52 protein-coding genes and 1 tRNA gene (1 of these 53 only partly in view) are annotated in these 56,526 nt (G+C 71.9%); 18 read left to right on the forward strand and 35 right to left on the reverse strand.

Features of this window, described 5'->3' with window-relative positions:
• Positions 1-107 precede the first annotated feature (107 nt).
• On the reverse strand, positions 108-764 hold the full coding sequence (locus tag ACZ62B_RS30605; protein ID WP_344555827.1) for an ANTAR domain-containing response regulator: 657 nt from the start codon (positions 762-764) through the stop codon (positions 108-110).
• Between the two features lie 105 nt (positions 765-869).
• Between ACZ62B_RS30605 and ACZ62B_RS30610 the strand changes: the two genes are divergently transcribed.
• Positions 870-942, forward strand: a tRNA-Leu gene (locus tag ACZ62B_RS30610).
• 104 nt (positions 943-1,046) lie between these two features.
• Here the strand turns inward: ACZ62B_RS30610 and pyk are convergent.
• Together pyk and ACZ62B_RS30620 are read right to left on the reverse strand one after the other, a co-directional pair.
• Positions 1,047-2,483 carry a pyruvate kinase gene (pyk, locus tag ACZ62B_RS30615; RefSeq protein WP_344555829.1) on the reverse strand — a complete coding sequence of 479 codons (1,437 nt, stop codon included), beginning with the start codon at positions 2,481-2,483 and terminating at the stop codon, positions 1,047-1,049.
• A gap of 148 nt (positions 2,484-2,631) precedes the next feature.
• Positions 2,632-3,309 carry an SIMPL domain-containing protein gene (locus ACZ62B_RS30620; protein ID WP_469692864.1) on the reverse strand — a complete coding sequence of 226 codons (678 nt, stop codon included), beginning with the start codon at positions 3,307-3,309 and terminating at the stop codon, positions 2,632-2,634.
• A 153-nt stretch (positions 3,310-3,462) separates the two neighbouring features.
• Here ACZ62B_RS30620 and ACZ62B_RS30625 point away from each other — a divergent pair, with 153 nt between their 5' ends.
• Positions 3,463-5,268 (forward strand): 5'-nucleotidase C-terminal domain-containing protein, encoded by a 1,806-nt coding sequence (locus ACZ62B_RS30625; RefSeq protein WP_344555832.1) that lies wholly within the window; start codon positions 3,463-3,465, stop codon positions 5,266-5,268.
• A 26-nt stretch (positions 5,269-5,294) separates the two neighbouring features.
• Here the strand turns inward: ACZ62B_RS30625 and ACZ62B_RS30630 are convergent, their stop codons facing one another.
• The 4 genes from ACZ62B_RS30630 to ACZ62B_RS30645 form a co-directional block, all read right to left on the reverse strand.
• A complete protein-coding gene (locus tag ACZ62B_RS30630) occupies positions 5,295-6,686 on the reverse strand; it encodes a lysine N(6)-hydroxylase/L-ornithine N(5)-oxygenase family protein (protein ID WP_468889770.1) in 1,392 nt (463 codons plus the stop codon).
• Positions 6,687-6,818: 132 nt separating this feature from the next.
• A complete protein-coding gene (pepN, locus tag ACZ62B_RS30635) occupies positions 6,819-9,404 on the reverse strand; it encodes an aminopeptidase N (RefSeq protein WP_344555835.1) in 2,586 nt (861 codons plus the stop codon).
• Positions 9,405-9,452: 48 nt separating this feature from the next.
• Complete coding sequence (locus ACZ62B_RS30640; protein ID WP_344555837.1) at positions 9,453-9,995, reverse strand: response regulator; 543 nt, start codon at positions 9,993-9,995, stop codon at positions 9,453-9,455.
• 109 nt (positions 9,996-10,104) lie between these two features.
• Entirely contained in the window at positions 10,105-10,482 is a 378-nt protein-coding gene (locus ACZ62B_RS30645; RefSeq protein ID WP_344555839.1) for a chorismate mutase, read from the reverse strand.
• An 81-nt stretch (positions 10,483-10,563) separates the two neighbouring features.
• Here ACZ62B_RS30645 and ACZ62B_RS30650 point away from each other — a divergent pair, with 81 nt between their 5' ends.
• Positions 10,564-11,463 (forward strand): hypothetical protein, encoded by a 900-nt coding sequence (locus ACZ62B_RS30650; protein ID WP_344555841.1) that lies wholly within the window; start codon positions 10,564-10,566, stop codon positions 11,461-11,463.
• 101 nt (positions 11,464-11,564) lie between these two features.
• Here the strand turns inward: ACZ62B_RS30650 and ACZ62B_RS30655 are convergent, their stop codons facing one another.
• Positions 11,565-12,290: a VWA domain-containing protein gene (locus tag ACZ62B_RS30655; protein ID WP_469692867.1), complete on the reverse strand. Its 726-nt coding sequence runs from the start codon at positions 12,288-12,290 to the stop codon at positions 11,565-11,567.
• A gap of 146 nt (positions 12,291-12,436) precedes the next feature.
• Here ACZ62B_RS30655 and ACZ62B_RS30660 point away from each other — a divergent pair, with 146 nt between their 5' ends.
• The gene (locus ACZ62B_RS30660; protein WP_468889766.1) at positions 12,437-13,363 is read left to right on the forward strand and encodes a rhomboid family intramembrane serine protease; all 927 of its coding nucleotides are present in this window, start codon (positions 12,437-12,439) and stop codon (positions 13,361-13,363) included.
• Positions 13,360-14,277, forward strand: a complete 918-nt coding sequence (locus ACZ62B_RS30665) for a chitosanase (RefSeq protein ID WP_468885053.1) — start codon at positions 13,360-13,362, stop codon at positions 14,275-14,277. Before ACZ62B_RS30660 ends, ACZ62B_RS30665 begins: the two co-directional genes overlap by 4 nt.
• Positions 14,278-14,398: 121 nt before the next feature.
• Here the strand turns inward: ACZ62B_RS30665 and ACZ62B_RS30670 are convergent, their stop codons facing one another.
• The 3 genes from ACZ62B_RS30670 to ACZ62B_RS30680 form a co-directional block, all read right to left on the reverse strand.
• Positions 14,399-15,862 (reverse strand): glutamate synthase subunit beta, encoded by a 1,464-nt coding sequence (locus tag ACZ62B_RS30670; protein ID WP_344555849.1) that lies wholly within the window; start codon positions 15,860-15,862, stop codon positions 14,399-14,401.
• The gene (gene gltB / locus ACZ62B_RS30675; RefSeq protein WP_468885060.1) at positions 15,855-20,456 is read right to left on the reverse strand and encodes a glutamate synthase large subunit; all 4,602 of its coding nucleotides are present in this window, start codon (positions 20,454-20,456) and stop codon (positions 15,855-15,857) included. The genes ACZ62B_RS30670 and gltB overlap by 8 nt, the downstream gene beginning before the upstream one ends.
• A 370-nt stretch (positions 20,457-20,826) precedes the next feature.
• Positions 20,827-21,558: a VIT1/CCC1 transporter family protein gene (locus tag ACZ62B_RS30680; protein ID WP_073936520.1), complete on the reverse strand. Its 732-nt coding sequence runs from the start codon at positions 21,556-21,558 to the stop codon at positions 20,827-20,829.
• Between the two features lie 260 nt (positions 21,559-21,818).
• On the opposite strand from ACZ62B_RS30680, the gene ACZ62B_RS30685 reads away from it, so the two are divergent.
• Genes ACZ62B_RS30685 through ACZ62B_RS30710 form a run of 6 tightly spaced genes read left to right on the forward strand, consistent with a single transcriptional unit; the run spans position 21,819 to position 28,958 of the window.
• A complete protein-coding gene (locus tag ACZ62B_RS30685; RefSeq protein ID WP_469692870.1) occupies positions 21,819-22,910 on the forward strand; it encodes an ADP-ribosylglycohydrolase family protein in 1,092 nt (363 codons plus the stop codon).
• Positions 22,907-24,262: an ADP-ribosylglycohydrolase family protein gene (locus ACZ62B_RS30690; protein ID WP_469692872.1), complete on the forward strand. Its 1,356-nt coding sequence runs from the start codon at positions 22,907-22,909 to the stop codon at positions 24,260-24,262. Before ACZ62B_RS30685 ends, ACZ62B_RS30690 begins: the two co-directional genes overlap by 4 nt.
• A 7-nt stretch (positions 24,263-24,269) precedes the next feature.
• Complete coding sequence (locus tag ACZ62B_RS30695) at positions 24,270-25,451, forward strand: ADP-ribosylglycohydrolase family protein (RefSeq protein ID WP_469692874.1); 1,182 nt, start codon at positions 24,270-24,272, stop codon at positions 25,449-25,451.
• A complete protein-coding gene (locus tag ACZ62B_RS30700; RefSeq protein ID WP_469692876.1) occupies positions 25,439-26,902 on the forward strand; it encodes an ADP-ribosylglycohydrolase family protein in 1,464 nt (487 codons plus the stop codon). Before ACZ62B_RS30695 ends, ACZ62B_RS30700 begins: the two co-directional genes overlap by 13 nt.
• A complete protein-coding gene (locus tag ACZ62B_RS30705) occupies positions 26,899-28,131 on the forward strand; it encodes a CaiB/BaiF CoA transferase family protein (RefSeq protein ID WP_344555860.1) in 1,233 nt (410 codons plus the stop codon). The genes ACZ62B_RS30700 and ACZ62B_RS30705 overlap by 4 nt, the downstream gene beginning before the upstream one ends.
• Positions 28,128-28,958 carry an HpcH/HpaI aldolase/citrate lyase family protein gene (locus ACZ62B_RS30710; RefSeq protein WP_469692878.1) on the forward strand — a complete coding sequence of 277 codons (831 nt, stop codon included), beginning with the start codon at positions 28,128-28,130 and terminating at the stop codon, positions 28,956-28,958. The genes ACZ62B_RS30705 and ACZ62B_RS30710 overlap by 4 nt, the downstream gene beginning before the upstream one ends.
• A 187-nt stretch (positions 28,959-29,145) precedes the next feature.
• Here the strand turns inward: ACZ62B_RS30710 and lgt are convergent, their stop codons facing one another.
• The 11 genes from lgt to hisI all read right to left on the reverse strand — a co-directional run bounded on the left by lgt (position 29,146) and on the right by hisI (position 37,868).
• Positions 29,146-30,126: a prolipoprotein diacylglyceryl transferase gene (lgt, locus tag ACZ62B_RS30715; protein ID WP_468722978.1), complete on the reverse strand. Its 981-nt coding sequence runs from the start codon at positions 30,124-30,126 to the stop codon at positions 29,146-29,148.
• A 102-nt stretch (positions 30,127-30,228) separates the two neighbouring features.
• Entirely contained in the window at positions 30,229-31,008 is a 780-nt protein-coding gene (locus ACZ62B_RS30720; protein WP_344555867.1) for a DsbA family protein, read from the reverse strand.
• A gap of 97 nt (positions 31,009-31,105) precedes the next feature.
• Positions 31,106-31,921 (reverse strand): tryptophan synthase subunit alpha, encoded by an 816-nt coding sequence (trpA, locus tag ACZ62B_RS30725; protein ID WP_344555869.1) that lies wholly within the window; start codon positions 31,919-31,921, stop codon positions 31,106-31,108.
• Positions 31,918-33,201, reverse strand: a complete 1,284-nt coding sequence (trpB, locus tag ACZ62B_RS30730; protein WP_344555871.1) for a tryptophan synthase subunit beta — start codon at positions 33,199-33,201, stop codon at positions 31,918-31,920. Before trpB ends, trpA begins: the two co-directional genes overlap by 4 nt.
• A 107-nt stretch (positions 33,202-33,308) precedes the next feature.
• Entirely contained in the window at positions 33,309-33,482 is a 174-nt protein-coding gene (trpM, locus tag ACZ62B_RS30735; protein ID WP_344555872.1) for a tryptophan biosynthesis modulator TrpM, read from the reverse strand.
• 22 nt (positions 33,483-33,504) lie between these two features.
• A complete protein-coding gene (gene trpC, locus ACZ62B_RS30740) occupies positions 33,505-34,314 on the reverse strand; it encodes an indole-3-glycerol phosphate synthase TrpC (protein ID WP_344555874.1) in 810 nt (269 codons plus the stop codon).
• Positions 34,315-34,435: 121 nt separating this feature from the next.
• On the reverse strand, positions 34,436-34,873 hold the full coding sequence (locus ACZ62B_RS30745) for a DUF2752 domain-containing protein (RefSeq protein WP_469692881.1): 438 nt from the start codon (positions 34,871-34,873) through the stop codon (positions 34,436-34,438).
• A 77-nt stretch (positions 34,874-34,950) separates the two neighbouring features.
• Complete coding sequence (locus ACZ62B_RS30750) at positions 34,951-35,178, reverse strand: HGxxPAAW family protein (protein ID WP_344555879.1); 228 nt, start codon at positions 35,176-35,178, stop codon at positions 34,951-34,953.
• A gap of 107 nt (positions 35,179-35,285) precedes the next feature.
• Positions 35,286-35,927: a TIGR02234 family membrane protein gene (locus tag ACZ62B_RS30755; protein WP_468722972.1), complete on the reverse strand. Its 642-nt coding sequence runs from the start codon at positions 35,925-35,927 to the stop codon at positions 35,286-35,288.
• A 52-nt stretch (positions 35,928-35,979) separates the two neighbouring features.
• Entirely contained in the window at positions 35,980-37,473 is a 1,494-nt protein-coding gene (locus tag ACZ62B_RS30760) for an anthranilate synthase component I (RefSeq protein WP_344555883.1), read from the reverse strand.
• Positions 37,474-37,484: 11 nt separating this feature from the next.
• Complete coding sequence (hisI, locus tag ACZ62B_RS30765) at positions 37,485-37,868, reverse strand: phosphoribosyl-AMP cyclohydrolase (RefSeq protein ID WP_344555885.1); 384 nt, start codon at positions 37,866-37,868, stop codon at positions 37,485-37,487.
• A 140-nt stretch (positions 37,869-38,008) separates the two neighbouring features.
• Here hisI and ACZ62B_RS30770 point away from each other — a divergent pair, with 140 nt between their 5' ends.
• Together ACZ62B_RS30770 and ACZ62B_RS30775 are read left to right on the forward strand one after the other, a co-directional pair.
• Positions 38,009-38,644: a TIGR03085 family metal-binding protein gene (locus ACZ62B_RS30770; RefSeq protein WP_344555887.1), complete on the forward strand. Its 636-nt coding sequence runs from the start codon at positions 38,009-38,011 to the stop codon at positions 38,642-38,644.
• 21 nt (positions 38,645-38,665) lie between these two features.
• Entirely contained in the window at positions 38,666-39,064 is a 399-nt protein-coding gene (locus ACZ62B_RS30775) for a VOC family protein (RefSeq protein WP_073936536.1), read from the forward strand.
• A 3-nt stretch (positions 39,065-39,067) separates the two neighbouring features.
• On the opposite strand, the gene hisF is transcribed toward ACZ62B_RS30775, so the two are convergent.
• Genes hisF through hisD form a run of 8 tightly spaced genes read right to left on the reverse strand, consistent with a single transcriptional unit; the run spans position 39,068 to position 44,803 of the window.
• Positions 39,068-39,823, reverse strand: coding sequence for an imidazole glycerol phosphate synthase subunit HisF (gene hisF, locus ACZ62B_RS30780; RefSeq protein WP_469692884.1), 756 nt, complete (start codon positions 39,821-39,823; stop codon positions 39,068-39,070).
• Entirely contained in the window at positions 39,820-40,224 is a 405-nt protein-coding gene (locus tag ACZ62B_RS30785) for a Rid family hydrolase (protein WP_344555888.1), read from the reverse strand. The genes hisF and ACZ62B_RS30785 overlap by 4 nt, the downstream gene beginning before the upstream one ends.
• Positions 40,225-40,240: 16 nt before the next feature.
• On the reverse strand, positions 40,241-40,963 hold the full coding sequence (priA, locus tag ACZ62B_RS30790) for a bifunctional 1-(5-phosphoribosyl)-5-((5-phosphoribosylamino)methylideneamino)imidazole-4-carboxamide isomerase/phosphoribosylanthranilate isomerase PriA (protein ID WP_344555890.1): 723 nt from the start codon (positions 40,961-40,963) through the stop codon (positions 40,241-40,243).
• A 4-nt stretch (positions 40,964-40,967) separates the two neighbouring features.
• Entirely contained in the window at positions 40,968-41,609 is a 642-nt protein-coding gene (gene hisH, locus ACZ62B_RS30795; protein ID WP_344555892.1) for an imidazole glycerol phosphate synthase subunit HisH, read from the reverse strand.
• 4 nt (positions 41,610-41,613) lie between these two features.
• On the reverse strand, positions 41,614-41,772 hold the full coding sequence (locus ACZ62B_RS30800; protein WP_179166989.1) for a hypothetical protein: 159 nt from the start codon (positions 41,770-41,772) through the stop codon (positions 41,614-41,616).
• A gap of 3 nt (positions 41,773-41,775) precedes the next feature.
• Complete coding sequence (gene hisB, locus ACZ62B_RS30805) at positions 41,776-42,369, reverse strand: imidazoleglycerol-phosphate dehydratase HisB (protein ID WP_019525453.1); 594 nt, start codon at positions 42,367-42,369, stop codon at positions 41,776-41,778.
• Positions 42,366-43,481 carry a histidinol-phosphate transaminase gene (locus tag ACZ62B_RS30810; protein ID WP_344555896.1) on the reverse strand — a complete coding sequence of 372 codons (1,116 nt, stop codon included), beginning with the start codon at positions 43,479-43,481 and terminating at the stop codon, positions 42,366-42,368. Before ACZ62B_RS30810 ends, hisB begins: the two co-directional genes overlap by 4 nt.
• The gene (hisD, locus tag ACZ62B_RS30815; protein WP_344555898.1) at positions 43,478-44,803 is read right to left on the reverse strand and encodes a histidinol dehydrogenase; all 1,326 of its coding nucleotides are present in this window, start codon (positions 44,801-44,803) and stop codon (positions 43,478-43,480) included. Before hisD ends, ACZ62B_RS30810 begins: the two co-directional genes overlap by 4 nt.
• Positions 44,804-44,996: 193 nt before the next feature.
• Between hisD and ACZ62B_RS30820 the strand changes: the two genes are divergently transcribed.
• From ACZ62B_RS30820 to ybaK, 4 genes are all read left to right on the forward strand, one after another.
• Positions 44,997-46,574, forward strand: a complete 1,578-nt coding sequence (locus ACZ62B_RS30820; RefSeq protein ID WP_344555900.1) for an oxidoreductase — start codon at positions 44,997-44,999, stop codon at positions 46,572-46,574.
• A gap of 151 nt (positions 46,575-46,725) precedes the next feature.
• On the forward strand, positions 46,726-47,703 hold the full coding sequence (locus tag ACZ62B_RS30825) for a hypothetical protein (RefSeq protein ID WP_469692898.1): 978 nt from the start codon (positions 46,726-46,728) through the stop codon (positions 47,701-47,703).
• A gap of 91 nt (positions 47,704-47,794) precedes the next feature.
• Complete coding sequence (locus tag ACZ62B_RS30830) at positions 47,795-48,535, forward strand: LON peptidase substrate-binding domain-containing protein (protein WP_344555904.1); 741 nt, start codon at positions 47,795-47,797, stop codon at positions 48,533-48,535.
• A gap of 40 nt (positions 48,536-48,575) precedes the next feature.
• Positions 48,576-49,076 carry a Cys-tRNA(Pro) deacylase gene (ybaK, locus tag ACZ62B_RS30835; RefSeq protein ID WP_469692900.1) on the forward strand — a complete coding sequence of 167 codons (501 nt, stop codon included), beginning with the start codon at positions 48,576-48,578 and terminating at the stop codon, positions 49,074-49,076.
• A 313-nt stretch (positions 49,077-49,389) separates the two neighbouring features.
• On the opposite strand, the gene ACZ62B_RS30840 is transcribed toward ybaK, so the two are convergent.
• The 4 genes from ACZ62B_RS30840 to ACZ62B_RS30855 form a co-directional block, all read right to left on the reverse strand.
• A complete protein-coding gene (locus tag ACZ62B_RS30840) occupies positions 49,390-50,061 on the reverse strand; it encodes an AAA family ATPase (protein ID WP_469692901.1) in 672 nt (223 codons plus the stop codon).
• Positions 50,062-50,095: 34 nt separating this feature from the next.
• Positions 50,096-50,917 carry an ABC transporter permease gene (locus ACZ62B_RS30845; protein ID WP_469692903.1) on the reverse strand — a complete coding sequence of 274 codons (822 nt, stop codon included), beginning with the start codon at positions 50,915-50,917 and terminating at the stop codon, positions 50,096-50,098.
• A gap of 80 nt (positions 50,918-50,997) precedes the next feature.
• On the reverse strand, positions 50,998-51,972 hold the full coding sequence (locus ACZ62B_RS30850; protein WP_344555912.1) for an ABC transporter ATP-binding protein: 975 nt from the start codon (positions 51,970-51,972) through the stop codon (positions 50,998-51,000).
• A gap of 293 nt (positions 51,973-52,265) precedes the next feature.
• Positions 52,266-53,474 carry an NYN domain-containing protein gene (locus tag ACZ62B_RS30855; RefSeq protein ID WP_344555914.1) on the reverse strand — a complete coding sequence of 403 codons (1,209 nt, stop codon included), beginning with the start codon at positions 53,472-53,474 and terminating at the stop codon, positions 52,266-52,268.
• 220 nt (positions 53,475-53,694) lie between these two features.
• Here ACZ62B_RS30855 and ACZ62B_RS30860 point away from each other — a divergent pair, with 220 nt between their 5' ends.
• Entirely contained in the window at positions 53,695-53,862 is a 168-nt protein-coding gene (locus ACZ62B_RS30860) for a hypothetical protein (protein WP_167748606.1), read from the forward strand.
• 144 nt (positions 53,863-54,006) lie between these two features.
• On the opposite strand, the gene dnaE is transcribed toward ACZ62B_RS30860, so the two are convergent.
• Positions 54,007-56,526: the 3' portion of a DNA polymerase III subunit alpha gene (gene dnaE / locus ACZ62B_RS30865; protein WP_344555917.1), read on the reverse strand. Its footprint extends 1,020 nt past the window's final position; only the last 2,520 of its 3,540 coding nucleotides appear in the window; its start codon lies beyond the right edge, outside the window; it ends in the stop codon at positions 54,007-54,009.

Below are 56,526 nucleotides of genomic sequence, written 5' to 3' on the forward strand. Positions count from 1 at the left end.
AAGGTTTTGTCGTGGAGAGGAGGGGGAAAGAGAAAAGAGAAAAAGGAAGAGAGCCCCCCCCCCCCCCCGGGGGGGGGCCCCCGGGCCTCTCGTCGTGTCGCGGGCACTCAGCCCTTCGACGCCTTCTTCTCCTCGGCGTCGTCGATGACCGCCTGCGCCACCTGCTGCATCGACATCCGCCGGTCCATCGACGTCTTCTGGATCCACCGGAACGCCGCCGGCTCGGTCAGCCCGTACTGCGTCTGCAGCACCGACTTCGCCCGGTCCACCAGCTTCCGCGTCTCCAGCCGCAGGCTCAGGTCGGCGACCTCGCGCTCCAGTTCCTTCAGCTCCGTGAACCGCGACACCGCCATCTCGATCGCGGGCACCACGTCGCTCTTGCTGAACGGCTTCACCAGGTACGCCATCGCGCCCGCGTCCCGCGCCCGCTCCACCAGGTCGCGCTGGGAGAACGCGGTCAGCATCAGCACCGGGGCGATGTTCTCCTCGGCGATCTTCTCCGCCGCGGAGATGCCGTCCAGCTTCGGCATCTTCACATCGAGGATCACCAGGTCGGGCCGGTGCTCGCGCGCCAGCTCCACGGCCTGCTCACCGTCACCGGCCTCGCCGACGACGGAGTACCCCTCCTCCTCCAGCATCTCTTTGAGGTCGAGCCGGATCAGCGCCTCGTCCTCGGCGATCACGACGCGGGTCGTCATCGGAGGCACGTGCGACTTGTCGTCATCGGGCACGTCTACGGGCTGGGGCGACTCGGGGGCGCTCACGTGGGCTCCTTGGTGCGGGGCAGGCCGGTACTGCTGACAAGAGCGTACCCAGCTGCGATAAGGTGGGGGCACGGCGGGTGACCGTCGACCTTTGTTTTACAGGGCGCCCCGGTAGCCCAGCGGTAGAGGCAATGGTCTCAAACACCATCCAGCGTCGGTTCGAATCCGACCCGGGGTACTTTTCCTTGATATCCAAGGTCACCATTTGAGAGCGGATGTCCACCTTTCCGGTGAACATCCGCTTCTTTCCGCCCGTCCCGCTTGCGCGCCCCGGCCGCCCGGTCACTTGGGGCTGTCGTCCTCGCCGATGTGGTGGACGCGGACCATGTTCGTCGATCCGGAGACCCCCGGCGGGGAGCCCGCCGTGATCACCACCGTGTCGCCCTTCGCGCAGCGGGCGTACTTCAGGAGCAGCTCGTCCACCTGGTCGACCATCGCGTCCGTCGTGTCCACGTGGGGGCCGAGGAAGGTCTCCACGCCCCAGGTGAGGCTGAGCTGGGAGCGGGTGGCCGGGTCGGGGGTGAAGGCGAGCAGCGGGATGGGGCTGCGGTAGCGGGAGAGACGGCGGGCGGTGTCACCGGACTGGGTGAAGGCGACCAGGAAGCGGGCGCCGAGGAAGTCGCCCATCTCCGCCGCCGCGCGGGCGACCGCGCCGCCCTGGGTGCGGGGCTTGTTCCGTTCGGTCAGGGGCGGGAGGCCCTTGGCGAGGATGTCCTCCTCGGCGGCTTCCACGATGCGGGCCATGGTGCGCACGGTCTCGACGGCGTGCTTGCCGACGCTGGTCTCGCCGGAGAGCATGACGGCGTCGGCGCCGTCGATGACGGCGTTGGCGACGTCGGAGGCCTCCGCGCGGGTGGGACGGGCGTTGTCGATCATCGAGTCGAGCATCTGGGTGGCGACGATGACCGGCTTGGCGTTGCGCTTGGCGAGCTTGATCGCGCGCTTCTGGACGATCGGCACCTGTTCGAGGGGCACCTCGACGCCGAGGTCGCCGCGGGCGACCATGATGCCGTCGAAGGCGGCGACGATGTCGTCGATGTTCTCGACGGCCTGGGGCTTCTCGACCTTGGCGATGACGGGGAGACGGCGGCCCTCCTCGTCCATGATCCGGTGGACGTCCTTGATGTCGCGTCCGCTGCGGACGAAGGACAGGGCGATCACGTCGAAGCCGGTGCGCAGCGCCCAGCGCAGGTCGTCCTCGTCCTTCTTGGAGAGCGCGGGGACGGAGACGGCGACGCCGGGGAGGTTGAGGCCCTTGTGGTCGGAGACCATGCCGCCCTCGACGACGGTGGTGCGGACGCGGGGGCCGTCGACGGCGGTGACCTCGAGGGTGACCCTGCCGTCGTCGACGAGGATGCGTTCGCCGGCGGTGACGTCGGTGGCGAGGCCGGCGTAGGTGGTGCCGCAGATGTCGCGGTCGCCTTCGACGCCCTCCTCGACGGTGATGGTGAAGGTGTCCCCGCGTTCAAGGAGTACGGGGCCTTCGGTGAAGCGGCCGAGGCGGATTTTCGGGCCTTGAAGGTCGGCGAGGAGGCCGACGCTGCGGCCGGTCTCGTCGGCGGCTTTCCGCACCCGTCGGTAGCGCTCCTCGTGCTCGGCGTGCTCGCCGTGACTGAGGTTGAGTCGGGCGACGTCCATTCCGGCGTCGACCAGGGCTTTGATCTGGTCGTAGCCGTCGGTGGCAGGGCCCAGGGTGCAGACGATCTTCGCTCGGCGCATGTTTCGAGCCTAGGGCTTACCGGCCGGTAGCGACCTGGTGGCGTGTGACGACTCAACGGCCAGTGAATGAAGGGTTGTTGACAAGTGTTGAATTGTGCACCGGGTCGCTCCGATGAGCATCCGCGCCCCCTGTTCCCGCACGCCGGTCCTACAGACGGGGCGGCTGGAGCGTGAAGCGGGCGCCGACCTCGGCGTGGACGTGCTGCCGCTGGGGTTCGAGGTCGAGGGGCGGGGGCGGGGCGTCCTCGGTGGCCGCGGCGAACGCCATGGAGCGGGTCCGGGGGAAGGGTTCGGGCCCCGCCCCGGTGTCGGTGAGTTCGATGAGGGCGGCGAGGGTGGTGCCGAGCGCCTCGGCGTACTCGCGGGCGCGCCGGACGGCGTCGTGCACCGCCAGTCGCCGCGCCTCGCGGTGGGCGGGGGAACCCGGGCGGAGGCTCCACCAGGGTCCGTCGACACGGGTGAGGTCGAGGTCGGCCAGACGGGTGACGAGCGCGCCGAGGGCGGTGAAGTCGCCCAGGTCGGCGGTGAGCCGGACGGCGCCGTGGTGGGCGCGGACGCGTTCGCCCCAGCCGTGGGGGCTGAGTTCCGGGGTGACGGTGAGGGCGCCGGTCTCCAGGTGCTCGACGGCGTCGCCGTAGGACTTGAGCAGGTCGTGGGCTTCCGCGGTGCGGCGGGTGAGGTCGTCGAGGGTGGTGCGCCGGTCGCGGCCCCGCGCGGTGCGGGTGACGGCGATGCGGGCGAGGTCCGGGACGGTTTCGAGGTGGGCCTCGCCGCGGACGGCGAGATGGGGTGCGCCGGGTGTGCCGTACGGGTGAGGGGTGGTCATACGTCCCACTGTGTCACCGGTCGTACGGGTGCGGGGAGGGTGCGGGACACCGGATCGCAACCTGAGGGGTCTGTTCCGCGTGGGCGTGTTCAGGTCAGAATCATCGGGCGAATCTACGCGCGTTGTTCCGTTGTTGTCCGAGGAGAGCCTGACATGCCGTTGAACCGCCGGAAGTTCTTGAAGAGGTCCGCCGTGACGGGGGCGGGGGTGGCGCTGGCGGGTACGACGGCGGTCCCCGCCGCCGAGGCCGCCGGGGCGGGACGGGGGAGGAAGCCGGTGAAGCGGTACGCGCTGACCGTGATGGGCACGACCGACCTGCACGGCCACGTCTTCAACTGGGACTACTTCAAGGACGCCGAGTACACGGACGCGGCCGGCAACGCGCAGGGCCTGGCGCGGGTGTCGACGCTGGTGGACCAGGTGCGCGAGGAGAAGGGCCGGCGCAACACGCTGCTGCTGGACGCGGGCGACACCATCCAGGGCACCCCGCTGACGTACTACTTCGCCAAGGTCGACCCGATCACCGCCGAGGGCGGTCCGGTGCATCCGATGGCGCAGGCGATGAACGCCATCGGGTACGACGCGGTGGCGCTCGGCAACCACGAGTTCAACTACGGCATCGAGACGCTGCGGAAGTTCGAGGAGCAGTGCGACTTCCCGCTGCTCGGCGCCAACGCGCTGGACGCGAAGACGCTGAAGCCGGCCTTCCCGCCGTACTTCATCAAGAAGTTCCACGTGAAGGGCGCTCCCCCGGTGAAGGTGGCGGTCCTCGGGCTGACCAACCCCGGTATCGCGATCTGGGACAAGGCCTACGTCCAGGGCAAGTTGACGTTCCCGGGGCTCGAGGAGCAGGCGGCGAAGTGGGTGCCGAAGCTGCGGTCGATGGGCGCGGACGTGGTGGTGGTGTCGGCGCACTCGGGGTCCTCGGGCACGTCGTCGTACGGTGACCAGCTGCCGTACGTGGAGAACGCGGCGGCGAACGTGGCGCGGCAGGTGCCGGGGATCGACGCGATCCTGGTCGGGCACGCGCACAAGGAGATCGCGGAGCTGCGGGTCACCAATGACGAGACGGGCAGGGACGTCGTGCTGTCGGAGCCGCTGTGCTACGCGGAGCGGCTGACGCTGTTCGACTTCGAGCTGGCCTTCGAACGGGGCCGGTGGCGGGTGGAGTCCGTGAAGGCGTCGCTGCGGGACGCGGCGACGGTGGAGGACGACCCGAGGATCACCCGGCTGCTGCGCGACGAGCACGCGCGGGTGGTGGAGTACGTCAATCAGGTGGTGGGGTCGGCGACCGAGACGCTGACGACGGTGGAGGCGCGCTACAAGGACGCGCCGATCATCGACCTGATCAGCAAGGTGCAGGAGGACGTCGTCAAGGCGGCCCTCGCGGGCACCGAGTACGCGTCGCTGCCGGTGCTGTCGCAGGCGTCGCCGTTCTCGCGGACCTCTCAGATCCCGGCCGGCGAGGTGACGATCCGGGACCTGTCGAGCCTGTACGTGTACGACAACACGCTGGTGGCGAAGTTGATGACGGGCGCGCAGGTGCGGGCGTACCTGGAGTACTCGGCGGAGTACTTCGTGCGGACCGCGGCCGGTGCGGCGGTGGACGTGGAGAAGCTGACCAACGCGAACGGCCGTCCGGACTACAACTACGACTACGTGTCGGGGCTGCGGTACGACATCGACATCGCGCAGCCGGCCGGATCGCGGATCAAGAACGTCACGTACGAGGGCGCCGCTCTCGACGACGCCCGGCAGTTCGTGCTCGCGGTGAACAACTACCGGGCGAACGGCGGCGGCGCGTTCCCGCACGTGGCGTCGGCGAAGGAACTGTGGTCGGAGTCGACGGAGATCCGGACCCGGATCGCGGAGTGGGTGACGGCGAAGGGCGTGCTGGACCCGAAGGACTTCGCGTCGGTGGACTGGAGGCTGACGCGGGACGGTACGCCGGTGTTCTGATCCCCGTTTCTCCGTACGGGTGATGGTCAGGTCCCGTCCGCCAGTGGGGTGAGCCGTACGGCTCGCCGGGCGGGCGGGACCTGCGGCGTTCCGGGGTGGAGGCCGAAGGTGGTGAAGGCGGTGCGGGCGGGCTGGGGGTAGACCTGGCGGCCGGTGAGGTGGTTGAGGATCGTGGCGCTGCGCCAGGCGGCGAGCCCGAGGTCGGGGGCGCCGACGCCGTGGGTGTGGAGTTCGGCGTTCTGGACGTAGACGCTGCCGGTGACGGCGGGGTCCAGGTCGAGGCGGAAGTGGGTGTCGACGCGGAGCCGGCCGGCGTGGTCGCGGCGCAGGTGGGGGTCGAGGGGCGCGAGGAGGTGGTCGAGGGGGCGCGGGCGGTGGCCGGTGGCGAGGACGACGGCGTCGGTGGCGAGGCGGGTGCGGGTGTGCTGCACGGTATGTTCGAGGTGGAGCTCGATGCGGGCGGGGCCGAGGCGTCCGGCGGTGCGGACGTGGACGGCGGGGGTGAGGACGGTGTCGGGCCAGCCGCCGTGGAGGGTGCGCCGGTAGAGCTCGTCGTGGATGGCGGCGAGGGTGCCGGCGTCGATGGCCTTGTGGAGCTGCCACTGGGCCGGGACGAGCCGGTCGCGGACGGGTTCGGGCAGGGCGTGGAAGTAGCGGGTGTGGTCGGGGGTGAAGTGCTCCAGGCCGAGCCTGGAGTACTCCATGGGGGCGAACGCCCCGGTGCGGCCGATCCAGTGGAGGCGTTCCTGTCCGACGGGCCGGTGGCGCAGCAGGTCGAGGAAGATCTCCGCGCCCGACTGGCCGGTGCCGACGACGGTGACGTGGCCGGCGGCGAGGAGGGTGTCGCGGTGGGTGAGGTAGTCGTCGGAGTGGATCACGGGGACGCCGGGGGCGTCGGCGAGGGGCCGCAGCGGCTCGGGCACCCGGGGCTCGGTGCCGACGCCGAGGACGAGGTGGCGGGCGTGGACCCGGCCGGCCGAGGCGGCCCGCCCGTCCGGGCCGAGGCGGGTGAAGTCGACCTCGAACAGGGCGCGTCCGGGGCTCCAGCGGACGGTGTCGACGTGGTGGCCGAAGCGGAGCGCCGGGAGGCGGTCGGCGACCCAGCGGCAGTAGGCGTCGTACTCGGTGCGGCGGATGTGGAAGCGCTCGGCGAAGTAGAACGGGTAGAGGCGTTCGCCGGCCCTGAGGTGGTTGAGGAAGGTCCAGGGGCTGGTGGGGTCGGCGAGGGTGACGAGGTCGGCGAGGAAGGGCACCTGGACGGTGGCGTCGTCGAGGAGCAGGCCGGGGTGCCAGGTGAAGCGGGGGCTGCGGTCGTAGAAGGCGGTGCTCAGCCCGGGGAGGGGGTGGGCGAGGGCGGCGAGGGAGAGGTTGAAGGGGCCGATGCCGACGCCGACGAGGTCGCGGGGCGGGGTGCTCATGGACTGTCCTCCGGGGCGCGGTGCGCGGGAGGGTCCAGCTTGGACGGGAGTGGGCGGCGGCGCCCGAAAAGCCCGGTGAACACCCCTCGAAGGGGGTAAGTCCGCCTTCGAGGGGTGTTTCTGGGCGCCGGGTTACTTCTGCTGGACGCGCAGGGCGCGGGCCAGGTCGTCGAGCTGGTCGGCGAGCTTGCGGCGCAGGGCGGGGATCGGGTCGGCCTTGCGCAGGCACTTCTCGCCGAGCTTCAGGGTCTCGGCGTCGACCGCGTGGGCGGGGAAGGCCCAGCGTCCGGCGGCCTCGGCGATGGCGGGGCCCCGGCGGGCGGCGACGGCGACGGCGGCCTTGAAGTAGCGGGACACGTACGGCCGTACGAGATCGGCCTGTTCGGGCTGCCAGAAGCCCTGGGCGGTGGCGGTGAACAGGTAGTTGGACAGGTCGTCGGAGCCGAACATGGCGTCCCAGGCGCGGGCCTTGGCGTCCTCGTCGGGCAGGGCGGCGCGGCAGCGGGCGGCGCCCTCCTGGCCGGTGGCGCTGGGGTCGCGGGCGAGTTCGGCGGCGATGGCGGCCTCGTCGGTGGCGCCGAGCACGGCGAGCCGGGCGAGGACCCGCCAGCGCAGCTCGGGGTCGAGCTCGGGACCGCCGGGGACGGTGCCGTCGGCGAGCCAGGCGGCGATGGTGTCGGGGTGGGCGGCGGTGTCGATGCGGTGCCGCACGGCGATCAGACGCAGGCCGGGGTGGTCGCCGTCCTCGGTGCGCCGGATGAGGTCGCGGCACAGCTCGGTGAGGGTGGCCAGCGCGGCCGGCCGCCGGTCGGGGGTGAGGTAGCGGCCGGCGACGTGGACGGAGGCGAAGGCGAGGACGCCCTGGACGAGGGCGAGGTCGGTCTCGTGCGGGAGGTGGGCGCGGGCGATGTCCAGGAAGTCGCCGGCGGGCAGGTCGCCGTCGCGGACCGCGTCCCTGAGCGCGTTCCACACCACCGCGCGGGTGAGGGGGTCGGGCAGGCCGGACAGCCGGGCGCGCAGGGTGTCCAGGGACTCGGCGTCGAAGCGGATCTTGGCGTAGGTGAGGTCGCCGTCGTTGAGGACGACGAGGGCGGGGCGGGCGCCGCCGGGGCTGAAGGCGACGTTCCTGTCGGCGGGGAGGTCCGCCTCGAAGCGGTCGCGCAGGACGAGCCGGCCGGCGTCGTGGAGGTCGTGGTCGTAGACGCCGATGGCGATGCGGTGCGGGCGCCTGCTGCCGGCCGAGACGAGGGTGCCGGCGTGCTTCATCCCCGGGCGGTCCTTGTCGGGGTCGGGCGCCCGCCGGATCCCGGGGTCTCCCAGGTGCGCGATGTCCAGGTGCCAGTAGACGTTGTCGCCGTTGCCCGGCTCGGGGACGAGGGTGTCGACGCCGGTGGTGCGCAGCCAGGCGTCGGCCCAGGCGTGGACGTCGCGTTCGGTGGCGGAGGCGAGGGACTCGATGAAGTCGGCGAGCGTGGCGTTGGCGAACCTGTGCCGGGCGAAGTGGGTGTTGATGCCGGCGAGGAAGTCCTTCTCGCCGAGCCAGGCGACGAGCTGGCGCAGGGCGGAGGCGCCCTTGGCGTAGGAGATGCCGTCGAAGTTGAGCAGGGCGGAGGCGGTGTCCGCGACGTCCTTCGGAGCCACGGGGTGGGTGGAGGGCCGCTGGTCGGCGTCGTAGCCCCAGGGCTTGCGGGTGACACCGAAGTCGGTCCAGGTGTCGGTGAAGCGGGTCGCCTCGGTGAGGGTCTGGTAGCCCATGTACTCGGCGAAGGACTCGTTGAGCCAGATGTCGTCCCACCACGCGAGGGTGACCAGGTCGCCGAACCACATGTGGGCCATCTCGTGGGCGATCACCATGGCGCGGGTCTGGCGCTCGGTGTCGGTGACGGCGGAACGGTAGACGAACTCGTCGCGGAAGGTGACCAGTCCGGGGTTCTCCATGGCGCCCGCGTTGAACTCGGGCACGAAGGCCTGGTCGTAGGAGTCGAAGGGGTAGGGCTCCTCGAACTTCTCGTGGTAGCGGTCGAAGCAGGCGCGGGTGATGTCGAGGAGTTCGTCGGCGTCCGCGTCGAGGTACGGGGCCAGCGAGCGGCGGCAGTGGATGCCGAAGGGCAGTCCGCGGTGCTCGGTGCGCACGGAGTGCCAGGGGCCGGCGGCGACGGCGACGAGGTAGGTGGAGATCAGCGGGGTGGGCGCGGCCCGCCACACCCCCTCGCCGGTGTGCTCGGTGACGCCGTTGGCGAGGACGGTCCAGTGCTGCGGGGCGGTGACGGTCAGCTCGAAGACGGCCTTGAGGTCGGGCTGGTCGAAGGCGGCGAAGACGCGCTGCACGTCGTCGAGGAAGAGCTGGGTGTAGACGTAGGTCTCGCCGTCGGTGGGGTCGGTGAAGCGGTGCATGCCCTCGCCGGTGCGGGAGTAGCGCATGCTCGCGTCGACGCGCAGCTCGTGCTCGCCGGCGGCGAGGTTCTTCAGCGGCAGCCGGTTGCCGTCGAGGGCGTCGGGGTCCAGGGGCTGTCCGTCGAGGGTGACGGAGCGCAGTTCGGCGGGCTTGAGCTCGACGAAGGTGTCCGCGTCCGTACGGGCGCTGAACCTGATCAGGGTGCGGGAGTCGAACGTCTCGTCCCCGGTGGTCAGATCGAGTTCGATCGTGTAGCGGTGGACGTCGAGGAGCTGTGCTCGGTTCTGCGCTTCGTCGCGCGTCAGTACGGACATGCGGGCCATGCTGCCTGATGCGGTCGCCGAACCACAGGGGCGGATCGGGTACGCACCCTATGTCCGGTCTCGTTCGAGCTCCCCGGTGTGCGCCCCGGCGGGCCCTCCGGGCGGCGTGTGCGCGTGCGGGTGGGGCAGGGCGGGATGTCCGGGAGTGGGGTTGCGTTCCTCGAGCCGGGCGCGCAGGGCGCGGACCTCGCGTTCCAGGGCGAGCCGGCGCTGGTGCGCGTCGTAGAGATGACGGATCTTGGTACGCAGCGCCCACGGGTCGACCGGTTTGGTGACGAGATCGGCTACGCCGAGGGCGTACGCGGCGGCGCCGAGCTGCGGGTCGCGGGCGAAGCCGGTGAGCAGGACGACGGGGATGAGCTGGGTCTGTTCCAGGCGCCGCATGTAGCGCACGACGTCGAGTCCGCCGGTGCCGGGCGGCCGGACGTCCAGGAGCAGCAGGCCGACGTTTCCGCGCAGCAGCTGTTTGAGGGCCTCGTCGCCACTGGTGGCCCGGCCCAGCAGGTGGCCCAGCGGGGCCAGGGCGCTCTCCAGGGCGTACAGGGTGTCCTCGTGGTCGTCGACGATGAGGATGCGGGCGTTCGGCGGCATGCGGCGCGTCCCTCCTCGCAAGGGACCGGATGGCTGTCCGGGGCCGGCGACGGTGCTCGCCGGCCGACAAGGAGTGCACAGGGCAGCATGCTCCGCGCGGGCGGCTCTGTCACTCCCCGGGGGAGGACGTCGTGGCGCGGTTCGCTGAGGGCGTGGCGCCGCCCGCGGTGTCCTCGGCGATGCGCTCGTGGTGGTGGATCACCTCGGCGATGATGAAGTTCAGGAACTTCTCCGCGAAGGCCGGGTCGAGTTTGGCGTTCTCGGCGAGGGCGCGCAGCCGGGCGATCTGGCGGGCCTCCCGGTCCGGGTCGGCGGGCGGCAGCTGGTGCTCGGCCTTGAGGCGGCCGACCTGCTGGGTGCACTTGAAGCGTTCGGCGAGCATGTGGACGACGGCCGCGTCGATGTTGTCGATGCTGTCGCGCAGCCGGGCGAGCTCCTCGCGGACGGCGGGGCCGGCGTCGCCGGTGACGGTGTCGCTGGTGGTCATGGTGGGTCACATTACGGGGCGGGCACCGGCCGGGGCGGGCCCGTACAGTGGAACCGGGTTCAGGGCGTCCGGGGGTGAGACGTGGCGAACGGCGGACCGGTCGAGCACGGTTATCCGCATCTGGAGACGGTGCGGGCGGCCGTCACCGCGCTGTACCGGCGGCTGTCGTACGACACGGTCCGCACGTTCTCGGTGAGCGTGGCGCCGGCCGATGTGGCGTTCTGCGACACGGACGACCTCCATCTGGGGGCGCAGCGGGTGGCCCGCGAGCTGGTGCGGCACTACCGGCTGCCGGACGCGCGGCTGATCGTCGGGTTCCGTGAGATGACGCACGCGGCGAACGTGGAACTGGCGGCCGGACCGGAGTACTTCGTCGAGCTGAACGACCGGTTCCGGACGCATCGGCGGGACATCGGGGCGGCCCTGGCGCACGAGGTGGCGCATGTGTACCTGCACCGGCTGGACCTGTCGTTCCCGGGGACGCGGGAGAACGAGATCCTGACGGACACGGTGGCGACGTACCTGGGGGCGGGGTGGCTGCTGCTGGACGCGTTCCGGGAGGACGGGGCGTCGTCGCAGAAGCTGGGGTATCTCACTCCGGAGGAGTTCGGGTACGTGCTGGCGAAGCGGGCGGTGGTGTTCGGGGAGGATCCGTCGGTGTGGTTCACCAGTGCGCAGGCTTATACGGCGTATACGAAAGGGTTGGCGTTGGCACGCCGGGATGGGGAGCAGCCGCCGTTGTGCTCCGCCGGGTGGGTGGGGCGCAGGCGCTACGCGCGGGATCGTCGGTATGCGCAGGAGCATTCCGTCCCGGACGGGGGGCGGCACGAAGTGCCGTACAGCTTCAGTCCGGCGGAGCACGGGTCCCTGCGGGTGGCGTTTCCCTGTCCCACCTGTCATCAGCGGATCCGGGTGCCGGTGCGGGGGCGCGTGCGGGCGCGGTGCGGACTGTGCCGGACGGTGTTGGAGTGTGACACCTAGCGGTATCGGGGCTCGGTTTTTCGGGTGCGGGTGCGTGGTGGCTGATCGCGCCCACGCGGCGGAGCCGCACATCGATACAGCCCCGCGCCCCTACAGGGGCGCTACACCTCGCGCGTGATTCCTTGCACCCGTGCTGCTGCCAGCCACTTGGGGAACTCGCCCACCATGCGGTCGTACAGGTCCGCGTCCGTGACCTTGCCCGGGTTCTCGCCCGCGTGGAAGAAGCCGGCGTTGTCCACGATCCGTTTGGTCGGGACTGCCAGGTCGTCCAGTTTGCGCAGGTAGTCGAACTGTTTGCTGTTCGGGTTGCCGAAGCCGATGAACTGCCAGAACAAGGGGAGGCGGGCGGCCTTGCAGAGGTATTTCTCCGCGGCGAGTTTGTTGATGGGGCCGCCGTCGGTCTGGAAGATCACCAGGGCGGGGGCCGTGGAGCCGCTGTCCAGGTAGTGGTCGATGACCGCGTCCATCGCCAGGTGGTAGCTGGTCTTGCCCATGTGGCCGAGGCCGGACACGATCCGTTCGATCCGGCCCCGGTGGTCGGCGAGGGCGATGTCGGTGACGGCGTCGACGTCGGTGGAGAAGAAGACGACGGGCACGGTGCCGTCGTCGTCGAGGTGCGCCGACAGGCCCAGCACCCGGTCGGCGAGCGCCTGCACGCTGCCGTCGTTGTAGTACGGCTTCATCGAGCCGAAGTAGTCGACCACCAGGTAGACCGCGGCGCGCAGCCCGTCCAGGCCGTGCTTGGCGAGGGACACCCCGGCGGTCTTGTAGAGGCTGACCAGCGCGGGCGCCGTCTCCTCGATCTTGCTGAGACTGATCGCGGCCATGTGACTCCCCCTCGGTCATGGAACTGGCCCCGAGGGTACGGCACGTCACCATCCCGTCATTCGCTCATTCCACTGGTGTTCGATATTTTGTTCGCCGCCGTCCCCACCGGCTCACTTCCGTCCCGTCCCTCCCGAGGAGCCGGCCCGTGGATTCCGAGTCCACCGTCACCACCTGCTACCGCCACCCCAAGGTGGAGTGCTACGTCCGCTGCACCCGCTGCGAGCGGTACATCTGCCCGGACTGCATGCGCGAGGCGGCCGTGGGCCACCAGTGCCCCGAGTGCGTGAAGGAGGGCGCGCGGTCGATGCGGCAGGCCCGCACCCTGGTGGGCGGCCGGGTCTCGGCGGTGCCCGTCGTGACGTACGTGCTGATCGTCCTCAATGTGCTGGTGTACCTGGCGGAGCTGGCGCGGCCCGAGGTCGTGGACCGGTTCGCGATGGTGGGCGCGGGGCTGGTCGGGCCGGACGGCGGACACTATCTGTGGGTCGACCCGTACCCCGCGGGCTTCACCCCGGAGGGACTGGTGGACGGGGAGTGGTACCGGCTGCTGACCGGCGCGTTCCTGCACTTGCCGGCCACCGAGGGCACGTTCGGGATCGCCCACATCGTGATGAACATGCTGGCGCTGTGGAATCTGGGCCGGCTGGTCGAGCCGATGCTGGGCCGGGTGCACTACCTCGCCCTGTATCTGCTGTCGGCGCTGGGCGGTTCGGTGCTGGTGCTGCTGATCGCGCCCGAGGACGCCGCGGTCGGCGCGTCCGGCGCGATCTTCGGGGTGGGGGCCGCGTACTACGTGATGGCCCGGCGCGTCGGGGCCGACATGGGCCAGGTCAACCGGTTCATGGCGGGGCTGCTGCTGTGGCTGGTGGTCTCCGCGCTCGTCACGTCCTGGGAGGGGCACCTCGGCGGGCTGCTGGCGGGCGGCACGGTGGCGCTGGCGTTCGCCTACGCTCCCAGGGACGGGCGGCGGACGGTGGTGCAGGTGGGTGCGTGCGTGGCGCTGGTGGTGGTGCTGGGGGTGGCCGCGGTGGTCAAGGTGTCCGAACTGACGGGTGGAGGTATCCCCCAGTGAAACGTGCCGGTGCGCTGCTCATCGCGGCCGTCCCCGTGATCGCCACGGGGGTGTACTTCGTCATGCCGACGGACTCGGCCGACGCCCCGGTGGCGCCGTCCGCGGCCACCGCCCAGTCGTCCCGTGAGGACGCCAAGGAGCGGGCCGAGGAGAAACGGGACGCCGAGGAGCGGGCCGAGGACGACGCGGTCGTCGCCGGCCTGCCGGCGGGGCTGGCCGCACCCGGGAAGAAGGAGCTGGCCCAGCGGCTGGTGGCGAGCGCCGAGCACTCCACCACCGACTGGCGCACCACGTACGGGGCCATCGAGGACGAGGGCGACGGCTGCGGCTACACGGCGGGCATCATCGGCTTCTGCACCGGCACCCACGACCTGCTCATGCTGGTCGAGAGCTACACCGAGGACCACCCGGACAACGGGCTGGCGTCCTATCTGCCCGCCCTGCGCGAGGTCGACGGCTCGGACTCCCACGAGGGCCTGGACCCCGGCTTCACGGCCGCCTGGGAGGCGGAGGCCGAGGTGCCCGCCTTCCGGGAGGCGCAGGAGGCGGAGCGCGACCGCATCTACTTCGAGCCGGCGGTCCGGCTCGCCAAGCTGGACGGCCTCGGCACGCTGGGCCAGTTCGTCTACTTCGACGCGATGGTCTTCCACGGCCCCGACACCGACGCGGACGGCTTCTACGCCCTGCGCGAGCGCACGCTGAAGCAGGCGGAGACGCCCGCCGCGGGCGGTTCCGAGAAGACGTATCTGAACGCCTTCCTCGACATCCGCCGCGAGGCCATGCTGACCCGGTACCCGGACCGCGACACCTCCCGCGTCGACACGGCCCAGCGCCGGTTCCTGGAGGCCGGGAACCTGGGCCTGGAGACCCCGCTGGTGTGGGAGATGTACGGGGACCACTACAGGCTTCCCTGAGCGCGCGAAGGCGCCTGCCCGGTCGTCCGGTCGGGGACTGGGGGCAGGCGCCTTCTGTGTTCCGTACGCCGTTGTACGGGACGTGTGTGAGGGACCGTCAGGTCACCTTTTGTACCGCTCGTCAGACCATCAGCGAGCGGTCCGTCGGGCGGATCGGGGCCGGCAGCTCGCTCGCCCCCGTGAGGAAGCGGTCGCAGCCGCGGGCGGCCGAGCGGCCCTCCGCGATCGCCCACACGATGAGCGACTGGCCGCGGCCGGCGTCACCGGCGACGAACACACCGGGCACGTTGGTCTGGAAGTCGGCGTCACGGGCGATGTTACCGCGTTCGTCGAGGTCCAGGCCGAACTGCTCGACCAGGCCGTTGTCCCGGTCGGTGCCGGTGAAGCCCATGGCGAGGGTGACGAGCTGGGCCGGGATCTTGCGCTCGGTGCCCGGCTTCGGGGTGAGCTTGCCGTCGACGAACTCGACCTCGCTCATGTGCAGCCACTGGACGTTGCCGTCCTCGTCGCCCTCGAAGTGGGTGGTGGAGACGGAGTAGACCCGCTCACCGCCCTCCTCGTGCGCGGACGTGACCTTGTAGAGCATGGGGAAGGTCGGCCACGGCTGGGAGACCGGGTTCCGCTCCTCGTTCGGGCGGGGCATGATCTCCAGCTGGGTGACGGAGGCCGCGCCCTGGCGGTGGGCGGTGCCCACGCAGTCGGCGCCGGTGTCACCGCCGCCGATCACCACGACGTGCTTGCCCTCGGCCGAGATCGGCGGGGCGACGTAGTCGCCCTCCTGCACCTTGTTGGCCAGCGGCAGGTACTCCATGGCCTGGTGGATGCCCTTGAGGTCGCGGCCCGGCACCGGCAGGTCGCGGGCGGTCGTCGCGCCGACGGCGAGGACCACGGCGTCGTACCGCTTGCGCAGCGCGGTGGCCGGCATGTCGCGGCCGATCTCCACGCCGGTGCGGAACTTGGTGCCCTCCGCGCGCATCTGCTCGATACGGCGGTTGATGTGCCGCTTCTCCATCTTGAACTCGGGGATGCCGTAGCGCAGCAGGCCGCCGATGCGGTCGGCGCGCTCGTACACCGCGACCGTGTGGCCGGCCCGGGTGAGCTGCTGGGCGGCGGCCAGGCCCGCGGGGCCCGAGCCGACGACCGCGACGGTCTTGCCGGAGAGGCGCTCGGGGACCTGCGGGGCGACGTCACCGGTCTCCCACGCCTTGTCGATGATCGAGACCTCGACGTTCTTGATGGTGACCGGCGGCTGGTTGATGCCGAGCACGCACGCCGACTCGCACGGAGCCGGGCACAGGCGGCCGGTGAACTCCGGGAAGTTGTTGGTGGCGTGCAGCCGCTCGGAGGCGGCGCCCCAGTCCTCGCGGTAGGCGTAGTCGTTCCACTCGGGGATGAGGTTCCCCAGCGGACAGCCGTTGTGGCAGAACGGGATGCCGCAGTCCATGCACCGGCTGGCCTGCTTGCTGATGATCGGCAGCAGGGAACCGGGGACGTAGACCTCGTTCCAGTCCTTCTTGCGCTCCTCGACCGGACGGGACCTGGCGACCTCGCGGCCGTGGTTCAGAAAGCCCTTCGGGTCAGCCATTGATCGCCGCCTCCATCATCTTCTCGGTGATCTCGGTCTCGGAGAGACCTGCTCGCTCGGCGGCGTCCTTGGCGGCGAGCACTGCCTTGTACGTGCTGGGGATGATCTTGCTGAAGCGCTGCACGGCGGTGTCCCAGTCGGCGAGCAGCTTCTCGGCGACGGTGGAGCCCGTCTCCTCCCGGTGGCGGCGGACCACGTCGTGCAGCCACTGCTCGTCGGCGTCGTCCAGGGCCCCTACGGCGTCCAGGTTGCCGGCGTTGACGTTGTTCCGGTCGAGGTCGATGACGTAGGCGATGCCGCCGGACATGCCGGCCGCGAAGTTGCGCCCCGTCTCGCCGAGGACGACCGCGTGACCGCCGGTCATGTACTCGCAGCCGTGGTCGCCCACGCCCTCGGAGACGACCAGCGCGCCGGAGTTGCGGACGCAGAACCGCTCGCCGGTGCGGCCGCGCAGGAACAGCTCGCCGCCGGTCGCGCCGTACGCGATCGTGTTGCCCGCGATGGTCGAGTACTCGGCGAGGTGGTCGGCCGCGCGGTCCGGGCGGACCACGATCCGGCCGCCGGACAGTCCCTTGCCGACGTAGTCGTTGGCGTCGCCCTCCAGGCGCAGCGTGACACCGCGCGGGACGAAGGCGCCGAAGGACTGCCCCGCGGAGCCGGTGAAGGTGATGTCGATGGTGTCGTCGGGCAGGCCCGCACCGCCGAACTTCTTCGTCACCTCGTGGCCGAGCATGGTGCCGACCGTGCGGTTGATGTTGCGGATGGCGACCTGGGCGCGCACCGGCTGGGCGTCCTCGGCGCCGGACGCGGCGAGCGCGTCGGCGGCGAGCTTGATCAGCTCGTTGTCGAGCGCCTTCTCCAGGCCGTGGTCCTGGGCGACGACCTGGTGGCGGACGGCGCCCTCGGGCAGCTCGGGCACGTGGAACAGCGGGGCCAGCTCCAGGCCCTGCGCCTTCCAGTGGTTCACCGCGCGGGTCACGTCGAGGATCTCGGCGTGGCCGACGGCCTCCTCGATGGAGCGGAAGCCCAGCTCGGCGAGGAGCTCGCGGACCTCCTCGGCGATGAACTGGAAGAAGTTCACGACGTACTCGGCCTTGCCGGAGAACCGGTCCCGCAGGACCGGGTTCTGGGTGGCGATGCCGACCGGGCAGGTGTCCAGGTGGCAGACGCGCATCATCACGCAGCCGGAGACGACCAGCGGGGCGGTGGCGAAGCCGAACTCCTCGGCGCCGAGCAGCGCGGCGATGACCACGTCACGGCCGGTCTTGAGCTGGCCGTCGGTCTGCACGACGATCCGGTCGCGCAGGCCGTTGAGCAGCAGGGTCTGCTGGGTCTCGGCGAGGCCGAGCTCCCAGGGGCCGCCGGCGTGCTTCAGCGACGTCAGCGGGGAGGCGCCGGTGCCGCCGTCGTGACCGGAGATCAGGACGACGTCCGCGTGCGCCTTGGAGACACCCGCGGCGACGGTGCCGACGCCGACCTCGGAGACCAGCTTGACGTGAATGCGCGCCTGGGGGTTGGCGTTCTTCAGGTCGTGGATGAGCTGGGCGAGGTCCTCGATGGAGTAGATGTCGTGGTGCGGCGGCGGGGAGATGAGCCCCACGCCCGGCGTCGAGTGCCGGGTCTTCGCGACCCACGGGTAGACCTTGTGGCCGGGCAGCTGGCCGCCCTCGCCGGGCTTGGCGCCCTGGGCCATCTTGATCTGGATGTCGTCGGAGTTGACCAGGTACTCGGAGGTCACACCGAAGCGGCCGGAGGCGACCTGCTTGATGGAGGAGCGGCGGGCCGGGTCGTACAGCCGCTCCGGGTCCTCGCCGCCCTCACCGGTGTTGGACTTGCCGCCGAGCTGGTTCATGGCGATGGCGAGCGTCTCGTGCGCCTCGCGGGAGATGGAGCCGTACGACATGGCGCCGGTGGAGAACCGCTTGACGATCTCGGAGACCGGCTCGACCTCGTCGACCGGGATCGGCTGCCGGTCGGAGGCGAAGCCGAACAGGCCGCGGAGCGTCATCAGGCGCTCGGACTGCTCGTTCACCCGCTCGGTGTACTTCTTGAAGATGTCGTAGCGGCCGGAGCGCGTGGAGTGTTGGAGGCGGAAGACCGTCTCCGGGTCGAACAGGTGCGGCTCGCCCTCGCGGCGCCACTGGTACTCGCCGCCGATCTCCAGCGCGCGGTGCGCGGGAGCGATGCCGGAGGCGGGGTAGGCCTTGGCGTGGCGGGCGGCGACCTCCTGGGCGACGACGTCGATGCCGACGCCGCCGATCTTGGTGGCGGTGCCGTTGAAGTACTTCTCCACGAAGGCGTCCTGGAGGCCGACGGCCTCGAAGACCTGGGCGCCTCGGTAGGAGGCGACCGTGGAGATGCCCATCTTGGACATGACCTTCAGGACGCCCTTGCCGAGGGCGTAGATCAGGTTGCGGATCGCCTTCTCGGCCTCGATGCCCGGCAGGAAGGTGCCCGCGCGGACCAGGTCCTCGACGGACTCCATCGCCAGGTACGGGTTGACGGCGGCGGCGCCGTAGCCGATGAGCAGGGCGACGTGGTGGACCTCGCGGACGTCACCGGCCTCGACCAGCAGGCCCACGTGGGTGCGCTGCTTGGTGCGGATGAGGTGGTGGTGGACGGCCGCGGTGAGCAGCAGCGACGGGATCGGCGCGTGCTCGGCGTCGGAGTGCCGGTCGGACAGGACGATCAGCCGGGCGCCGTTCTCTATGGCGGCGTCGGCCTCGGCGCAGATGTCCTCGATGCGTGCCGCGAGCGCGTCGCCGCCGCCGGAGACCCGGTACAGGCCGGAGAGGGTCGCGGCCTTGAAGCCGGGCATGTCGCCGTCGGCGTTGATGTGGATGAGCTTGGCCAGCTCGTCGTTGTCGATCACCGGGAAGGGCAGGGTGACGCTGCGGCACGTCGCGGCGGTCGGCTCCAGCAGGTTGCCCTGCGGGCCCAGCGAGGAGCGCAGGGAGGTGACCAGTTCCTCGCGGATCGCGTCCAGCGGCGGGTTGGTGACCTGCGCGAAGAGCTGGGTGAAGTAGTCGAAGAGCAGGCGCGGGCGCTCGCTCAGCGCGGCGATCGGCGAGTCGGTGCCCATCGAGCCGATCGGCTCGGCGCCGGCCTTGGCCATCGGCGCGATCAGGACCCGCAGCTCCTCCTCGGTGTAGCCGAAGGTCTGCTGGCGGCGGGTGACCGAGGCGTGGGTGTGCACGATGTGCTCGCGCTCGGGCAGGTCGGGCAGCTCGATCTCGCCGGCCTCGAGCCACTCCGCGTAGGGGTGCTCGGCGGCGAGCCCGTCCTTGATCTCGTCGTCCTCGATGATGCGGTGCTCGGCGGTGTCCACCAGGAACATCCGGCCGGGCTGGAGGCGGCCCTTGCGGACGACCTTCGCCGGGTCGATGTCGAGGACGCCGACCTCGGAGCCGAGGACGACCAGGCCGTCGTCGGTGACCCAGTAGCGGCCGGGGCGCAGGCCGTTGCGGTCGAGCACGGCGCCGACCTGGGTGCCGTCGGTGAAGGTGACGCAGGCGGGGCCGTCCCAGGGCTCCATCATCGTGGAGTGGTACTGGTAGAAGGCGCGCCGGGCCGGGTCCATGGAGTCGTGGTTCTCCCACGCCTCCGGGATCATCATCAGCACGGAGTGCGGCAGCGAACGCCCGCCCAGGTGCAGCAGTTCGAGGACCTCGTCGAAGGAGGCGGAGTCCGAGGCGTCGGGCGTACAGACCGGGAAGATGCGCTCGAGGTTCTTGTCCTCGCTCCCGAACAGGTCGGAGACGAGCTGGGACTCGCGGGCGCGCATCCAGTTGCGGTTGCCCTTGACGGTGTTGATCTCACCGTTGTGGGCGACGAAGCGGTACGGGTGCGCGAGCGGCCACGACGGGAAGGTGTTCGTGGAGAACCGGGAGTGCACCAGCGCGATCGCGGAGCCGAAGCGGCGGTCGGACAGGTCCGGGAAGAAGGGCTCGAGCTGGCCGGTGGTCAGCATGCCCTTGTAGACGATGGTCCGCGCGGACAGCGACGGGAAGTAGACGCCCACCTCGCGCTCGGCGCGCTTGCGCAGCACGAACGCCTTGCGGTCGAGGTCGAGGCCCTTGAGCTCACCGGCGGTGACGAAGATCTGCCGGAAGACCGGCATCGTCGAGCGGGCGGTGGCGCCGAGCAGTTCGGGCGCGACCGGCACCTCGCGCCAGCCGAGGACGGTCAGGTCCTCGGCGGCGGCGATCTCCTCGATGCGGGCGACGGCGGCGTCGGCGCCGTCCTCCGGCAGGAAGGCGATGCCGACCGCGTAGCCGCCGGCCTCGGGCAGTTCGAATCCGGCCACCTCGCGGAAGAAGGTGTCCGGGACCTGGGAGAGGATTCCGGCGCCGTCGCCGGAGTCCGGCTCGGAACCGGTGGCACCGCGGTGTTCGAGGTTGCGCAGGACCGTGAGGGCCTGATCCACCAGGGTGTGGGACGCCTCGCCGGTGAGGGTGGCGACGAAGCCGACGCCGCAGGCGTCGTGCTCGTTGCGGGGGTCGTACATACCCTGCGCAGCAGGGCGAGCATCCATGAACGACCAGTTCAGGCGGTCGTTCGTGGAATGCTGGGACGGCTGGCGCGGCGTACGCATCGGCTCTCCCGTCGTCGTCATGTGGCATGTGCAAGGTGCCGAGGGACGACGTTGGCCCTCTGCGTGGTGCGAAATTTCGTGCAGGTTACATGATGGAGCGGTTCTCGGAAACCGGGATAATCCGTTCCAACATGCGGACACCACATGGGTCGCGGTGAGGTTCCGCGCCTGGTGGTGGAAGCTATGGGGGCCGGCCGGACAGATCGATGTCCGTCGGCCCGATGGCGGGAAAGGGCTCCTTCGCCCGCCCCGCGGGGCACGCCGCCGGCCTCTTTGCCCACAGCGCTTACGGCTCATGCCCAGTGGTCATGCGGCCGAAACCAGCGAGTTACGACTACTTATGCGGCCCAACGCATAAGTGCGAGTCGCATTATCCTACGGCCGTTCCGAACAGTGTGCCCAGGGCGTACGTCACACCGGCCGCCGCGCCACCGAGGGCGAGCTGCCGCAGACCGCTGTACCACCAGGTCCGCGCCGTCACCTTGGCCACCACCGCGCCGCACAGGAAGAGCCCGAGCAGCGCCAGCAGCACGGCGGGCCACAGGCTGCTCGCGCCGAGCAGGTACGGCAGCACGGGGAGCAGGGCGCCCAGCGCGAAGGAGCCGAAGCTGGACACGGCGGCGACGGTGGGCGAGGGCAGGTCGGAGGGGTCGATGCCGAGTTCCTCGCGGGCGTGGATCTCCAGCGCCTGCTCGGGGTCCCTGGAGAGCTGCCGGGCGACCTCGCGGGCCAGCTCGGGCTCGACGCCGCGGGCCTGGTAGAGCGCGGCGAGCTCGGCCTCCTCGTCCTTGGGGTGCTTGCGCAGCTCACGCCGCTCGACGTCGAGCTCGGCCTCGACCAGCTCGCGCTGGGAGGCGACGGAGGTGTACTCGCCGGCCGCCATGGAGAAGGCGCCGGCGGCCAGGCCGGCGAGGCCGGTGAGCACGACGGTCTGCTGACTGACCGCTCCTCCGGCGACACCGGTCATCAGGGCGAGGTTGGAGACCAGTCCGTCCATCGCGCCGAAGACCGCGGGGCGCAACCAGCCGCCGTTCACGTCCCGGTGCGTGTGGTTGTCGCGGTGCGCCTCGTGCAGCGTCGCCTCGGTCTCGATGATGGCCATGCCGGTGTCCCCCACAACTCTCCTTTGGACAAGTTCTATTCTTCGACAACACCCAACGTACGCCTCCTCATTCCTTCCCGCCAGCAAGGAAAGGCTGGGCTAACCTGCGGTTTTGCGGGTTTCGCTCGTTTGTGTAGATGGGCGCGCAGATGTCGACCGGGTGACGATGGGGCCGGTGAGGCTGCGCCGGGCACCGAGCCGGGGACAGATGCGCAAAGGGCTCCGCGCCTCTCGGGGCGCACCTGAGAGGAGAGCCGCGTATGGCATCGATCGCCCGCATCCCCTCTGTCCCGGCCGGCCCGGCTGTCCCGGCCGGCCCCGCTGTTCCGGCCGGCCCGGTGCCCCGGGACGTCCTCGGGCGCCGCGAGCGGGCGCGCGGCGCGCTGCTCGGGCTGGCCGTCGGTGACGCGCTGGGCGCCCCGGCCGAGAACATGAAGCCCTCCGAGATCCGCGCGCGGTGGGGCCGCATCACGGGATACGTGACGGAGCACCCGGCGGGCACGGACGACACCGAGTACGCGATCTTCTCGGGCCTGCTGCTGGCCCGGCACGGCTCCGCGCTCACCCCGGCGCATGTCGAGGCGGCCTGGCACGAGTGGATCGCGGACCGCGCGGAGGGCCCTTTCCGGGGCGCCGGCTTCAGCGAGCGCGGCACGCTGGAGAACCTGCGCCGGGGACTGGCGGCGCCGATCTCCGCCCAGCACCGGCACGCCTGGAGCGACGGGCTGGCGATGCGGGCGGCGCCCCACGGGGTGTTCGCGGCCGGCCGTCCCGACGAGGCGGCCCGGCTGGCGGCGATCGACGGCTCCGTCAGCCACGACGGCGAGGGCATCTACGGCGGCCAGGCGGTCGCGGCGGGCGTCGCGGCGGCGATGGCCGGGGCGCCGGTGGTCGCGGTCGTGGCCTCGGCCCTGGCGGTGGTCCCGGACGACTCCTGGACCGCCCGCTCACTGCGCCGCGCCGTGACCGCGGCCCACCTGGGCGAACGCGCGGTCCGCGCGGCGGTGGTGATCGGCGGCTACCCGTGGACGGACCTGGCCCCCGAGGCGGTCGCCCTCGCCTTCGGCGCGTACGCGGCGGCCGACGGCGACTTCGAACAGGCGGTGCTGACGGCCGTCAACATGGGCCGCGACGCGGACACCACGGCGGCGGTGGCCGGCGCCCTGGCGGGCGCGACCCGGGGCGCCGCGGCGATCCCGCCGGCCTGGTCGTCCGCCATCGCCCCGGCCCGCGGCACCTGCCTCCCGACCATGGCGGGCCACCACGTCCTGGACATCGCGGACCTGCTGGCGCCGGAGGCGCCCGACGCCTCGGCCCCGGCCCCGGCCGACAAGACGGAGGCGCCCACATGATCCCCCTCACCGAGACAACCCCCACAACCGCACCCGAGACCACCCCACAAACCCCACCCGCAGCCGCCGACGGCGAGAACACCCCACAGGGGCCACCCGCAGCCGACGACGAATGCCGCACGGGTGGTGCGGGTGGGAACATCCGGGCCGAAGGCGAAGCCGAGGCCGAAAGCCCCACCCAGCCGCCGCAGGCACAGGCACAGGCACAGCGCAAAACCGAGGCCGTCGAAGCCGCGCCGCAGGCGAGAATCGAGGGCCTCCTCCTCGGCCTCGCCGCAGGCGACGCCGCCGGCTGGCCCGCCGCCCGCCACCGGGCGGCGAGAATGCCCGAGTGGACAAGACGCCTCACCCGCGAACTGGACACCTTCGCCGAACAGAACGCGACGACCACCCTTCCCGTCCCCATCGCCCTCAACCAGCCCTCCGAACCCCTGCGCCTGGGCCCCTCCGACGACGCCGAATGGGCGGCCTTCGCCGCGGAAGCCGTCCTCCGCGCCGGAGACGACACCGCCTTCGGCGACCTGAGCCGAGAACGCCGCACCCGCGCGGCGATCGACCTGACCTGGAACACCGTCGCCGGTGAGATCGCCGCGGCAGCGGACCGCGCCCCCGAGACGGAGTCCGCCGTACTCCCCCTGCGCGCCCGCATCTCCGTCCGCGCCGGTCTCGGCAACCTCGCCACCGGCCTGCGCCCGCCCGCCACCGGCCACGACAACCCCCACTACTTCGACGACGCCGCCTGCGTACGCGCCTGCGTGCTGGCCGTGGCCCACCCCGGCGACCCGCGGGCCGCCGCCGACCTCGCGGAGTTCGACGCCCGCTACACCCAGGACGGCGACGGCGTGCACGGCGCCCGCGCCATGGCCGCCGCCGTCTCCCTGGCCCTCGCCGGCGCGGACCCGCACACCTGCGTGGCGGCGGCCTGCGCCGAACTGCCCGAGGACACGGAGATCGGCCGCAACGCCCGGTACGCCCTGAAGCTCGCGGCGCACTCCGACAGCGCCTTCGCCCTCGTACCCCCGCTGGAGCACCAGATCGTCGACCACGTCTACAGCTACGGCGTCGCCGCCGCCGAGACCGTCCCCGTCGCCCTCGCCCTCACCACCGCCGCCCACGGCCGGATCGCGGAGGCGGTCCCCGCTGCGGCCTGTCTGTCCCGGGTCGCGGACTCCGCCCCGGCGCTCGTCGGCGCCCTCACCGGCGCGCTGGGCGGCGGGGCCGCGATCCCGGGGACGTGGCGGGAGAGCTGCCGCACCCTCTCCGGCTGCGTACTCCCCCGGCTCACCGGCACGGACCTGGTGGAACTCGCCGGACTCCTGGAAGCCGCACAACCGGCCCCGACGGGAGGATGATTCGGGCATGACGCGTGAAAAGGCGGAAAAGAGTGACCAGGGTCTGCCCCTGGACGAGCGGATCACCGGCTCCCTCGTCGGAGCGGCCGTCGGCGACGCCCTCGGCGGGCCGGTCGAGGGGTACTCCCCCGAGCAGATCGTCGAGCGCCACGGCGGGCGCGTGCACGGCGTCGTCGGCCCGTGGAACGGCGACGCGTGGCGCACCGCCCGCCCCATCGCGCCGTACCACAAGGGCGACGGCCACGTCACCGACGACACCCTGATGACGCACGCACTGATCCGGGTGTACGCGACGGTCCGCGACCACCTGGACGCCTACGCCGTCGCCGACCACCTGATCCCGGACCTGATGACGAACCCGCGCTGGATCCCGGAACTGGAGGCGGAGGCGCTCCCGCTGCAGCGGATCTTCCTCGCCGAGAAGTGGCTCGTGGCCCGCCTGCACTACGGGCACGTCGACCCGCGCGAGGCCGGCGCCGGCAACATCGTCAACTGCGGCGCCGCGATGTACATGGCCCCGGTCGGCCTGGTCAACGCCGCCCACCCGGCCGCCGCCTACGCCGAGGCGCTGGATGTCGCGGGCGCGCACCAGTCGTCGTACGGCAGGGAGGCGGCCGGTGTCTTCGCGGCGGCCGTGGCGGCGGCGTGCGCGCCGGGCGCGACGGCGGACTCGGTGGTCGCCGCGTGTCTGGCGTCGGCGAAGGACGGCACCCGGGAGGCGATCGAGAAGGTCTGCGAAGTCGCCTCGCGGCACACGGACTTCGAATCGGCGCTGGGGCCGCTGCGGGAGGCGGTGACGCCGTACGACACGGTCGGCCCCGACTACCGCTCCCCCTCCCTGGGCGCCCGCCGCCCGTCCCGGCTGCACGCCATCGAGGAACTCCCGGTGGCGCTGGGCATGCTGGTGGTGGCCGGCGGCGACTTCCACCACGCGGTCCTCGGCGCGGTGAACTACGGCCGCGACTGCGACTCCATCGCCACGATGGCCGGCGCGGTGGCCGGCGCGCTCGGCTCACCGGTCCCCGAGGACTGGGCCAAGACGGTGGCGGAGGCCAGCCGCCTCGACCTGTGGGAACCGGCGGCCACCCTCACCGCCGTGACGCGCGAGGTCTTCGTACGCGACGTACAGCGCCGCCGCGCCCACGAGCGGGCGTTCGCGGACCTGGGGGGCGCCGGATGCTCCGACTGACCTGGGTCCAACCGGAGGACCTGATCGGCCACGAACTGCGCCAGGCGGCCCAGGACGGCCGAGAACCCTCGGCCGTCGCCGCCCGCTGGCAAGCGGCAGGCGGACCCGAAGCCCCGCCCCGCGCGGGCGCGTCCCCGAAACCGGCCTCCCCCTACCTCCGCCTCCTGGCCACCGACCTCCTGGACGAACTCGCCGACCTGCCCAGCGCATTGGCGGACGACGAACCGACCGACCTGACCAGAATCAAGTCCCTGTGCACCGACTGGCCCGCGATCCGCGGGCAGTCGTGCCTCCCCCCGTGCCTCAAAGGCCCGGGAGGCACCCCCAGGGGCGGCACGGATGGGCGCGACGGCACCCCGCGAGCGCCGGGCCGCGCGAACACCCCCCGCCCGGCACACACCGCCGCCCTGGAAGCCGCCTGGCTCGGCAGAGCAGCCGGCTGCCTCCTCGGCAAACCGGTGGAGAAACTCCCCCTCACCGGCATCCGCCAACTGGCCCAGGCAACCGGCAACTGGCCCCTCACCACCTACTTCACCGCCCACGGCGTCCCAGAGCCCCTGCTCACCCAGTACCCCTGGAACCGCCGCTCCGCGACGACCTCCCTCGCCGAGAACATCGACGGCATGCCCGAGGACGACGACCTCAACTACCCCCTCCTGAACCTCCTCGTCCTCCAGCGCCACACCCGCGCCTTCACCCCCACCGACGTAGCCCGCGTCTGGCTGGACGAACTCCCCGCCGGCCGCACCTTCACCGCCGAACGCGTCGCCTACCGCAACCTCCTCGGCGGCCTGGAACCCCCACTGACCGCCCGCCACCACAACCCCTTCCGCGAGTGGATCGGCGCCCTGATCCGCGCGGACGTGCACGGCTGGACCAACCCCGGCGACCCGGCCGCCGCCGCCGAGCAGGCCCACCGCGACGCCACCCTCACCCACACCGCCAACGGCGTCTACGCGGCGATGTTCACGGCGGCCGTCATCGCCACCGCCGCCACCGGCGACCACGACGTCCACGCCTGTCTGCGCACCGGCCTCACCGTCGTCCCGCCCCGCTCCCGCATCGCCCGAGCCGTGCGCCAGGCCGTTCGGCTGGCGCACGAGCACACCGACTTCGACACCGTCGTCGACGTCCTGCACGCCACCTACGCCGCCACCCACCACTGGGTGCACGCCGTCCCCAACACCGCCCTGATCGCCGCCGCCCTCACCCACGCCGACGGCGACTTCACCGGCTCCGTCTGCCGCGCGGTGTCCGGCGGCTGGGACACCGACTCCAACGGCGCGACGGCCGGCAGCGTCGCCGGCCTGCTCGCCGGTTCGCCCCGCGCCCTCCCCGAACGCTGGACGGCCCCGCTGAAGAACCGCCTGGCCACCTCCGTCGGCGACTTCCACGGCACCGGCTTCGACACCCTGGCCCGTCTGACCCACCTGGAGGCCACCCGCCCATGACGCCGTACGACGACCCCACGACCGCCCCCGTCCCCACCCCCACCGGCCCCCCGCTGACCGGCCTGCGCGTCCTGGACCTCGCCACCCTCTTCGCCGGCCCCCTCGCCGCGACCCTGCTCGGCGACTTCGGCGCGGAGGTCGTCAAGGTCGAGCACCCGAGGAAACCGGACCCCTCCCGCGGCCACGGCCCGTCGAAGGACGGCATCGGCCTGTGGTGGAAGATGCTCGGCCGCAACAAGCGCACCATCACCCTCGACCTGTCCAGGCCCGGCGGACAGGCCACCCTCCTGCGCCTCGCCGGGACCGCCGACGTGATCATCGAGAACTTCCGCCCCGGCACCCTGGAGAAGTGGGACCTGGGCTGGCCCGAGCTGTCCGCCGTCAACCCCCGGCTGATCCTGGTCCGGGTCACCGGCTTCGGCCAGTTCGGCCCGTACGCCCACCGACCGGGCTTCGGCACCCTCGCCGAGGCGATGAGCGGCTTCGCCGCGATCACCGGGGAGCCGGACGCTCCGCCCACCCTCCCCCCGTTCGGCCTGGCGGACTCCATCGCCGGCCTGACCACGGCGTACGCCGTCATGACCGCGCTCGCCGGCCGGGACCGCACGGGAGAGGGCCAGGTCGTCGACATGGCGCTGATCGAGCCGATCCTCACCGCGCTCGGCCCCCAGCCCACCTGGTACGACCAGCTCGGCCACGTCCAGCCCCGCACCGGCAACCGCTCCCAGAACAACGCCCCGCGCGGCACCTACCTCACCGCCGACGGCACCTGGGTCGCCGTCTCCACCTCGGCGCAGTCGATCGCCGAGCGCGTGATGGTGCTGGTGGGCCGTCCCGACCTGATCGACGAACCCTGGTTCGCCACCGGCGAGGACCGGGCCCGGCACGCGGACGTCCTGGACGAGGCGGTCGGCGGCTGGATCGCCCGGCACACCCGCACCGACGTGCTGGCGGCCTTCGAGAAGGCGGAGGCGGCGGTCGCCCCCGTCCAGGACGTACGGGACGTCATGGCGGACCCTCAGTACCAGGCGCTGAACACGATCACCACGGTCGACGACCCCGAGCTGGGCCCGCTGCGCATGCAGAACGTCCTCTTCCGGCTCTCCGGCACCCCGGGCGCGATCCGCTGGGCGGGCCGCCCGCACGGCGCGGACACCGAGGAGGTCCTGACCGAGCTGGGCCTCACACCCGACGACCTCGCGGAGCTCCGCGCGGAGGGCGTCCTGTGACGGGCTTCCCGCTGACCTGGCTGTACGTCCCCGGCGACCGGCCTCCGGTGGTGGCGAAGGCGCTCACCTCCGGCGCCGACGTGGTGGTGGTCGACCTGGAGGACGCGGTCGCCCCCGACCGCAAGGCCTACGCCCGCTCCGCCACCGCCGAGCTGCTGTGCGACCCCCAGCCGGTCCCGGTCCACGTCCGTGTCAACGCCCTGTCCGGCCCCTGGGCCCGCGCCGACCTCGCGGCCGTCGCGCACGCCCCCGGCCTGTCCGGCCTGCGCCTGCCCAAGGTGTCGTCCCCGGCAGACGTCGTACGCGTCGCCCGGCGCACCGTGTCCGCCCACGGTGGCGCACTGCCCCTGTACGCCCTCCTGGAGACGGCCCTCGGCATCGAACGCGCCCATGCCGTGGCCACCGCCCACCCGTCCCTGCGCGGTATCGCCATCGGGGAGGCGGACCTACGGGCCGACCTGGGCGTGCGCGACGACGCGGGCCTCGACTGGTCCCGCTCCCGGGTGGTCGTCGCCGCGCGTGCGGCGGGCCTCGCCCCGCCCGCCCAGTCCGTCCACCCCGACATCCGCGACCTGAACGACCTGGCCGCCTCCTGCGCCCACGGCCGCACCCTGGGCTTCCTGGGCCGCGCCGCGATCCACCCCCGCCAGCTGCCGGTCATCGAGCGCGCCTACCTCCCCACGGAGGAGGAGATCGAACAGGCGGAAACCATCCTCAAGGCGGCGGCCTCCGACCAGAGCGCCCAAGCCCTCCCCAACGGCACCTTCATCGACACGGCAGTGGTAAAAGCAGCCCAAAGAACCCTGTCCCTGACCACCAGACCCTGACCCACCCCCCGTGATCCGCGGGCAACCCCGCCGCCACCCCACCGTTTCCGCGGGCAATCGTGCCGCTGGGGCGGCACGGGTGGGCGCGACGGCACCCCGTAAACGCCGGGCTGCGCAACACCCCCCGCCCCACACACCGAGGGCGCCCGGAAAACCCCGGACGCCCTCGGTGTCGTACAGCGAACCGTCAGCTCTTCTTCGCCGACCCGGCCCCATCCTTGGAGTCCTCGGCCTCGGCCTCATCAGCCTCGGCCTCGGAGGCCTCCTCCTTCGCGGAAGGAGCGTCCTCCTCGCCCTTCTCCACGGCCTCGGCCCCATCAGCCTCACCCTCGGAGGCAGCCTCACCGCCGGAGGCCCCCGGCTCCACCACTTCCTCCCGCCCCGGCCGCTTCCGCACCGACAGCACGATGTACAGCACCGCCAGCAGGAACACCAGGACCGCCGTCCAGTTGTTCAGCCGCAGCCCGAGAACGTGATGCGCCTCGTCGACCCGCAGGTACTCGGTCCAGAACCGCCCCGCGCAGTACGCCGCGACGTACAGCGCGAACGCCCGCCCGTGCCCGAGCTTGAACCGCCGGTCGGCCCAGATCACCAGCAGCGCCACCCCGACGCACCACAGCGACTCGTACAGGAACGTCGGGTGGTACGTCCCCGCGACCCGGCCGTCGGAGGAGGACGTGATCTCCACCGCCCACGGCAGATCCGTGGGCCGCCCGTACAGCTCCTGGTTGAACCAGTTGCCCCAGCGTCCGATCGCCTGGGCGAAGGCGATGCCCGGCGCGATGGCGTCGGCGTAGGCGGGCAGCGGGATGCCACGGCGCCGGCAGCCGATCCACGCGCCCAGCGCGCCGAAGGCGATCGCGCCCCAGATGCCGAGGCCGCCCTCCCAGATCTTGAAGGCGTCCACCCAGTCACGGCCCTCGCTGAAGTACAGCTGGTAGTCCGTGATCACGTGGTAGAGCCGGCCGCCGATCAGGCCGAAGGGCACGGCCCAGACAGCGATGTCGGCCACCGTGCCGGCCCGCCCGCCCCGGGCGATCCAGCGCTTGTTGCCGAGCCAGACGGCAACGAAGACGCCGATGATGATGCAGAACGCGTAGCCGCGCAGCGGAACGGGGCCGAGGTACAGCACCCCGCTCGACGGGCTGGGAATGTAGGCAAGTTCCATGGCAGGGTCGACGCTACCGTGCCGGACCGGCCGCACGGCAAGCAGCCCGGCTACGGCTCCATAACAGGACCGTCGGATCGTCGGTCCGGGGCGTCACCGTCCCTACTGTCCCTTGTTGGCCTCCTCGACCATCCGCTTGAACTTCTCGGGGGTCATCGAGCGGTCCTGGTTGATGTTCTCGCCCTCGTACAACACCGTCGGCGTGCCGCTGAAGCCGCCCTTCTGGAACGCCTCGTGGGACTTGGCGACCCAGCTGTTGTGCGTGCCGTCCTCGACGCAGGCGCGGAAGGCGGGGGTGTCGAGTCCGTCGACCTTGCCGGCCAGCTCGATCAGCTTGCCGTCGTCGGCGAAGGCGTCGTCGCTCTCCGGCGGCTGGTTCTCGAACAGCACGTCGTGGTACGCGGCGAACTTCCCGGCGTCCTGGGCGCAGGCGGCGGCGTTGGCCGCGTTGCGGGAGCCGGTGCCGCCCAGGCCGTTGTCGATCAGTGTGACCAGGTGGTACTCCACCTTGAGCTGACCGGATTCGGTCAGCTCGTGGATGGTGGGGCTGTAGTTCTGCTCGAAGACCTTGCAGGCCGGGCAGCGGAAGTCCTCCCACACGGTGAGGGTGGCCTTGGCGCTCTCCTTGCCGACCGGGATGGCGAGGCCGTCCTTGCCCAGGGCCCCGGAGGGCGCCACGACGGGGCCGGACGCCTCGCTCTCGTCGTCCCCGCCCGAATTGGCGGCGATGACACCGATCACCGCCGCGAGCCCCAGGACACAGAGCACGCTCGCGCCCACGATCAGGCCACGGCGTCGCTTCTCCGCCTTCTTCTGCTTCTCGCGCTCGTCCGCCAGCCGCTCCCGGGCGGTGCGCTTTCCCTCACGGTTCTTCTCGCTCACACCCGCAGAACGAACCGGGGAGGCGCACAGCGCCTCCCCGGTCCCAGGACCACCCGTACGAGGGATCCGTATGACTGCCTGCGGACACCCCGGCCGGTCACACCTGCCGACGTACGCCCCTGGCCAGATCACCGGCGAGCGCGCGGACGGCCTCGACGCCGGCGGCGGCGTCGGGGGCGTCCAGCATCCGCTTGACGAAGGCCGAGCCGACGATCACGCCGTCGGCGAAGCGGGCGACCTCGGCGGCCTGGGCGGGGTTGGAGACGCCGAGTCCGACGCAGACCGGGGTGTCGGTGGTGGCGCGGGTGCGCCGCACCAGGTCCTCGGCCTGCGCGCCGACCGACTCACGGGTGCCGGTGACGCCCATCAGGGAGGCGGCGTAGACGAAGCCGCTGCCGACCGCGGTGATCTCGGCGAGCCGCTCGTCCTTGCTGCTGGGCGCGACCACGAAGACCGTGGCGAGCCCGTGCTTCTCCGCGTGCTCCCGCCACAGCGCCGACTCCTGGACCGGCAGGTCGGGCAGGATGCACCCGGCGCCGCCCGCCTCGGCCAGCTCGGCGGTGAACCGCTCGACGCCGTAGCGGTCGATGGGGTTCCAGTAGGTCATGACGAGGATCGGCTTGCCGGTGGCGGCGTGGGCCTCGCGGACCGTGCGCATCACGTCGGCGATCTTCACGCCGCCGCGCAGGGCGATGTCGTCGGCGGTCTGGATGACCGGGCCGTCGAGGACCGGGTCGCTGTGCGGCAGGCCCACCTCCACGACGTCGGCGCCGCCGTCCAGGGCGGCCTTGACGGCCTCGATGCCGCCGTCCACGGTCGGGAACCCGGCCGGGAGGTAGGCGATGAGGGCGGAGCGGCCCTCGGCCTTCGCCGCGGCGAGGGTGTCGTTCAGCAGTCGCACGTTCCCGCTCACTTGGCGTCCCCCTCGATCTCGGCGGTGCCCGCCTCGTCGGCGGCGACCTCGGCGTCGGTGTCGTACAGCCCGAAGTAGCGGGCGGCGGTGTCCATGTCCTTGTCGCCGCGCCCGGACAGGTTGACGACGATCAGCGCGTCCGGGCCCAGCTCCTCGCCGACCTCCAGGGCGCCGGCGAGGGCGTGGGCGCTCTCGATGGCCGGGATGATGCCCTCGGTGCGCGACAGCAGGCGCAGGGCCTGCATGGCGGCGTCGTCGGTCACCGCGCGGTACTCGCCGCGGCCGCTGTCCTTGAGGTAGGAGTGCTCGGGCCCGATGCCCGGGTAGTCCAGGCCGGCCGAGATCGAGTACGGCTCGGTGATCTGGCCCTCGTCGTCCTGGAGGACGTACGACCGGGAGCCGTGCAGGATGCCGGGCTCGCCCGCGCTCAGGGTGGCCGCGTGCTCGCCGGTCTCGATGCCGTGTCCGGCGGGCTCGCAGCCGATGAGGCGTACGCCGGTGTCCGGGATGAAGGCGTGGAAGAGGCCGATGGCGTTGGAGCCGCCGCCGACGCAGGCGATCGCGGCGTCGGGCAGGCGTCCGGCGCGCTCCAGGAGCTGGCGGCGGGCCTCGACGCCGATGACGCGGTGGAAGTCGCGCACCATCGCCGGGAAGGGGTGCGGGCCGGCGACCGTGCCGAAGAGGTAGTGGGTGCGGTCGACGTTGGCGACCCAGTCGCGGAACGCCTCGTTGATGGCGTCCTTCAGGGTGCGGCTGCCGGACTTCACGGCGATGACCTCGGCGCCGAGCATGCGCATCCGGGCCACGTTGAGGGCCTGGCGCCGCGTGTCGATCTCACCCATGTAGATCGTGCAGTCGAGGCCGAAGAGGGCGCAGGCGGTGGCGGTGGCCACGCCGTGCTGGCCCGCGCCGGTCTCGGCGATGACGCGGGTCTTGCCCATGCGCTTGGTGAGCAGGGCCTGACCGAGCACGTTGTTGATCTTGTGTGAGCCGGTGTGGTTCAGGTCCTCGCGCTTGAGGAAGATCCTTGCTCCGCCCGCGTGTTCGGCGAAACGGGGGACCTCGGTGAGCGCGCTCGGGCGGCCGGTGTAGTTGACCAGGAGGTCGTCGAGTTCCCGGGCGAACTCGGGGTCGTGCTTGGCCTTGTCGTACTCGACGGCGACCTCGTCGACCGCGGCGACGAGGGCCTCGGGGATGAACTTGCCGCCGAAGGCCCCGAAGTAGCCTTCGGGGTTGGGGGTCTGACCCTCCGGGTCGGGGATGAAGAAGTTGCTGGGCATACGGAAACCTCACGGTGAGTGCATGGAAGAACACTGTTCGCCGTGGGGGCGGGGATGCTTCGTCGACTGCGGGTCGTACGTGGCCGATCGCGCAGTTCCCCGCGCCCCTAGGTCGGCTGCTGCCATCGCATGCCGTTGACCTGCCCCGGCTCGTCACCGATCACATACCGCACCCGGCGGCCGTGCACCCTGCGGGCGGGCGCGCGGCAGCCGCGGGGGCGACAGCCGCGCGCGAGGCGCGCATACGGGTCCCTGGGCGTCAGGGTCAGCGGGAGGGTCATCGCGGCCAAGCCTACCGGTGGATCAACCGCGGCCGTGGCGCAATGCGGGGTGTTCGCCCGCCGCCACCAGGTCGGAGACGGCCGTCTTGGGGTCCTTGCCGGTGACCAGGGACTCGCCCACCAGGACGGCGTCGGCGCCGGCGTTGGCGTAGGCGATGAGGTCGTGCGGGCCGCGGACGCCGGACTCGGCGACCTTGACGATGTGCGCGGGGATCTCCGGGGCGACCCGCTCGAACGTGCCGCGGTCGACCTTCAGCGTCTTCAGGTTGCGCGCGTTGACGCCGATGACCTTGGCGCCCGCGTCGACCGCGCGCTCGACCTCGTCCTCGTCGTGCACCTCGACGAGCGGGGTGAGGCCGATGGACACGGCACGCTCGATCAGCGACTCCAGGGCCGGCTGGTCGAGGGCCGCGACGATCAGCAGGGCGAGGTCGGCGCCGTACGCGCGGGCCTCCCAGAGCTGGTACGACGTGACGATGAAGTCCTTGCGCAGGACGGGGACGTCCACGCGCGCGCGGACGGCCTCCAGGTCGGCCAGCGAGCCGCCGAAGCGGCGCTGTTCGGTGAGGACGGAGATGACGGCGGCGCCGCCCGCCTCGTAGTCGGCGGCGAGTCCCGCCGGGTCGGCGATCGCGGCCAGCGCGCCCTTGGACGGGCTGGAGCGCTTGACCTCGCAGATCACCTTGACGCCGTCACCGCGCAGGGCGGCCGCGCCGTCCTTGGCCGCGGGAGCCTTCGCCGCACGCTCCTTGAGCTCGTCGAGGCTGACGCGCGCCTGCCGCTCCGCGAGGTCGGCACGGACTCCGTCGATGATCTCGTCGAGCACACTCACGCGAGCGGCCCCCTTCCTGACGGTCGGTCTTTCAGTGGTCACTGCGATGGTATCCGCAGCGGGGCGGATGCCTCGCATCCAGGTTGACGCCGGTCTCTCCACCTGGACTTTCACTTGTCGATCAAGGATGCAGCCAGCCACCGAACGGCAGGTTCCGGACAACCGTGAACACCAGGAGCAGTGCTCCCAGGGACCACAGGAGCAGCGGCGGCGGATCGATCCGCAGCGGCGGTCCGCCGCGCGCCGCGCGGACCACCCAGACGGTCCACAGCACGGCGCAGACGGCGTAGCCGAGGACGGCGGGCGCGTTGGCCTGGAGGGCGGCCGGGAGGTCGCCGTGGACGACGGCGTGCGCGCTGCGCAGTCCGCCGCAGCCGGGGCAGTACAGGCCGGTGAGGCGCAGCAGCGGGCAGGCGGGGTAGTGGCCGGGCTCGTTGGGGTCCACGGCCCCGACGTAGGCGAAGGCCCCGGCGACGGCGGCGAGCAGCCCCACGGAGACGGCCAGTCGGGCCGCTCTGCCGGGGGGCTCTTGGGAGGTGGGGGCGTTCACGCTGTGCATTGTGCCCCGGACACGGCTCAGGGGCGGTTCCGGCGTCGTGCCGGGCCCGCCCCCCGTGCGGAGTCGCTCCGCCGTGCTCAGCCCTCGGCGCGGGCCGGTACGGCGTGGTTGCTCTTCGGCTGGCCCATGCCCATCGAGCGCATGATCATGCCGACGACTCCGCCGAGGATCACGATGGCCATGCCGGCCCAGAAGCCCGCGGGCTGGTCCATCACCATGAACGCGCCCGCGACGCAGAAACCGATGAAGGCGATGATGACACCGGTCCAGGCGGCCGGGGTGTGACCGTGGCTGCTGCCCGCCATTGCTTGCTCCTCGTTGCTGTGTACGTGTCTGAGCAGACGCTCGCCCTCATTGTCCCGCACGCGCGCGCCGAGGGTGAGCGGGGGTACGTGCCGGAGACCGGTCGCGGCTACGCGCCCGTCGGGTCCTCGCCCCTGTCCAGGGCCTTCCAGAGGTCCTCGGGGCGGTCGGGGTCGACGGACACCGGCTTGCGGCGTGGGCGCGGGGCGCCGCCCCGTTCGTAGCGGCCGGACATGGCCGGCCAGAGGCGGCCGTAGCGCAGGGCGAGCAGGCCGGCCAGCAGCAGCAGGACACCGCCCACGGCGGCCACGTACGGCCACGCCGTGTGGCTCAGCGCCTCCACGGTCGCGGACGTGTCGCCCGACGCCTGGGCCGCCTTCTCGTCGAGCGCCCCGCTGTCCGACGCCCCGAACAGCGCCGCCGCCACCGTGCCCGCCCCCGACAGCGCCAGCAGCGCCGCGACGGCGAAGCGGCCGGCCCGGCGCACGGCGAACACCGCGACCAGCGCCGCCAGCCCCACGACGGCCAGTGCGGCGGGCACGCCCGTCACGTCGCTGCCCTTCGCGGTCAGCGGGAACGCGCCGCCGGCCACCGTGGCGGTGCCCTCCGACCACTGCTGCCGGGTGGCGAGCAGGGCCACGGCCGCGCCCAGGGCGCCGCTCAGCAGGGCGACGGCGAGGCTGAGGCGGCCACTGCGGGCGGAGCCGGCGGCCTCGGAACGGGGGGTAGGTACAGCAGTCACGCCCTCCACTATCGCCTGAACCCCGGGCGAACCGACACCCGGGGTTCACCTCGGACGCCCCTCAGGCCGTTCCCAGCCGGTTCGCGGTGTGCACCGCGCGCAGCACCGCCGCCGCCTTGTTGCGGCACTCGGTGTCCTCCGCGGCCGGGTCGGAGTCGGCCACGATCCCCGCTCCGGCCTGCACGTACGCGGTGCCGTCCCGCAGCAGGGCGGTACGGATCGCGATCGCGGTGTCGGAGTCGCCCGCGAAGTCGAGGTAGCCGACGCAGCCGCCGTACAGTCCGCGCCGGGACGGTTCGAGTTCGTCGATGATCTGCAGCGCGCGGGGCTTGGGCGCCCCGGAGAGCGTGCCGGCCGGGAAGCAGGCGGTGAGCACGTCGAACGCGGTGCGGCCGGCGCCGACCCGGCCGGTGACCGTCGAGACGATGTGCATGACGTGCGAGTACCGCTCGACGGACATGAAGTCGACGACCTCGACGGAGCCGGGTTCGCAGACCCGTCCGAGGTCGTTGCGCCCGAGGTCGACGAGCATCAGGTGCTCCGCGCGCTCCTTGGGGTCGGCGAGCAGTTCGTCGCCGAGGGCCTGGTCCTCCTGCGGGGTGGCGCCGCGGTGCCGGGTGCCGGCGATGGGGTGGACCATGGCGTGCCCGTCCTCGACCTTCACCAGCGCCTCGGGGGACGAGCCGACCACGTCGAAGCCGTCGAAGCGGAACAGGTACATGTACGGGGACGGGTTGGTGGCCCGCAGCACCCGGTAGACGTCGAGGGCGCTCGCCGTGCACGGCGTCTCGAACCGCTGGGAGGGGACGACCTGGAAGGCCTCCCCCGCGCGGATGCGTTCCTTGATGTCCTCCACGGCCTGCCGGAAGTCGGGGCCGCCCCACCGCGCGGTGTACTCGGGCAGCTCGGAGGGCGGCAGCACGGCGGGCGGCTGGGCCACCGCGCGGGTGAGGTCGGCCTCCATGGCGTCGAGCCGGGCCACGGCGTCGGCGTACGCCTCGTCGACGCCGGTCTCCAGGTCGTTGTGGTTGATCGCGTTGGCGATCAGCCAGACGGCGCCCTCCCAGTGGTCCATGACGGCGAGGTCGCTGGTGAGCAGCATGGTCAGCTCGGGCAGCTTCAGGTCGTCCCGCTCGCCGGGGCCGACCCTCTCCAGGCGGCGCACGATGTCGTAGCCGAGGTAGCCGACCATGCCGCCGGTGAAGGGCGGCAGGCCCAGGTCGTGGGTGAGGTCGCGCGGGGTGTGCAGGGTCTGGAGGGTCGTGCGCAGCGCGGCGAGCGGGTCGCCGTCCACGGGGACGCCGACGGGCGGGGTCCCCTCCCAGTGGGCCCGTCCGGCGCGCTCGGTGAGGGTGGCGGCGCTGCGGACGCCGACGAAGGAGTAGCGGGACCAGGAGCGACCGTTCTCCGCCGACTCCAGCAGGAACGTGCCCGGGCGCTCGGCGGCGAGCTTGCGGTAGAGCGCGACCGGGGTGTCGCCGTCGGCCAGGAGCTTGCGGGTGACCGGGATGACCCGGCGGTCGGTGGCGAGCTTGCGGAACGTCTCGAGGTCCATGGCGGCAGACCTTACTGATCCGAGGCGGGGGCGTCCGCCACCGCCAGCACGTCGGCGTCGAAGCAGGTGCGGGCGCCGGTGTGGCAGGCGGCGCCCACCTGGTCGACCTTGACCAGCACGGTGTCGGCGTCGCAGTCCAGGGCGACCGACTTGACCCACTGGAAGTGGCCGGAGGTGTCGCCCTTGACCCAGTACTCCTGACGGCTGCGCGACCAGTAGGTGCAGCGGCCGGTGGTGAGCGTGCGGTGCAGCGCCTCGTCGTCCATCCAGCCCAGCATCAGCACCTCTCCGGTGTCGTACTGCTGGGCGATGGCGGGCAGGAGGCCGTCGGGGCTGCGCTTGAGCCGCGCGGCGATCTCCGGGTCGAGGCGGCTGGGCCGGGACGTGCTGGTCATGCGGACCATTGTGCCGCGCGGAGACGTCGCGTCCACGTACCCGTCCACTGGTTGGAAACAGCGCCGCGCGGCAGCCCGTCGAGGAGCGGTGGCCGGGTGACGGGTGGGCGGACTTCCCGCCCGGCCGTAGGCTGGCACGCATGTCGACCCATGCCAAGCGTGAACGACTTCTCCTGGCCGATCTGCTGGAGACCACGGGCCCGGAGGCCCCCACCCTGTGCGAGGGCTGGACGGCCCGGGACCTCGCCGCCCACGTGGTGGTGCGCGAGCGCCGGCCCGACGCGGCCGGCGGCATGCTGGTCAAGCAGTTGGCGGCGCGTCTGGAGCGGGTGACGGCGGAGTTCACCGCCAAGCCGTACGAGGAGCTGATCCAGCTCATCCGGACGGGTCCGCCGCGCTTCTCGCCCTTCTCGCTCAAGCAGGTCGACGAGCTGTCGAACATCGTCGAGTTCTACGTCCACACGGAGGACGTGCGCCGCGCCCAGCCCGACTGGACGCCGCGTGAGCTCGACCCGGTGTTCCAGGACGCCCTGTGGTCGCGTCTGGAGCGCTCCGCGCGGTTGATGGGCCGCGGGGTGCCGACGGGTCTGGTGCTGCGCCGTCCGGACGGCCAGACGGTGGTGGCCCACCGCGGCACCCCGGTGGTCACGGTGACCGGGGAGCCGTCCGAGCTGGTGCTGTTCGCCTACGGCCGGCAGAGCGCCGCCAAGGTCGAGCTGGACGGCGACGAGGACGCGATCGCGAAGCTGCGCGAGACCAAACAGCTCGGCATCTGATCCGCACGAAAGGCGCAGCTCGTGATCAAAGTGGCCATGACCAGTGTGTACGTCGACGACGTGGCGAAGGCGCACGCCTTCTACACCGATGTCCTCGGCTTCGAGACCCGTACCCACATGGATCTGGGCGGCGGCACGCTGTTCGTCACCGTGGGCGCCAAGGAGGGCGCCCAGCGGGACCTGGAGCTGCTGCTGGAGCCGGGCCAGGGGCCCATAGCGGAGCCGTACCGCAGGGCGGTGCGCGAGGCGGGGCTGCCCGCGATCGTGTTCTCCGTGGACGACCTCCGCGCGGAGTTCGAACGGCTCCGCGGGGAGGGTGTCCACTTCGTCCAGGACCCGCAGGAGCAGGGTCCGGTGATCGCCGCCGTCCTGGACGACACGGTCGGCAACCTCATCCAGTTGGCCCAGCCGACCGGCTGAGCCTCACCGCACCGGGTGACCGGCTCCCCGTAGCGTCTCCTTGACCTGGCCGATGCGCAGGTCGCCGAAGTGGAAGACGGAGGCGGCCAGCACCGCGTCCGCGCCCGCCGCGACCGCCGGCGGGAAGTCGGCGAGCTTGCCGGCGCCACCGGAGGCGATCACGGGGACGGTGACGTGCTCCCGGACGGCGGCGATCATCTCCAGGTCGTAGCCGTCCTTGGTGCCGTCGGCGTCCATGGAGTTGAGCAGGATCTCGCCGGCGCCCAGCTCGGCGGCCCGGTGCGCCCACTCGACGGCGTCGATGCCGGTGCCGCGACGGCCGCCGTGCGTGGTGACCTCGAAGGAGCCGGATTCGGTGCGGCGGGCGTCGACCGAGAGGACGAGCACCTGCCGGCCGAAGCGTTCCGCGATCTCGCGTATGAGGTCGGGCCGGGCGATGGCCGCCGTGTTGACGCCCACCTTGTCGGCGCCCGCGCGGAGCAGCTTGTCCACGTCCTCGGTGGTGCGGACGCCGCCGCCCACGGTGAGCGGGATGAACACCTGCTCGGCGGTGCGGCGCACCACGTCGTACGTCGTCTCGCGGTTGCCGGACGAGGCGGTGATGTCCAGGAACGTCAGCTCGTCGGCGCCCTCGGCGTCGTACACCTTGGCCATCTCGACGGGGTCGCCCGCGTCGCGCAGGTTCTGGAAGTTGACGCCCTTGACGACCCGGCCGTTGTCCACGTCCAGGCAGGGGATGACTCGGACCGCCAGGGTCATGAGGTCACGGCTCCTCTGAATGCTTCGAGTTCCACTGAGACCAGCACGCGCGAGTCGACGAAGCCCTCGACCACCAGCAGGGTGGTGACCGGGCGCACCGCGTCGAACAGCTCCTTGTGGGCGCGTCCGGCCGCGTCGACGTCCCGCGCGTGGGCGAGGTGGAGGCGCGTGCGGATCACGGACTCGATGCCGAGCCCGAACTCGCCGATCGCCTCCAGCGCGCTGGTGAAGGCCACCTTGGCCTGCTCGTACGGGTCGCCCTCCCCGTACAGCACCTCGCCCCGGAACGCGGTCGTGCCCGCCACCAGGACGCGGTCGCCCGCCGCCACGGCACGTGCGGAGCCGAGGGTCTCCTCCCAGGGATTCGTGCCCTGCACGCGCCGTACGGCATCGAACGTCATCGGGTCGCGTCCTTCTTCAAGACGTGGCCTCCAGGGCCTCTTCCAGGGTGAACGCCTTGGCGTACAGGGCCTTCCCGACGATGGCGCCCTCGACACCGAGCGGCACGAGGCCGGCGATGGCGCGCAGGTCGTCCAGGGAGGAGACGCCCCCGGAGGCGACCACGGGGCGGTCGGTGGCGGCGCAGACGTTCTTCAGCAGCTCCAGGTTGGGGCCCTGGAGGGTGCCGTCCTTGGCGATGTCGGTGACGACGTAGCGGGCGCAGCCCTCCTTGTTCAGGCGCTCCAGCGTCTCGTAGAGGTCACCGCCGTCGCGGGTCCAGCCGCGGCCGCGCAGGGTGGTGCCGCGTACGTCGAGGCCGACGGCGATCTTGTCGCCGTGCTCGGCGATGACCCTGGCGACCCACTCGGGGGTCTCCAGGGCGGCGGTGCCGAGGTTGACGCGGGTGCAGCCGGTGGCGAGGGCGGCGGCGAGGGTGTCGTCGTCGCGGATGCCGCCGGACAGCTCCACCTTGATGTCCATCGCCCCGGCGACCTCGGCGATCAGCGCGCGGTTGTCGCCGGTACCGAACGCGGCGTCGAGGTCGACCAGGTGCAGCCACTCGGCACCCGAGCGCTGCCAGGCGAGGGCGGCCTCCAGGGGGGAGCCGTACGACGTTTCCGTCCCGGACTCGCCGTGCACCAGGCGGACGGCCTGGCCGTCGCGGACGTCGACGGCGGGGAGGAGTTCGAGCTTGGCCATGTCTCTACAGGGTTCCGATCCAGTTGGTGAGGAGCTGGGCACCGGCGTCGCCGGACTTCTCGGGGTGGAACTGGGTGGCCCACAGGGCGCCGTTCTCCACGGCGGCCACGAAGGGCTTGCCGTGGGTGGACCAGGTGACCAGCGGTGCGCGCATCGCCGGGTTGGTGGTCTGAAGGGTCCAGTCGTGGACGGCGTAGGAGTGCACGAAGTAGAAGCGGGCGTCCGCGTCGAGGCCGGCGAACAGCTCGGAGCCGGCCGGGGCGTCGACGGTGTTCCAGCCCATGTGGGGCACGATGTCGGCCTGGAGCGGCTCGACCGAGCCGGGCCACTCGTCGAGGCCCTCGCTCTCCACGCCGTGCTCGATGCCCCGCGCGAAGAGGATCTGCATGCCGACGCAGATGCCCATCACCGGGCGCCCGCCGGAGAGCCTGCGGTCGACGATCCAGTCGCCGCGCGCCTCCTTGAGGCCCTTCATGCAGGCGGCGAAGGCGCCGACGCCGGGCACCAGCAGCCCGTCGGCGTTCATCGCCTCGTCGAAGTCGCGGGTGATCTCGACGTCGGCTCCCGCGCGGGCGAGGGCGCGCTCGGCGGAACGGACGTTGCCGAAGCCGTAGTCGAAGACCACGACCTTCTTGGTGGCGCTCAAGGGTTCACACCTCCAGCCTCAGAAGCCCCGTGCCGAGACACATCACGGCGCCGATGGAGAGCAGCACGACGAGGCTCGTGGGCATCTTCTGCTTGACGAAGGAGATGATCCCGCCGACGAAGAACAGGCCGACGACGATCAGGACGGTGGACAGACCGTTCATGGCTTACAGCGCGCCCTTCGTAGAGGGCAGGATGCCGGCCGCGCGGGGGTCGCGCTCGGAGGCGTAGCGCAGGGCGCGGGCGAGGGCCTTGAACTGGCACTCCACGATGTGGTGCGCGTTGCGCCCGTAGGGCACGTGCACGTGCAGCGCGATCTGGGCCTGGGCGACGAAGGACTCCAGGATGTGCCGGGTCATCGTCACGTCGTACTCGCCGATCATCGGCGCCATGTTCTCGGGCTCGGTGTGCACGAGGTAGGGGCGGCCGGACAGGTCGACGGTGACCTGGGCGAGGGACTCGTCCAGCGGGACCGTGCAGTTGCCGAAGCGGTAGATGCCCACCTTGTCGCCGAGCGCCTGCTTGAAGGCGGCGCCGAGCGCGAGGGCGGTGTCCTCGATGGTGTGGTGGGAGTCGATGTGCAGGTCGCCCTCGGTCTTCACGGTCAGGTCGAACAGACCGTGCCGGCCGAGCTGGTCGAGCATGTGGTCGTAGAAGCCGACCCCGGTGGAGATCTCGGTCTTTCCGGTGCCGTCGAGGTCGATCTCGACGAGGACGGACGTCTCCTTGGTGGTGCGTTCCACGCGTCCTACGCGGGTCATGCGCTCTGCTCCTGTTCCTTCTTGAGATCACGGGCCGCGTCGAGGAACGCGTCGTTCTCGGCCGGGGTGCCCGCGGTGACCCGCAGCCATCCCGGTACGCCGTTGTCCCGGACCAGGACGCCCCGGTCGAGGATCTTCCGCCAGGTGGCGTGGGAGTCCTCGAACCGTCCGAACTGGACGAAGTTGGCGTCGGACTCGGTCACCTCGTAGCCGAGGGCGCGCAGTTCGGCGACGAGCCGGTCGCGCTCGGCCTTGAGCTGCTCGACGTAACCGAGCAGTGTGTCGGTGTGCTCCAGGGCGGCCAGCGCGGTCGCCTGGGTGATCGCGGAGAGGTGGTACGGCAGCCGGACGAGCTGGACGGCGTCGACGACCGCCGGGTGCGCGGCGAGGTAGCCGAGGCGCAGACCGGCCGCGCCGAACGCCTTCGACATGGTGCGGGAGACGACCAGGTGGGGGCGTCCGTCGAGCAGCCGCAGCAGCGAGTCGCCGTGGCTGAACTCGACGTACGCCTCGTCGACGACCACCATCGACGGCTTGGCCGCCTGGGCGGCCTCGTACAGCGCGAGGACCGTCTCCGGGGGGACCGCGTTGCCGGTGGGGTTGTTGGGGGTGGTGACGAAGACGACGTCGGGCCGGTGCTCGGCGATCGCCTTCTCGGCGGCGGCGAGGTCGACGGTGAAGTCCTCGTTGCGCGGCCCGGAGATCCAGCCGGTGCCGGTGCCGCGCGAGATGAGGCCGTGCATCGAGTACGACGGCTCGAAGCCGATGGCGGTACGGCCCGGCCCGCCGAAGGTCTGCAGCAGCTGCTGGATGACCTCGTTGGAGCCGTTGGCGGCCCACACGTTCTCGACGCCGACCGGGTGTCCGGCGGTCTTCGTCAGGTATTCGGCCAGCCTGGTGCGCAGTTCGACCGCGTCCCGGTCGGGGTAGCGGTTGAGGTGCCGGGCGGCCTCGCGGACCCGCTCGGTGATCCGCTCGACCAGCGGCTCGGGCAGCGGGTAGGGGTTCTCGTTGGTGTTCAGCCGTACGGGGACGTCCAACTGGGGCGCGCCGTAGGGGGACTTGCCGCGCAGCTCGTCCCGTACGGGGAGGTCGTCGATTCCGAAGCTCACTTGTTCTCAGGCACCTTCCACCCGAACCTTGCCTTGATCGCCGCGCCGTGCGCGGGCAGGTCCTCCGCCTCCGCCAGCGTGACCACGTGGTGCGCGACCTCGGCCAGCGCGTCCTCGGTGTAGTCGACGATGTGGATGCCGCGCAGGAAGGACTGCACGGACAGGCCCGAGGAGTGGCAGGCGCAGCCGCCGGTGGGCAGGACGTGGTTGGAGCCGGCCGCGTAGTCGCCGAGGGAGACCGGGGACCAGGGGCCGACGAAGATCGCGCCCGCGTTGCGCACCCGGCCGGCGAGCGCCGCGGCGTCGGCGGTCTGGATCTCCAGGTGCTCGGCGCCGTAGGCGTCGACGACCCGCAGGCCCTCCTCGACGCCGTCGACCAGGACGATCGCGGACTGGCGGCCGGACAGGGCCGGGACGATCCGCTCGTCGATGTGCTTGCTGACCTCGACCTGTGCTTCCAGCTCCTTGTCCACCGCGTCCGCGAGCTCGACGGAGTCGGTGACGAGGACGGCGGCGGCCAGCGGGTCGTGCTCGGCCTGGCTGATCAGGTCGGAGGCGACGTGCACCGGGTCGGCGGTGGAGTCCGCGAGGACCGCGATCTCGGTCGGGCCCGCCTCGGCGTCGATGCCGATCATGCCGGTGAAGTAGCGCTTGGCGGCGGCGACCCAGATGTTGCCGGGTCCGGTGACCATGTTCGCGGGCGGGCAGGACTCGGTGCCGTACGCGAACATCGCTACGGCGGTGGCGCCGCCGGCCGCGTAGACCTCGTCGACGCCGAGCAGGGCGCAGGCGGCGAGGATGGTCGGGTGCGGCAGGCCGCCGAAGTCGGCCTGGGCCGGGGAGGCGAGCGCGAGGGACGGGACGCCGGCCTCCTGGGCGGGCACCACGTTCATGATCACGGAGGACGGGTAGACGGCCCGGCCGCCCGGCGCGTACAGCCCCACGCGGTCGACCGGCACCCACTTCTCGGTGACCGTGCCGCCGGGCACGACCTGGGTGGTGTGCGTGGTGCGGCGCTGCTCGCGGTGGACCAGCCGGGCGCGGCGGATGGACTCCTCCAGGGCCGCGCGCACGGCCGGGTCCAGCTCCTCCAGCGCACGCTCGATCGCGGCGGCCGGGACCCGCACCCGGTCCAGCTTCACGCCGTCGAACTTCTCGGCGAAGTCGATCAGCGCCGCGTCGCCCCGATGATGCACGTCCTCGCAGATGGGCCGCACCTTCTCCAGGGCGGCCGCGACGTCGAAGTCGGCTCGGGGCAGCAGGGCGCGCAGGGCGGGGCCCTCGGGGAGGGCGTCGCCGCGCAGATCGATACGAGAGATCACGTGCTCAATTCTCTCAGACCGGCACAGCGGGCCGTCCGCCCGTTCCAATGGCTGATACGTCACGCCCTCGGTGACGGTCCGCGCACATTTCCGAGATCCCCTTCACTTTCCGTGTTCGACACGTCACTCCACCGGGCATGAACGGTTGTACGAAGGGACGAACCGACGAGTAGGTGAGGAGGAGGGGAGTCACGTGACCGAGGGGGTGGGACCGGGCGGCGGAGAGCCGCCGGAGGACCTGACCGCCACGGAGGCCGGGATGTGGCAGGCCTTCCGCAACGGCAGTGTGTACGACCTGAGCAGCGGTGACACGACCGTCGACGACCCGCACGGAGGACACCCGTGGGGCCCCGAGCGGACGGTCAGGGCGCGCGTCGTGTGCTGGCTGCTGCTGGACGGGCCGCCCGCCCTGGCCGGCCGGGTCTCGTCGCTGAAGCTGGTCGGGGTGCAGATCAGCGGCGCGCTGGACCTCGCGGGCGGCACGGTGGTGCCGTACCTGGAGATGCGGGCCTGCCGCTTCGAGCGGGACGTGCTGCTGCCGGAGGCCCGCTTCACGACCGTACGGATGGTGGACTGCTCGATACCGCGCCTGGAGGCGGCCAGGCTGCACACCGAGGGCGATCTGCACCTGCCGCGCTGCCGGTTTCCGGGCGGCATACGGCTCACCGACTCGCGGATCGGTACGGACCTGCTGCTCAACCAGGCGATCGTGCACCGGGACCGCAGCGGCCGCTCGATAGCGGCCGACGGGATGAACGTGGGCCAGGACCTCCAGGCGGAGATGCTGGAGTCGCACGGCGAGCTGAGCCTGCGCAGCGCGACGATCGGCGTGTCGCTGAGCCTGCGCGGGGCCCGGCTGGTCAACCCGTACACCCGGCTCGCGCTGAACGCGCCGCAGCTGACCGTGGAGCGCTCGCTGTATCTGACCCCGGCGGGGGTGGGCGCCCAGGCGCGCAGCGGGATGACACCGGCGCGCGGGACGCGGATCCAGCGCTTCGAGTGCCAGGGCGGGGTGCGCCTGGACGACGGGCGGTTCGGGGACGCGGTCGACTTCGAGGGGGCCCGGTTCACCTTCACCGACGAGCAGGAGCTGTCGCTGCGCCGGGTGCAGACGCCGGAGCTGCGCTTCCTCGGGGAGCGGCCGGTGCGCGGCAGGGTCGTGCTGTCGGGGGCGAAGGTGGTCAACCTGATGGACCGGGCGGAGAGCTGGCCCGGCCCCGGCCGGCTGCACATGGGCGGTTTCACCTACGAGAACCTGGTGCCGCGCGGGCCGTTCCCGCTGGCGCTGCGGCTGCGCTGGGTGGACGCGGCGAGCGCCGAGTACAACCCGGAGCCGTACGAGCGGCTGGCCGCCGTGCTGCGGGAGGGCGGGGAGGACGAGGACGCCCGCGAGGTGCTGCTCGCCAAGCAGCGCCGACGCCGCGAGAGCCTGCCGTTGGCGGCCAAGCTGTGGGGTTACGCGCAGGACTGGACGGTCGCCTACGGATACCGTCCGGGCCGGGCGGCGGTGTGGATGGCGGTGCTGTGGGCGGCCGGCTCACTGGCCTTCGCGCGGGCCGACGCCCCGCCCCTGAAGAGCGGTGAGCACCCGGCGTGGAACCCGCCCCTGTTCACCCTGGACCTGCTGCTGCCGGTGATCGACCTCGGCCAGGTCGGCTTCTGGCAACTGCGCGGCGGCTGGCAGTGGCTGTCGGCCGCGTTCATCCTGCTGGGCTGGATCCTGGCGACGACGGTGGCGGCGGGGGCGACACGGACACTGCGCCGTACGTGACGACCCTGTGGCCGACGGGGGCGTGAGAGGTGAAGATCGCTCTGCTTTTTGCCGGGCCTTGACCGAACCCCGTACAACCTTCCATGACTTCCGTGTCGCCTCTGGCGCCGCTGTGACCTGCGGTCTTTCAATGGTCGACACCATGGCTCTGATGGACGCGTTCACCCGCGGCACATCCCGGGTGCGAGGAAAGACGACGGGTGCCACGTCTCCCGCCCCCGTCGTGCTGCCCGCCGACGACGAGGTGCTGCTCGACGCGCCCGACGATCTGCTGGGCCCGGCGCTGGTCGGGGCCGCGGGCGGTGACCACACGCCCGTCGCCGAACTGCTCGCCGCCACCCGGCACGGCGGCGCCTGGGAGCACCGCGACCGGTATGTGCGGCGGCTGGCCGCCTTCGCGCGCTCGCGCCCCGAGTGGCTGGACACCTGGCGCGCCCGCGACCCGCGCGACCCCGACGGACTGCTGGTGGACGCCCAGCGGGCGGTGGACCGCGCCTGGGACTCACCGGCCCGCGTCGAGCTGCTGCGCGAGGTGAGCCCGCTGATCACGTCCGCGGCCCGGGCGGACAACCGCGACCCGGTGCCCTGGCGGCTCGCCCTGGACCACGCCCGTGGCGCGCGCGCCGGGCACACGTACTTCGAGGAGCTGTGGGAGGCGGCGGTCCGGCGGGCCCCGCACCACCACGGCTGCCATGTGGCGGCCCTGCGCTATCTGGCGTCCTCCTGGCACGGCTCGCACCACGAGTGCCTCACCTTCGCGGACCTGGCCGCGCAGGACGCGCCGGAGGACTCGCTCACCCAGTCGCTGCCGCTGCGGGCGGCGTTCGGCTACCTCACCGACCGCTGCGGTCCCGAAGTGCCGCGCGCCCGGCTGGAAGCGGCGGCCGACCGCGCCGTGGCCCTGTCCGCCCGGCTGCCGGCCGGCCAGTCCTGGCCGGCCGAGCTGCGCAATCTGCTGACGTACGTCCTGGTCCGGCTGGAACGCCGGCGGGACGCCCTGGAGCAGCTGCGGCTGACCGGCCCGTACGCCACGTCCTTCCCCTGGGACCGGGAGGCGGACGATCCCCTCGGCCGGTTCCTGGAGGTCCGTCAGAACGTGCGCGCGGCGGTCGCGTCCGGCTGTCCCTAGCCGGGATCCGGCCCCCGGCACCGGTCCCGGACCGACCGAGGAGTGAACAGGGCGGCCGGCTCCGCTTCGGCGACCATTAGGCTCTTGACCCGTGACCACCGTCCGGCTCCCGCTCTTCCCCCTGAACACGGTGCTGTTCCCGGGGCTCGTGCTTCCGCTCAACGTCTTCGAGGAGCGCTATCGCGCCATGATGCGCGAGCTGCTGAAGACCCCGGAGGACGAGCCGCGCCGGTTCGCCGTCGTGGCGATCCGCGACGGGTACGAGGTGGCGCCGAGCGCGCCCGGCCTGCCCGATCCGACGGCCGTGCCCGACCGGGGCCCGGCGGCGGGCTTCGGCACCGATCCGCTGCGCGCCTTCCACAAGGTGGCCTGTGTCGCCGACGCGGCGACGGTCCGGGAGCGGGCCGACGGCACCTTCGAGGTGCTGGCGACCGGTACGACCCGGGTGCGGCTGCTGTCCGTCGACGCCTCGGGGCCGTATCTGACGGCCGAGACGGAGCCGCTGGCCGAGGATCCCGGCGACGAGGCGGGGGCGCTGGCCGAGGGGGTGCTGCGGTCCTTCCGCCAGTACCAGAAGCGGCTGGCGGGGGCGCGGGAGCGGTCGCTGACGACCGGCGCGGAACTGCCGGACGAGCCGGGTGTCGTCTCCTACCTGGTCGCCGCCGCGATGATGCTGGACACGCCGACGAAGCAGCGGCTGCTCCAGGCGCCGGACACGGCCTCACGACTCCGTGACGAGCTGAAACTGCTGCGCGCGGAGACGGCCGTCATCCGTCATCTGCCGTCGCTGCCGGCCGCGGAGCTGACGCGCGGCCCGACAAGTCTCAACTGACGTACGAAATCGACCGAAATCGACCGGGGTACAGGCGGGGATGGCGAAGAAGTCCAAGAAGCAGCAGCCGGGCGGCACGCCCGCGACGGTGGCGCTCACCGCGGCCGGGGTGCCGTTCACGGTGCACTCCTACGAGCACGACCCGGCCCACCCGTCGTACGGGGAGGAGGCGGCCGAGGCGATGGGGGTCTCGCCGGACCGGGTCTTCAAGACGCTGGTGGCGGACGTCGACGGCGCGCTGACGGTGGCGGTGGTGCCGGTGGCAGGCCAACTGGACCTGAAGGCCCTGGCGTCGGCGGTGGGCGGCAAACGGGCCACGATGGCCGACCCGGCCCTGGCGGAACGCACCACGGGCTACGTCCGCGGCGGCATCTCCCCCCTGGGCCAGCGCAAGAAACTCCCCACGGTGGTGGACGAGTCGGCCACCCGGCACGAGACGATCTGCGTCTCAGCAGGCCGCCGCGGCCTGGAGGTGGAACTCACCCCCGCCGACCTGACCACCCTGACCTCGGCGACTTCGGCCCCGATCGGCCGCGCGTAACCCACCCTCCACGGACACCCGAACCACCCCACCCGCTCCCACGGGCAGACGTGCCGCCGCCCACGACCGTTCCCGCGGGCAGTCATGCCACCGTTCCCGCGGGCAGTCGTGCCTCCCCCAGTGCCTTAAGGGCCTGGGAGGTGCCCCCAGGGCGGTACGGGTGGGCGGTGGGGGTACCTCCCGCTCATGGGGGTACCTCCCGCTCGAGCGAAGCCGAGAGTGGGGGAGGAGCCGAGAGTGGGGGAGGCACCCCGCGAGCGCCGGGCTGCGCGACCCACCCCCGGCCCGCACCAACGCCGAGGCACCCGAAAACCTACGCCCCCGGCGACACGTACGGCTCGGCCGGCGGAAACTGCTCCGGATCCCGCGGCCCGAACAACCCCGTCAACCCCAGATGCAACACCAGCGCCGCGAACGGCCACGCCAACAACGCCCCCTTCGCGCTCAGCTTCAACGGCGCGTCGAACGTGACCCCCTCACCGGCACTCCGAGCCTGCGCGATCACGTCCTGCGCGGGACCGAGCCGCACCCCCAGCCACCAGGCCAGCAACGACCCCAGCAGCCCACCGACCGCCAGCGCCACCACCAACGGCACACCCCCGCGCCGCCGCACCAGGAACACGACGAGCGCGCTCACCGCCCCGAACCCCAGCGCGAGCAGCGAGAACGTCCCGTCCACCCCGATGACCTGCTCACCCTCGGAGTCCTTGAGGTAGACGACCCAGTTGTCGCCGATCACGCCGCCCACGTACGGCACGCGCGGCGCCAGCCACCACCACAGCACCCCGAGCAGCACCCCGCCGAGCGCCACCGCCACCGTGGTCACGGCGGCCTCACGTATCTCCGCCTTCATCCCGGGGCCGTCCTGTCCGTCCCACCAGCCGTGCCGTGGGTACGCGACGTCGCCGGCCTTCCCGTACGGGTACGAGGCGGCGGCCTGCTCGTGGTCGTGCGGAGGCGGTGGTGGTGTCAGAGGTGCGCTCACCCTGCCATCGTGCCAGGCCCGGCTGTGCGGCGCGTCACCGGACGGCCGCCCTGCGGTACGCCCAGGTCGCGACGGCCAGCGAGACGACACCGACGGCTCCGCACACGGCGAGGTCACCGAGCACCCGCGCCCAGTCGGGGTGCGGTCCGAAGGTCCGCGCGAAGGCCTCGACGCCGTACGTCGACGGCAGCAGGTCCCGGGCGAGGCGCACCGCCTCCGGCATCCGCTCCGCCGGCAGCACACCGAGCAGCAGCGCGGCCGACATGCCGAGCTGCCCCAGCAGCGTGGCCAGCTCCGCGCGGGGCGCGAGCAGCCCGAGCGCCGCGCCGAGTCCGGCGAGCGCGGCCCCGGCGAGCGGGATCACGGCGGCCAGCACCCACAGGTTCGCCAGCGGCAGCCCGAACAGCACGCACCCGAAGACGGCGGTCACCACGGTCCCCGGCACGGTGAACGAGGCGTACGCGCCCGCCGCGCCCAGCACCACCGCGGCCGGCGGCACCGGCAGGGTCGCGTAGTGGTCGAGCCCGCCGCTGGCCCGTAGCTGCCCGAAGTACTGGGCGAGCAGGTTCAGCGCGACGAAGGCGACGACCAGGACCGCCGAGCCGGCGACCACGGCCTGCGCCTCGCCGCCGCCGTCCACGACCCCGCGCATCAGGATCATGATGCCGACGGACTGGAAGGTCGCCACGAACAGCAGCGGTATCCGCGCGACCCGGGCCCGGGAGAGCTGCGCCCGGTACACGGCCGCCAGCGACGGCCACAGCCGCGCCCGGGGGCCGAGTCCGGCCGGTTGCGGCGCGGCCTCCTCCACGGCCAGGGCGGCGCCCGGCACGACATCGGCGGGTACGACACTCACGTCGTGCTGCTCCCCTTCGCTCGGAGGTTCGCCCGAAACCACTACGGCCCTGTTCCGTACGGATGACGCGGCCCGTGTGCTCACGCCTTCACCAGTCCCTGTCGTACGGCGCCGCCCAGCGCCAGGTAGACGTCCTCCAGGCTGGGCGTGGCCAGCGTGAAGTCGTCCAGCGCGGCGAAGGCGGCCCCGCCGGTGACGGTGGCGACGACCGTACGGGCCTCCTCGGGCGCCAGCCGCAGGGTCCAGCGGCGGCCCGACTCGACGACCCGGTCGCGCAGCGCGGCGACCTCGGGCACGTGCAGGGGTGCCGCCTCGCGCCACACCAGGTCGACCCGGACCTCGCCGGCGACCCGCTCCTTGAGTCCGGCCGGGCTGTCGCAGGCGATGACCCGGCCCCGGTCGAGCACGGCGACCCGGTCGAGCACGGTCTCGGCCTCGATCACGTTGTGGGTGACCAGCAGCACGGTGGTGCCGTGTCCTGCGCGGCGCCGGTCGACGGCGGACCACACGGCGCGCCGGGCCACCGGGTCCATGCCGGTGGTGGGCTCGTCCAGGACGAGCAGGGGCCGCTCCCCCACCAGCGCCGCGGCGAAGCAGGCCAGTCGGCGCTGGCCGCCGGAGAGTTTCCTCAGCGGGCGCCCGGCGATCGGGGTGAGCCCCAGTTCGTCCAGGACGTCGTCCCGCTCGGCCCGCGCCCGCCGCGCGTCGAGCCCGCGCAGCCGGCCGGTGGTCTCGGCGGCGAGGGACACGGTCAGTTCGTCGAGGGCGCTGGACTCCTGGCCCAGGTAGGCGAGGATGCGCGCGGCACGCTCGGGGTGGCGCACGATGTCGTGGCCGAGGATCTCGACACTGCCGCGGTCGGGCCGCATCAGCCCGGTGAGCTGGCGCACGAGGGTGGACTTGCCGGCGCCGTTCGGCCCGAGCAGTCCGAAGATCTCACCGCGCCGGATGTCGAGCCCCACGTCGTCGGTGGCCCGTACTTCGGGCGCGGCGGGAACGCCACGCCTGCCCCGCACCGCCGGATAGGTCTTGGTCAGCCCACGCACCGCACACACGACATCACCACCGTGCCGGAATCCCTGTGCCGCGCGCGTACTCACAAGGGACGAGCCTACGGGGTCCGGAACCCCGCCCCGCCCTCGGGTCACCCCACCACCCACAAACCCGCCCCGACCCACCGAGCCGATCCAGCGCCCGCACACGCCGGGGCCGTGGCCCGCATTCCAGCCCGCCGAGTCGGGTGACGGGTGGGCACAGGCCGGGGGTCCGGGGGCGGGAGCCCCCTGGCGGGGGGCGCGGGGGCGGAGCCCCCGACACGGGGCGCGAGGGGGCAGAACCGCACCCCCGCCTACTCCCCGGCGGGAGCCCTCTCCGTACCGGTACGAAGATCCAGCTCACGCCAGAACCCCGCCCGAATGGCGTAACGATCACGCTCGTCGATCTGATCGTCCTTGTGCGCGAGCAGCCCGAAACGCGCCGCGTACCGCAACAGCTCCCCGTCGACACGGTGCGGAATCCGGGGATACATCCCGGACAGCTTCTGGATGTGCCCCTGATCCCCGAGCCGCTCCACCCAACGCCGTGCGAACACCTGCCCCACCTCGAAGGGGTCCCCGCCGACCGTGGTGATGTCCTCCTCCCGGTCGGCCCACCGCTGCTCCGCCGTGGTCAACTGGGCGAGCGTCGGCATGGACACCGCGTCCGGCGGCTCGGCGACCGGCCGGTCGACCCAGCCCTTGTCGGAGGACCAGCGCAGAGTCGCGGAGGCGGGCTGCTGGGGCGGGTGCGGGCCGGGGCCGCGCAGCGCGGCCAGGTCCTTGGGGGTGGGTACGCCCTTGGCCGTGGCCGGCCGTTCGGCGGTGCCGTTGTGCCCGGCGGCGGCCGGGTGCCGCGGCTCCTCGGCGGTCCGCTCGGCCGTCGCGCCGAGCGCGGACTCCGGCAGCGGGGCGGAGAGGATCGCGGCGATCTCGGGCCGCGGCACGGGCGACGGGGCGCACACCCCGGTGTACTCCTTGGCCCGTACGGCCCGGGTGATCCACGCCCGGTCCAGCACCCGGCGCTCGTCGGCCTCGGCGACCAGGTCCTCGGACTGGTTGTAGTCGCCGTCGGCGGCCTGCACGGCCCACAGGTGGACGGCGACGCCGTGTTCCTTGGCGGCCATCATGCCGGGCAGCAGGTCACCGTCCCCGGTGACCAGCACGATGTCGGAGCAGGCGCGATTGCGGGCCAGCTCGGTCAGCTCGGCGTGCATCGCGGCGTCGACGCCCTTCTGCGCCCAGCGGCCGTCGCTGCGGGTCAGCGCGCCGAGCCGGACGGTGACCCGGGGCATCACGCGCAGCCTGCGGTGTTCGGGCTGCGGGACGCGGTCGGGGGCGCCGTCGAACCAGTAGATGCGCAGCAGCGGCTGACGCGTGTCGGACTCGGCGCGCTCCCGCAGCCCCTGGATGAGGGCCGCGTGATCGACGGTGATGCGGGACCGCGACGGTTCCCCGGCGAGGAGACTGGCGGCGGCCCCCAGCAGATACCCGGCGTCCACCAGGACGATGCAGCGGTCCACGCGATCCACCCTCTTTCCGGGAGGTTTGCTTCGGGCTTGCTTCGAGTCTGCCCGACCACGCCGGGGTTAACGGCCCGAACTCGATCTTCGGCGTGGCGTTTCCACACTTCCTCCCCGATCACCCCGGTCACACACGGTAATTGTCCAACATGCGCCTGTTATCGGGCTGTGTGAATCTGGTCCCGGCCCTGGCCCCTAGTCCCCCACAGGAGGCATCACCATGGCCAAGAACAAGAACCGTGACCGTAAGCAGCCGCAGGCCGAGCGCGCCCAGCGGGCGGCGCAGGCGTCCACGATGGAGACGCCGGACGAACAGCGCACCACACAGGCCGTGCCCGGCGAGGTCGGCCGGGGCAAGGGCCGGCAGAAGCGCTTCGGCCACAACTGACATCTTCACAACGGCCCGTCGCGGCCCGGGCACATGAAGACCCGGGCGCACGAAGGACCGGGCACATGAAGAGGGGCGCACCCACCACAGGGTGCGCCCCTCACGCGCGCCGGCCGGACGGGCCCGCGCCGGCCCGCTAGCCCTCTAGCCCGCCAGGCAGGACGGTCCGAGGAGGACCTTCAGATCACCGAACAGGGCCGGGTCCGGCTTCACCCGGTGCCGGTCCAGGCGCAGCACCGTCGTCTTCGTCGGCCCCTGGAGCTTGATCCGCACCTCGCTGTCGCCCTTGTGATGGGTGAGGATCTCGCCGAGCCGGCTGACCATCGGCGGGGTCACACGGGTGGCCGGGATGGTGAGCACCACGGGTGCGTTGGTGCCGGCGTTGGACAGGTCGGGGACCATCAGCTCCATCGCGACCAGCCGCGGCACGTCCTCCCGCTTGTCGAGCCGGCCCTTGACGAACACCACGGCGTCCTCGACGAGTTGCGTGGAGACGAGCTGGTAGGTCGCCGGGAAGAACATGCACTCGATGGAGCCCGCGAGGTCCTCCACGGTGGCGATCGCCCAGGCGTTGCCCTGCTTGGTCATCTTGCGCTGGAGGCCCGAGATGATGCCGCCGATGGTGACCACCGCGCCGTCGCCGAAGTCGCCGCCGGTGAGCTGGGAGATGCCCGCGTCGGCCTTGTCGGACAGCACGTGCTCCAGGCCGAACAGCGGGTGGTCGGAGACGTAGAGCCCGAGCATCTCGCGCTCCTGGGCGAGCAGGTACGTCTTGTCCCACTCGTCGTCGGTGAAGGTGACGTCGAGGCCGAAGCCGGGCTCGCTGGTCTCCTCCTCGCCCATGCCGCCGAAGAGGTCGAACTGTCCCTCGGCCTCCTTGCGCTTGACCGCGACCACGTTGTCGATCATCGGCTCGTAGTGGGCGGTGAGGCCCTTGCGGGTGTGCCCCAGCTCGTCGAAGGCGCCGGCCTTGATCAGCGACTCCGTGGTGCGCTTGTTGCAGACGACCGCGTCGACCTTGTCGAGGTAGTCCGGGAAGGAGGTGTACTTCCCCTTGGCCTTGCGGCTCTTGATGATCGACTCGACCACGTTGGTGCCGACGTTGCGCACGGCCTCCAGGCCGAAGAGGATCACGTCGTCGCCCTGGGCGGCGAAGTTGTGCACCGACTCGTTGACGTTCGGCGGGAGCACCTTGATGCCCATGCGGCGGCACTCGTTGAGGTAGATCGCCGACTTGTCCTTGTCGTCCTTCACCGAGGTGAGCAGCGCGGCCATGTACTCGGCCGGGTGGTTCGCCTTGAGGTAGGCGGTCCAGTAGGACACCAGTCCGTACGCGGCGGAGTGCGCCTTGTTGAAGGCGTAGCCGGCGAAGGGAACCAGCACGTCCCAGAGGGCCTGGATGGCCTCGTCGCTGTAGCCGTTCTTGCGGGCGCCGGCCTGGAAGATGGTGAAGTTCTTCGCCAGTTCCTCGGGCTTCTTCTTGCCCATCACGCGGCGGAGGATGTCGGCCTCGCCGAGCGAGTAGCCGGCGATGATCTGGGCGGCCTTCTGCACCTGCTCCTGGTAGACGATCAGGCCGTAGGTGACGTCCAGGACCTCCTTGAGCGGCTCCTCCAGCTCCTTGTGGATCGGGGTGATCTCCTGGAGCTTGTTCTTGCGCAGCGCGTAGTTGGTGTGCGAGTCCATGCCCATCGGGCCGGGACGGTAGAGCGCGGAGACGGCGGAGATGTCCTCGAAGTTGTCCGGCTTCATCAGCCGCAGCAGCGAGCGCATCGGTCCGCCGTCGAACTGGAAGACGCCGAGGGTGTCGCCGCGCTGGAGGAGTTCGAAGGTCTTCGGATCGTCGAGCGGCAGGCCCAGCAGGTCCAGGTCGATGCCCTTGTTGGCCTTCACCATCTTGACGGCGTCGTCCATGATGGTCAGGTTGCGCAGGCCGAGGAAGTCCATCTTCAGCAGGCCCAGCGACTCGCACTGGGGGTAGTCCCACTGTGTGATGGTCACGCCGTCGGTGTGCCGCACCCAGATGGGGGCGTGGTCGACGATGGGCTCGCTGGACATGATCACGCCGGCGGCGTGCACGCCCATCTGCCGGACCAGGCCCTCGACGCCCTTGGCGGTGTCGATGACCTTCTTCACGTCCGGCTCGTTCTCGTACATCGAGCGGATCTCGCCGGCCTCGCTGTAGCGGGGGTGCGAGGGGTCGGTGATGCCGTTCAGGTCGATGCCCTTGCCGAGGACGTCGGCGGGCATCGCCTTGGTGAGGCGGTCGCCCATCGCGTACGGGTAGCCCAGCACGCGCGCGGAGTCCTTGATGGCGTTCTTCGCCTTGATCTTTCCGTAGGTGCCGATCATGGCGACCTTGTCGGCGCCGTACTTCTCGGTCACGTACCGGATCACCTCGACGCGCCTGCGCTCGTCGAAGTCGATGTCGACGTCGGGCATGGAGACGCGCTCGGGGTTGAGGAACCGCTCGAAGATCAGTCCGTGCGGGATCGGGTCGAGGTCGGTGATGCCCATGGCGTAGGCGACGATCGAGCCGGCCGCGGAGCCTCGGCCGGGGCCGACCGCGATGCCGTTGTTCTTGGCCCACATGATGAAGTCGGCGACGACGAGGAAGTACCCCGGGAACCCCATCTGGATGATGACGTCCATCTCGTAGTCGGC

It is taken from the genome of Streptomyces sp. NPDC053426 (assembly GCF_055585405.1).

What these genes read in the sequence shown, in the direction of transcription:
- trpB (WP_344555871.1), bottom strand. Translation starts at nt 33,201, where the DNA reads ATGCCCAGCAACTTCTTCATCCCCGACCCGGAGGGTCAGACCCCCAAC.
- ACZ62B_RS30860 (WP_167748606.1), top strand. Translation starts at nt 53,695, where the DNA reads ATGGCCAAGAACAAGAACCGTGACCGTAAGCAGCCGCAGGCCGAGCGC.
- ACZ62B_RS30705 (WP_344555860.1), top strand. Translation starts at nt 26,899, where the DNA reads ATGACGCCGTACGACGACCCCACGACCGCCCCCGTCCCCACCCCCACC.
- ACZ62B_RS30670 (WP_344555849.1), bottom strand. Translation starts at nt 15,862, where the DNA reads ATGGCTGACCCGAAGGGCTTTCTGAACCACGGCCGCGAGGTCGCCAGG.
- ACZ62B_RS30690 (WP_469692872.1), top strand. Translation starts at nt 22,907, where the DNA reads ATGATCCCCCTCACCGAGACAACCCCCACAACCGCACCCGAGACCACC.
- ACZ62B_RS30770 (WP_344555887.1), top strand. Translation starts at nt 38,009, where the DNA reads ATGTCGACCCATGCCAAGCGTGAACGACTTCTCCTGGCCGATCTGCTG.
- lgt (WP_468722978.1), bottom strand. Translation starts at nt 30,126, where the DNA reads ATGGAACTTGCCTACATTCCCAGCCCGTCGAGCGGGGTGCTGTACCTC.
- ACZ62B_RS30825 (WP_469692898.1), top strand. Translation starts at nt 46,726, where the DNA reads ATGGACGCGTTCACCCGCGGCACATCCCGGGTGCGAGGAAAGACGACG.
- ACZ62B_RS30750 (WP_344555879.1), bottom strand. Translation starts at nt 35,178, where the DNA reads ATGGCGGGCAGCAGCCACGGTCACACCCCGGCCGCCTGGACCGGTGTC.
- ACZ62B_RS30800 (WP_179166989.1), bottom strand. Translation starts at nt 41,772, where the DNA reads ATGAACGGTCTGTCCACCGTCCTGATCGTCGTCGGCCTGTTCTTCGTC.
- ACZ62B_RS30685 (WP_469692870.1), top strand. Translation starts at nt 21,819, where the DNA reads ATGGCATCGATCGCCCGCATCCCCTCTGTCCCGGCCGGCCCGGCTGTC.
- ACZ62B_RS30640 (WP_344555837.1), bottom strand. Translation starts at nt 9,995, where the DNA reads ATGCCGCCGAACGCCCGCATCCTCATCGTCGACGACCACGAGGACACC.
- trpM (WP_344555872.1), bottom strand. Translation starts at nt 33,482, where the DNA reads ATGACCCTCCCGCTGACCCTGACGCCCAGGGACCCGTATGCGCGCCTC.
- ACZ62B_RS30700 (WP_469692876.1), top strand. Translation starts at nt 25,439, where the DNA reads ATGCTCCGACTGACCTGGGTCCAACCGGAGGACCTGATCGGCCACGAA.
- ACZ62B_RS30680 (WP_073936520.1), bottom strand. Translation starts at nt 21,558, where the DNA reads ATGGCCATCATCGAGACCGAGGCGACGCTGCACGAGGCGCACCGCGAC.
- ybaK (WP_469692900.1), top strand. Translation starts at nt 48,576, where the DNA reads ATGGCGAAGAAGTCCAAGAAGCAGCAGCCGGGCGGCACGCCCGCGACG.
- priA (WP_344555890.1), bottom strand. Translation starts at nt 40,963, where the DNA reads ATGGCCAAGCTCGAACTCCTCCCCGCCGTCGACGTCCGCGACGGCCAG.
- ACZ62B_RS30785 (WP_344555888.1), bottom strand. Translation starts at nt 40,224, where the DNA reads ATGACGTTCGATGCCGTACGGCGCGTGCAGGGCACGAATCCCTGGGAG.
- ACZ62B_RS30695 (WP_469692874.1), top strand. Translation starts at nt 24,270, where the DNA reads ATGACGCGTGAAAAGGCGGAAAAGAGTGACCAGGGTCTGCCCCTGGAC.
- pyk (WP_344555829.1), bottom strand. Translation starts at nt 2,483, where the DNA reads ATGCGCCGAGCGAAGATCGTCTGCACCCTGGGCCCTGCCACCGACGGC.
- gltB (WP_468885060.1), bottom strand. Translation starts at nt 20,456, where the DNA reads ATGCGTACGCCGCGCCAGCCGTCCCAGCATTCCACGAACGACCGCCTG.
- hisF (WP_469692884.1), bottom strand. Translation starts at nt 39,823, where the DNA reads ATGACCCTGGCGGTCCGAGTCATCCCCTGCCTGGACGTGGACAACGGC.
- ACZ62B_RS30645 (WP_344555839.1), bottom strand. Translation starts at nt 10,482, where the DNA reads ATGACCACCAGCGACACCGTCACCGGCGACGCCGGCCCCGCCGTCCGC.
- ACZ62B_RS30655 (WP_469692867.1), bottom strand. Translation starts at nt 12,290, where the DNA reads ATGGCCGCGATCAGTCTCAGCAAGATCGAGGAGACGGCGCCCGCGCTG.
- ACZ62B_RS30630 (WP_468889770.1), bottom strand. Translation starts at nt 6,686, where the DNA reads ATGAGCACCCCGCCCCGCGACCTCGTCGGCGTCGGCATCGGCCCCTTC.
- ACZ62B_RS30760 (WP_344555883.1), bottom strand. Translation starts at nt 37,473, where the DNA reads ATGGACCTCGAGACGTTCCGCAAGCTCGCCACCGACCGCCGGGTCATC.
- ACZ62B_RS30620 (WP_469692864.1), bottom strand. Translation starts at nt 3,309, where the DNA reads ATGACCACCCCTCACCCGTACGGCACACCCGGCGCACCCCATCTCGCC.
- hisB (WP_019525453.1), bottom strand. Translation starts at nt 42,369, where the DNA reads ATGACCCGCGTAGGACGCGTGGAACGCACCACCAAGGAGACGTCCGTC.
- hisI (WP_344555885.1), bottom strand. Translation starts at nt 37,868, where the DNA reads ATGACCAGCACGTCCCGGCCCAGCCGCCTCGACCCGGAGATCGCCGCG.
- ACZ62B_RS30625 (WP_344555832.1), top strand. Translation starts at nt 3,463, where the DNA reads ATGCCGTTGAACCGCCGGAAGTTCTTGAAGAGGTCCGCCGTGACGGGG.
- ACZ62B_RS30745 (WP_469692881.1), bottom strand. Translation starts at nt 34,873, where the DNA reads ATGCACAGCGTGAACGCCCCCACCTCCCAAGAGCCCCCCGGCAGAGCG.
- pepN (WP_344555835.1), bottom strand. Translation starts at nt 9,404, where the DNA reads ATGGCCCGCATGTCCGTACTGACGCGCGACGAAGCGCAGAACCGAGCA.